At 62.2% G+C, this 55,373-nt stretch carries 56 protein-coding genes (1 of these 56 running past the window's edge); 25 read left to right on the forward strand and 31 right to left on the reverse strand.

What is annotated here, in order from left to right:
* Positions 1-155: 155 nt before the first annotated feature.
* Together FNU79_RS06700 and gatB are read right to left on the reverse strand one after the other, a co-directional pair.
* Positions 156-818, reverse strand: a complete 663-nt coding sequence (locus tag FNU79_RS06700; protein ID WP_143720118.1) for a hypothetical protein — start codon at positions 816-818, stop codon at positions 156-158.
* Entirely contained in the window at positions 815-2,239 is a 1,425-nt protein-coding gene (gatB, locus tag FNU79_RS06705) for an Asp-tRNA(Asn)/Glu-tRNA(Gln) amidotransferase subunit GatB (protein WP_143720119.1), read from the reverse strand. Before gatB ends, FNU79_RS06700 begins: the two co-directional genes overlap by 4 nt.
* Before the next feature lie 57 nt (positions 2,240-2,296).
* Between gatB and FNU79_RS06710 the strand changes: the two genes are divergently transcribed.
* Positions 2,297-3,145 carry a DUF2785 domain-containing protein gene (locus tag FNU79_RS06710; RefSeq protein ID WP_143720120.1) on the forward strand — a complete coding sequence of 283 codons (849 nt, stop codon included), beginning with the start codon at positions 2,297-2,299 and terminating at the stop codon, positions 3,143-3,145.
* A 7-nt stretch (positions 3,146-3,152) separates the two neighbouring features.
* Here FNU79_RS06710 and FNU79_RS06715 read toward each other — a convergent pair whose 3' ends face one another.
* A complete protein-coding gene (locus FNU79_RS06715) occupies positions 3,153-4,178 on the reverse strand; it encodes a YpdA family putative bacillithiol disulfide reductase (RefSeq protein ID WP_143720121.1) in 1,026 nt (341 codons plus the stop codon).
* Between the two features lie 120 nt (positions 4,179-4,298).
* Between FNU79_RS06715 and FNU79_RS06720 the strand changes: the two genes are divergently transcribed.
* The 6 genes from FNU79_RS06720 to FNU79_RS06745 all read left to right on the forward strand — a co-directional run bounded on the left by FNU79_RS06720 (position 4,299) and on the right by FNU79_RS06745 (position 8,835).
* On the forward strand, positions 4,299-5,693 hold the full coding sequence (locus tag FNU79_RS06720; RefSeq protein ID WP_143720122.1) for an ethanolamine ammonia-lyase subunit EutB: 1,395 nt from the start codon (positions 4,299-4,301) through the stop codon (positions 5,691-5,693).
* A complete protein-coding gene (gene eutC / locus FNU79_RS06725; RefSeq protein WP_143720123.1) occupies positions 5,690-6,466 on the forward strand; it encodes an ethanolamine ammonia-lyase subunit EutC in 777 nt (258 codons plus the stop codon). Before FNU79_RS06720 ends, eutC begins: the two co-directional genes overlap by 4 nt.
* The gene (locus tag FNU79_RS06730) at positions 6,450-6,863 is read left to right on the forward strand and encodes a hypothetical protein (RefSeq protein WP_143720124.1); all 414 of its coding nucleotides are present in this window, start codon (positions 6,450-6,452) and stop codon (positions 6,861-6,863) included. The genes eutC and FNU79_RS06730 overlap by 17 nt, the downstream gene beginning before the upstream one ends.
* A complete protein-coding gene (locus FNU79_RS06735; RefSeq protein WP_143720125.1) occupies positions 6,860-7,429 on the forward strand; it encodes a GNAT family N-acetyltransferase in 570 nt (189 codons plus the stop codon). Before FNU79_RS06730 ends, FNU79_RS06735 begins: the two co-directional genes overlap by 4 nt.
* Entirely contained in the window at positions 7,426-8,382 is a 957-nt protein-coding gene (argC, locus tag FNU79_RS06740; RefSeq protein ID WP_143720126.1) for an N-acetyl-gamma-glutamyl-phosphate reductase, read from the forward strand. Before FNU79_RS06735 ends, argC begins: the two co-directional genes overlap by 4 nt.
* 132 nt (positions 8,383-8,514) lie before the next feature.
* Entirely contained in the window at positions 8,515-8,835 is a 321-nt protein-coding gene (locus tag FNU79_RS06745) for a YegP family protein (protein ID WP_225429923.1), read from the forward strand.
* Between the two features lie 67 nt (positions 8,836-8,902).
* Here the strand turns inward: FNU79_RS06745 and FNU79_RS06750 are convergent, their stop codons facing one another.
* Complete coding sequence (locus FNU79_RS06750) at positions 8,903-9,538, reverse strand: nitroreductase family protein (RefSeq protein ID WP_143720128.1); 636 nt, start codon at positions 9,536-9,538, stop codon at positions 8,903-8,905.
* A gap of 88 nt (positions 9,539-9,626) precedes the next feature.
* Here FNU79_RS06750 and FNU79_RS06755 point away from each other — a divergent pair, with 88 nt between their 5' ends.
* The 3 genes from FNU79_RS06755 (at position 9,627) to FNU79_RS06765 (ending at position 11,671) form a co-directional block, all read left to right on the forward strand.
* On the forward strand, positions 9,627-9,983 hold the full coding sequence (locus FNU79_RS06755) for a winged helix-turn-helix transcriptional regulator (protein ID WP_143720129.1): 357 nt from the start codon (positions 9,627-9,629) through the stop codon (positions 9,981-9,983).
* Between the two features lie 144 nt (positions 9,984-10,127).
* Positions 10,128-10,829 carry an L-serine ammonia-lyase, iron-sulfur-dependent subunit beta gene (gene sdaAB / locus FNU79_RS06760; RefSeq protein ID WP_143720130.1) on the forward strand — a complete coding sequence of 234 codons (702 nt, stop codon included), beginning with the start codon at positions 10,128-10,130 and terminating at the stop codon, positions 10,827-10,829.
* Complete coding sequence (locus FNU79_RS06765; protein ID WP_164473424.1) at positions 10,826-11,671, forward strand: L-serine ammonia-lyase, iron-sulfur-dependent, subunit beta; 846 nt, start codon at positions 10,826-10,828, stop codon at positions 11,669-11,671. The genes sdaAB and FNU79_RS06765 overlap by 4 nt, the downstream gene beginning before the upstream one ends.
* A 37-nt stretch (positions 11,672-11,708) precedes the next feature.
* Here FNU79_RS06765 and FNU79_RS06770 read toward each other — a convergent pair whose 3' ends face one another.
* The 3 genes from FNU79_RS06770 to murA form a co-directional block, all read right to left on the reverse strand.
* A complete protein-coding gene (locus FNU79_RS06770) occupies positions 11,709-12,368 on the reverse strand; it encodes an HAD family hydrolase (RefSeq protein ID WP_143720131.1) in 660 nt (219 codons plus the stop codon).
* Positions 12,358-13,023 (reverse strand): hypothetical protein, encoded by a 666-nt coding sequence (locus tag FNU79_RS06775; RefSeq protein ID WP_143720132.1) that lies wholly within the window; start codon positions 13,021-13,023, stop codon positions 12,358-12,360. The genes FNU79_RS06770 and FNU79_RS06775 overlap by 11 nt, the downstream gene beginning before the upstream one ends.
* 84 nt (positions 13,024-13,107) lie before the next feature.
* Entirely contained in the window at positions 13,108-14,391 is a 1,284-nt protein-coding gene (gene murA, locus FNU79_RS06780) for a UDP-N-acetylglucosamine 1-carboxyvinyltransferase (protein ID WP_143720266.1), read from the reverse strand.
* A 341-nt stretch (positions 14,392-14,732) separates the two neighbouring features.
* On the opposite strand from murA, the gene FNU79_RS06785 reads away from it, so the two are divergent.
* The 8 genes from FNU79_RS06785 (at position 14,733) to FNU79_RS06820 (ending at position 24,158) form a co-directional block, all read left to right on the forward strand.
* Entirely contained in the window at positions 14,733-15,854 is a 1,122-nt protein-coding gene (locus FNU79_RS06785; protein WP_143720133.1) for an EAL domain-containing protein, read from the forward strand.
* Between the two features lie 16 nt (positions 15,855-15,870).
* Complete coding sequence (gene recQ, locus FNU79_RS06790) at positions 15,871-18,066, forward strand: DNA helicase RecQ (RefSeq protein ID WP_143720134.1); 2,196 nt, start codon at positions 15,871-15,873, stop codon at positions 18,064-18,066.
* A 137-nt stretch (positions 18,067-18,203) separates the two neighbouring features.
* Complete coding sequence (locus FNU79_RS06795) at positions 18,204-20,111, forward strand: glycosyl hydrolase family 28-related protein (protein ID WP_143720135.1); 1,908 nt, start codon at positions 18,204-18,206, stop codon at positions 20,109-20,111.
* Positions 20,112-20,213: 102 nt separating this feature from the next.
* Positions 20,214-20,585, forward strand: coding sequence for a VOC family protein (locus FNU79_RS06800; RefSeq protein ID WP_143720136.1), 372 nt, complete (start codon positions 20,214-20,216; stop codon positions 20,583-20,585).
* A gap of 56 nt (positions 20,586-20,641) precedes the next feature.
* Positions 20,642-21,430, forward strand: coding sequence for a Nif3-like dinuclear metal center hexameric protein (locus tag FNU79_RS06805; protein WP_241191288.1), 789 nt, complete (start codon positions 20,642-20,644; stop codon positions 21,428-21,430).
* Positions 21,431-21,503: 73 nt separating this feature from the next.
* Positions 21,504-22,148 carry a dTMP kinase gene (gene tmk / locus FNU79_RS06810; RefSeq protein ID WP_143720137.1) on the forward strand — a complete coding sequence of 215 codons (645 nt, stop codon included), beginning with the start codon at positions 21,504-21,506 and terminating at the stop codon, positions 22,146-22,148.
* Positions 22,145-22,954 (forward strand): TrmH family RNA methyltransferase, encoded by an 810-nt coding sequence (locus tag FNU79_RS06815; RefSeq protein WP_143720138.1) that lies wholly within the window; start codon positions 22,145-22,147, stop codon positions 22,952-22,954. The genes tmk and FNU79_RS06815 overlap by 4 nt, the downstream gene beginning before the upstream one ends.
* A 64-nt stretch (positions 22,955-23,018) precedes the next feature.
* A complete protein-coding gene (locus FNU79_RS06820; RefSeq protein WP_143720139.1) occupies positions 23,019-24,158 on the forward strand; it encodes a hypothetical protein in 1,140 nt (379 codons plus the stop codon).
* Positions 24,159-24,175: 17 nt separating this feature from the next.
* Here the strand turns inward: FNU79_RS06820 and FNU79_RS06825 are convergent, their stop codons facing one another.
* From FNU79_RS06825 to FNU79_RS06835, 3 genes are all read right to left on the reverse strand, one after another.
* Positions 24,176-24,538: a hypothetical protein gene (locus FNU79_RS06825; protein WP_143720140.1), complete on the reverse strand. Its 363-nt coding sequence runs from the start codon at positions 24,536-24,538 to the stop codon at positions 24,176-24,178.
* A 114-nt stretch (positions 24,539-24,652) separates the two neighbouring features.
* Complete coding sequence (gene glgP, locus FNU79_RS06830) at positions 24,653-27,190, reverse strand: alpha-glucan family phosphorylase (protein ID WP_143720141.1); 2,538 nt, start codon at positions 27,188-27,190, stop codon at positions 24,653-24,655.
* Between the two features lie 75 nt (positions 27,191-27,265).
* Positions 27,266-27,859 (reverse strand): YdcF family protein, encoded by a 594-nt coding sequence (locus FNU79_RS06835; RefSeq protein ID WP_143720142.1) that lies wholly within the window; start codon positions 27,857-27,859, stop codon positions 27,266-27,268.
* A 155-nt stretch (positions 27,860-28,014) separates the two neighbouring features.
* Between FNU79_RS06835 and FNU79_RS06840 the strand changes: the two genes are divergently transcribed.
* A complete protein-coding gene (locus FNU79_RS06840) occupies positions 28,015-28,371 on the forward strand; it encodes a hypothetical protein (RefSeq protein ID WP_143720143.1) in 357 nt (118 codons plus the stop codon).
* A gap of 20 nt (positions 28,372-28,391) precedes the next feature.
* Here the strand turns inward: FNU79_RS06840 and FNU79_RS06845 are convergent, their stop codons facing one another.
* The gene (locus FNU79_RS06845; protein ID WP_143720144.1) at positions 28,392-29,279 is read right to left on the reverse strand and encodes a DMT family transporter; all 888 of its coding nucleotides are present in this window, start codon (positions 29,277-29,279) and stop codon (positions 28,392-28,394) included.
* Between the two features lie 36 nt (positions 29,280-29,315).
* Here FNU79_RS06845 and FNU79_RS06850 point away from each other — a divergent pair, with 36 nt between their 5' ends.
* Entirely contained in the window at positions 29,316-30,212 is an 897-nt protein-coding gene (locus FNU79_RS06850) for an EamA family transporter (protein WP_225429924.1), read from the forward strand.
* On the opposite strand, the gene FNU79_RS06855 is transcribed toward FNU79_RS06850, so the two are convergent.
* The 5 genes from FNU79_RS06855 to FNU79_RS06875 form a co-directional block, all read right to left on the reverse strand.
* Complete coding sequence (locus tag FNU79_RS06855) at positions 30,191-30,931, reverse strand: winged helix-turn-helix domain-containing protein (protein WP_185974632.1); 741 nt, start codon at positions 30,929-30,931, stop codon at positions 30,191-30,193. The two genes, FNU79_RS06850 and FNU79_RS06855, sit on opposite strands and share 22 nt — an antisense overlap.
* A 51-nt stretch (positions 30,932-30,982) precedes the next feature.
* Complete coding sequence (locus FNU79_RS06860; RefSeq protein WP_143720145.1) at positions 30,983-31,402, reverse strand: type II toxin-antitoxin system VapC family toxin; 420 nt, start codon at positions 31,400-31,402, stop codon at positions 30,983-30,985.
* Positions 31,399-31,704, reverse strand: coding sequence for an AbrB/MazE/SpoVT family DNA-binding domain-containing protein (locus tag FNU79_RS06865; RefSeq protein WP_143720146.1), 306 nt, complete (start codon positions 31,702-31,704; stop codon positions 31,399-31,401). The genes FNU79_RS06860 and FNU79_RS06865 overlap by 4 nt, the downstream gene beginning before the upstream one ends.
* A 66-nt stretch (positions 31,705-31,770) precedes the next feature.
* On the reverse strand, positions 31,771-33,885 hold the full coding sequence (locus FNU79_RS06870) for a molybdopterin-dependent oxidoreductase (protein ID WP_143720147.1): 2,115 nt from the start codon (positions 33,883-33,885) through the stop codon (positions 31,771-31,773).
* Positions 33,886-33,935: 50 nt separating this feature from the next.
* Positions 33,936-34,541, reverse strand: a complete 606-nt coding sequence (locus FNU79_RS06875; protein WP_143720148.1) for a TMEM175 family protein — start codon at positions 34,539-34,541, stop codon at positions 33,936-33,938.
* An 82-nt stretch (positions 34,542-34,623) separates the two neighbouring features.
* On the opposite strand from FNU79_RS06875, the gene FNU79_RS06880 reads away from it, so the two are divergent.
* On the forward strand, positions 34,624-36,666 hold the full coding sequence (locus FNU79_RS06880) for a prolyl oligopeptidase family serine peptidase (protein ID WP_143720149.1): 2,043 nt from the start codon (positions 34,624-34,626) through the stop codon (positions 36,664-36,666).
* Positions 36,667-36,741: 75 nt separating this feature from the next.
* Here FNU79_RS06880 and FNU79_RS06885 read toward each other — a convergent pair whose 3' ends face one another.
* From FNU79_RS06885 to FNU79_RS06900, 4 genes are all read right to left on the reverse strand, one after another.
* Positions 36,742-37,203: a single-stranded DNA-binding protein gene (locus FNU79_RS06885; protein WP_124868935.1), complete on the reverse strand. Its 462-nt coding sequence runs from the start codon at positions 37,201-37,203 to the stop codon at positions 36,742-36,744.
* Between the two features lie 367 nt (positions 37,204-37,570).
* Positions 37,571-38,755 (reverse strand): LptA/OstA family protein, encoded by a 1,185-nt coding sequence (locus FNU79_RS06890; protein ID WP_143720150.1) that lies wholly within the window; start codon positions 38,753-38,755, stop codon positions 37,571-37,573.
* A 4-nt stretch (positions 38,756-38,759) separates the two neighbouring features.
* Entirely contained in the window at positions 38,760-39,656 is an 897-nt protein-coding gene (locus FNU79_RS06895; protein WP_143720151.1) for an LptA/OstA family protein, read from the reverse strand.
* A 61-nt stretch (positions 39,657-39,717) separates the two neighbouring features.
* Complete coding sequence (locus tag FNU79_RS06900) at positions 39,718-40,311, reverse strand: hypothetical protein (protein WP_143720152.1); 594 nt, start codon at positions 40,309-40,311, stop codon at positions 39,718-39,720.
* 171 nt (positions 40,312-40,482) lie between these two features.
* Here FNU79_RS06900 and FNU79_RS06905 point away from each other — a divergent pair, with 171 nt between their 5' ends.
* On the forward strand, positions 40,483-41,247 hold the full coding sequence (locus FNU79_RS06905) for a TatD family hydrolase (RefSeq protein ID WP_143720153.1): 765 nt from the start codon (positions 40,483-40,485) through the stop codon (positions 41,245-41,247).
* Between the two features lie 85 nt (positions 41,248-41,332).
* Complete coding sequence (locus FNU79_RS06910; RefSeq protein ID WP_185974633.1) at positions 41,333-42,403, forward strand: GGDEF domain-containing protein; 1,071 nt, start codon at positions 41,333-41,335, stop codon at positions 42,401-42,403.
* 56 nt (positions 42,404-42,459) lie between these two features.
* On the opposite strand, the gene pgl is transcribed toward FNU79_RS06910, so the two are convergent.
* The 9 genes from pgl to FNU79_RS06955 all read right to left on the reverse strand — a co-directional run bounded on the left by pgl (position 42,460) and on the right by FNU79_RS06955 (position 51,976).
* Complete coding sequence (gene pgl / locus FNU79_RS06915; protein ID WP_143720155.1) at positions 42,460-43,155, reverse strand: 6-phosphogluconolactonase; 696 nt, start codon at positions 43,153-43,155, stop codon at positions 42,460-42,462.
* The gene (locus FNU79_RS06920; RefSeq protein ID WP_143720156.1) at positions 43,152-44,132 is read right to left on the reverse strand and encodes a glucose-6-phosphate dehydrogenase assembly protein OpcA; all 981 of its coding nucleotides are present in this window, start codon (positions 44,130-44,132) and stop codon (positions 43,152-43,154) included. Before FNU79_RS06920 ends, pgl begins: the two co-directional genes overlap by 4 nt.
* Positions 44,129-45,670, reverse strand: coding sequence for a glucose-6-phosphate dehydrogenase (gene zwf / locus FNU79_RS06925; protein WP_225429943.1), 1,542 nt, complete (start codon positions 45,668-45,670; stop codon positions 44,129-44,131). Before zwf ends, FNU79_RS06920 begins: the two co-directional genes overlap by 4 nt.
* Before the next feature lie 437 nt (positions 45,671-46,107).
* Complete coding sequence (gene gnd, locus FNU79_RS06930) at positions 46,108-47,226, reverse strand: phosphogluconate dehydrogenase (NAD(+)-dependent, decarboxylating) (protein ID WP_143720157.1); 1,119 nt, start codon at positions 47,224-47,226, stop codon at positions 46,108-46,110.
* A gap of 292 nt (positions 47,227-47,518) precedes the next feature.
* Complete coding sequence (locus FNU79_RS06935; protein WP_225429925.1) at positions 47,519-48,661, reverse strand: LptF/LptG family permease; 1,143 nt, start codon at positions 48,659-48,661, stop codon at positions 47,519-47,521.
* Positions 48,658-49,716, reverse strand: a complete 1,059-nt coding sequence (locus tag FNU79_RS06940; RefSeq protein WP_143720158.1) for an LptF/LptG family permease — start codon at positions 49,714-49,716, stop codon at positions 48,658-48,660. The genes FNU79_RS06935 and FNU79_RS06940 overlap by 4 nt, the downstream gene beginning before the upstream one ends.
* A gap of 167 nt (positions 49,717-49,883) precedes the next feature.
* The gene (locus tag FNU79_RS06945) at positions 49,884-50,795 is read right to left on the reverse strand and encodes a hypothetical protein (RefSeq protein ID WP_143720159.1); all 912 of its coding nucleotides are present in this window, start codon (positions 50,793-50,795) and stop codon (positions 49,884-49,886) included.
* A 7-nt stretch (positions 50,796-50,802) separates the two neighbouring features.
* On the reverse strand, positions 50,803-51,090 hold the full coding sequence (locus FNU79_RS06950; RefSeq protein WP_143720160.1) for a hypothetical protein: 288 nt from the start codon (positions 51,088-51,090) through the stop codon (positions 50,803-50,805).
* 109 nt (positions 51,091-51,199) lie between these two features.
* Positions 51,200-51,976 (reverse strand): hypothetical protein, encoded by a 777-nt coding sequence (locus FNU79_RS06955; protein ID WP_143720161.1) that lies wholly within the window; start codon positions 51,974-51,976, stop codon positions 51,200-51,202.
* Positions 51,977-52,187: 211 nt separating this feature from the next.
* On the opposite strand from FNU79_RS06955, the gene FNU79_RS06960 reads away from it, so the two are divergent.
* The gene (locus tag FNU79_RS06960) at positions 52,188-53,573 is read left to right on the forward strand and encodes a M20/M25/M40 family metallo-hydrolase (RefSeq protein ID WP_143720162.1); all 1,386 of its coding nucleotides are present in this window, start codon (positions 52,188-52,190) and stop codon (positions 53,571-53,573) included.
* A 65-nt stretch (positions 53,574-53,638) separates the two neighbouring features.
* Here FNU79_RS06960 and FNU79_RS06965 read toward each other — a convergent pair whose 3' ends face one another.
* Together FNU79_RS06965 and FNU79_RS06970 are read right to left on the reverse strand one after the other, a co-directional pair.
* Positions 53,639-54,208 (reverse strand): peptidylprolyl isomerase, encoded by a 570-nt coding sequence (locus FNU79_RS06965; RefSeq protein ID WP_143720163.1) that lies wholly within the window; start codon positions 54,206-54,208, stop codon positions 53,639-53,641.
* 48 nt (positions 54,209-54,256) lie between these two features.
* Complete coding sequence (locus tag FNU79_RS06970) at positions 54,257-55,048, reverse strand: peptidylprolyl isomerase (protein WP_143720164.1); 792 nt, start codon at positions 55,046-55,048, stop codon at positions 54,257-54,259.
* A 98-nt stretch (positions 55,049-55,146) separates the two neighbouring features.
* On the opposite strand from FNU79_RS06970, the gene cmk reads away from it, so the two are divergent.
* Positions 55,147-55,373 carry the beginning of a (d)CMP kinase gene (gene cmk, locus FNU79_RS06975; protein WP_143720270.1) on the forward strand. Its footprint extends 412 nt past the window's final position, so only the first 227 of its 639 coding nucleotides appear in the window; its start codon is at positions 55,147-55,149; its stop codon lies beyond the right edge, outside the window.

Here is a 55,373-nt window from a genome sequence, read left to right on the forward strand (position 1 = left end):
TGGGCACTGTAGTCAATGGGTTGCCCAGATTTTGGAAGCGAGAAGGCGGTATTCGTTTTGCTCTTAACTCCTCAGGTACAGCTCCAAAGGAGAGGAGGTGAATGAGCGCAGCGCATAATCTGTTCCCTACAAGCAAAACAAAATGCAGATACGGCTCACGCCTTCTCCCCTTCCACCAGTGCCCCACCCATCAGCCGCACCGCCCACAGAGCCAGCAAGGTCGCCACCAAATCTTCGAGGCCCAGCCCCGCCCAGATCAGTTGATCGGAGAACTTGGGCATCGGCACAAAGCCCGTCGGCGGCCAAATGTTCGTGACGGTAATGGCAACGCCGAGCATGGCCGACAAGTTGAGCCAGGTCATCAAACGGGCGCGGCCAGTGGTGTCGGCAGGACTCGCAAACAGCACCGCGCTGACGGTGTAAAGCGCCAGCCCCGCCGCGATGCCGCCGCCCCAAACCACGAACAGCAGCAGCACGGCAATCGGGTTGGCCGTATCTCCTGCGCCGCTCAAAATCGCCACCACAGTGAGCAGCCACACGGCGGCCCGCAGCGCGATCAGCCACGGATAGATGAGGCGGAACACGCGCAGGCGGGCGTCAGTCAGTTCGGCTGTTTCGCCGCGCAGGAAGTCGCCCAAGAGCACCGTCCAAAGGACCAAGCTGATGGTGGCCAGCACCACGTCCAGCGAGCCGAGCAGCAGATCCGCGCCGGTTCTGCGAAAAGCGTCGTAAATGCCGTAGACAACCAAGGTGACGACTTGCAGCCACAGCGCGGTGAGGGCGGCGCGGCGAGCGGTGAGCGCATTGACAGCTCTCACACGCCGAGTTTTTGCTGGAGCAGTTGACGCACCACGTCCGGTTTGGCCTGACCGCCCAGAGCTTTCATCACGGGGCCGAACAAGGCATTCATGGCTTTGGCATTCCCGGCCTTCACCTTGGCGACGGTGGCGGGGTCGGCCTGCATGGCGGCGTCGATGGCCGCTTCGATTGCGCCGGTATCCGACACGACTGCCAGCCTGCGCTCCTGCACCAGCACGGCAGGGTCAAGGCCAGTCATCACGTCGGGCAGCAGGTCTTTGGCCATTTTGCCGCTGAGGGTTCCGGCGTCGATCAAGCCAACTAGGGACGTGAGGTGAGCGGGTTGCAGCGGCGTGTCTTTGAGGCTCTGCTCACGGGTGGCCAGGTATCCGGCCACGTCTGTCAACAGCCAGTTGGTGAGCTTTTGTGCATCCAAGGGTTGGGCGTCGGCTCCTGACTTAAGCGCTTCATCCAGAAAGCGGCTTTGCGCCGCGTCCATACTCAGCAGCTCAGCGTCGGCGGCGCGGATGCCCAGCGCCAAATAGCGCTCCAACTTCTGCGCGGGGAGCTCCGGCATTCTGGCCCGCACCGCCTCGATCATTTCAGGAGTGATGTTGAGCGGCGGTAGATCCGGCTCGGGGAAGTAGCGGTAATCGGCTTCACCCTCTTTGGTTCTCATCACGAATGTTTTCTGGCCGCCCTCATCCCAACCCATAGTGTCCTGAGTGATGGTGCCACCACCGCTGAGCACCCGCGTTTGGCGGGCAATTTCGTACTCCAGCGAGCGCTGCACACTCCGAAACGAGTTGAGGTTCTTGACTTCCACTTTGGTGCCCCACGGCTCACCAGCTTTGTGAAGGCTCACGTTCACGTCGCAGCGCATCTTGCCTTCCTCGGGGTTGGCCTCGCTGACGCCGAGCGACTGGGCAATCGCCCGAATCTGGGTCAGAAATTCGCGGGCCTGTTCGGGAGTGGTGAGGTCGGCTTCCGTGACCATTTCAATCAGTGGCATTCCGGCGCGGTTGAGGTCAAGCAGGCTGTACGGCGCGTAGGCTGGGTGCATCAGCTTTCCGGCGTCGTCTTCGAGGTGGGCGCGGTTGATGCGGATGCGCTTTCCATTCACGTCTAAAAAGCCGTCGCGGGCAATCGGGCGGTCATACTGCGAGAGCTGGAAGTTTTTGGGGGCGTCGGGGTAAAAGTAGTTCTTGCGGTGAAACTGGGTAAAGCCCGACACGTCGCAGCCGAGCGCCAGCCCGAACATGATCGCCAGATTGACCGCCTCGCGGTTGAGGGTCGGCAGCGTGCCGGGCAGCCCCAGCGTAAACGGATCAATGAAAGTGTTGGGGTCTTTGCCGAAATAATCGGTGCTGCACGCGCTAAAAATCTTGGTGCGGGTATTCAGGTGGAGGTGAACTTCTAAGCCGATCACGGTTTGGTACATGGACTGAGTATAAAGACTGGGGCGGGAGTAAAGCGGGCCGAGTCTTAAACTGCGGCTGTGAAACTTACCGATTGGGCCAGCGTCGCCGCCAATAGCTACAACTTACCAGAAGGTCTGTATCCGCCAGATGCCCTGCCCGAATTGCTGGGAATGCTGGCCTCACCTGACCCAACGGTGCGAGATGAGCAAGCCTACATGACCTTGTCAGAGTGGACGCAGGCGGGACACTTCGACGCCGTATTGGCCGAGCTGGGCGCACGAACGACGGCGCTGCTCCGAGCTCCCGACATTCTGAGCCGCTCGTTTTCGGCGCTGATTTTGGGCGAAGCGGTTCGGCGGGATACCAATTTGCTCCGCGAACAGGGAAAAGAGTTGGCTTTTCGGCTACTTTGGTATCCTTCCGCTCTGGCGGCTTGGCACCACTGGTATCCGAACGAAGCCGATGTGCGCTCGTTTGAGGAAGGCACCGGCTGGATTCACACAGTTGCCCACGGAGCAGACACGGCACTGGCTTTAGCACTGCATCCACAGGCGAGCGCCGCCGACCTCCAACTTATTTTAGACACGCTCACGGCGAGGCTGCGGAGTTTGCCGCTATACCTCTCGCAAACCGAAGATGACCGCTTGGCCCTCGCGGTGCTGGCCGTTCTTTCGCGGCCTGAAGTGACTGTGGAGTACATCAGCAGTTGGCTGGAGAACTACCAAACCCTTTGGGCGAGCTCAGCAGCTGGCCTTATTCCGGCTGGGCCGGTCTTAGCGGTGCGAACACTGCACAGCCTGCATACCCTGTTGCATCTCGGCGCGACCCTCGGCGACGTGACGCTGCACCCCGCTTATTCCGCTGAAACGCTGGAGCTGGTGCAGGAAGCTTTGCGGAGCATTTACCCGTATTATGGTCAGCCCTGAACCAGCCTCAAACCAAAGCTGCTTCCCGCTCTGCCAACTGCCGCGCAATCTCCGCCACCGCTTGCTCGGCGTGAATGCGCCCATTTTCGATAAACACCTGATTGGTTTTGCCCGCGTAACCCGCCGAACCCGCCACGAACAGGCCCGCCACGCTGCTCTCGTGCTGCCCGCTCAGCACCAAGCACTGATCGGGCTGGGTTGCCAAGTCGAGGTCTTCCAAGAAAGCCAGCTTGGGGCGGTAGCCGGTCAGGGCAAAGGTGAAATGGGTCGCAAGCTGCTCGGTGGTGCCGTCCTGGTGCTGCACCAGCACATAGTCGGGGTGAATTTCCACCACCTGCGAATTGAACTGAGCGGCGATGCTGCCGGCTTTGATACGGTTTTCGAGGTCGGGGCGTACCCAGTATTTGATGGTGCTTTTGAGTTCGGGAGCACGCACCACCATCGTCACGTTCGCACCGTTGCGCCACAGATCAAGGGCGGCGTCGGCGGCGCTGTTGCCCGCGCCAATCACGGTGACGTTCAGCTTCCAAAAGGGGTGGCCCTCGGTGTAGTAGTGGCTGACATTCTCGGCGTCCTCACCCGCAATGCCGAGGTGCAGCGGATTGTCGTAGTAGCCGGTGGCGACGATGACGCGCCGGGCTTCCAGCAGATTCATCTCGCCGTCCTGATTTTCGACTTCCAGCGTGAATCCGGCGGGCGCGGCGTGAACTTTGACCACTTCGCTGTACTGGCGGATATTCAAGTTCTCGCGCTGGGCAACCAGGCGGTAATACATCAGCGCGTCTTTGCGGTCAGGTTTGTCGTGACCCGTCACCATCGGGTGACCGCCAATTTCCAGTTCGGGCGCGGTGGTAAAAAAAGTCATGTAGGTGGGGTAATCGAAAATGGCATTGACCACGCAGCCTTTGTCCAGCACGACGTAACTGAGTCCGGCCCGCTTGCAGGCGATGGCGGCGGCCAGGCCGACCGGCCCTGCGCCCACAATGGCAACGTCAATCAGAGAGTTTTGGGTGTTGTGAATGTCTGGCTTCATGGTCAAAATTGTGCCACGCGGCAGCAATCTGAAGGGTAGCCGAGTTCATGAACGGGGCTTGTCTGTTGAAAAAGTGAACAGCCACTCCAGCTCAATCTCTGGGCTTAGACTCTAGGCAGCATGTTCCAGACCCGTCTCGGTCATACCCATTTTGCCTTTGCCGATACCCGCGAACTGCTGGGCCGCGCTTCGGCACAGAAATCCGGCGACGAGTTGGCGGGGTTGGCGGCTCGCAGCGCTCAGGAACGCGAAGCCGCCCGCGCTCTGCTGGCCGATGTGCCGCTGTTGGCCTTGCTGAACGAGCCGCTCATTCCCTACGAAGCCGACGAGATCACCCGCTTGATCGTGGACAGCCACGACGCCCTCGCCTTCGCGCCCATCGCGGGCCTGAGCGTGGGCGAGTTGCGCGACTGGCTGCTGTCGGCCACGCCTGACCAACTCGCAGAAGTGCGCGGCGGCCTGACGCCTGAAATGGTGTCGGCAGTGTGCAAACTGATGCGGAACCAGGACTTGATGCTGGTGGCCAGCCGTTGTGAGGTCGTGACCCGTTTCCGCAACACCCTCGGTTTGCGCGGCCATTTTTCCACGCGGCTGCAACCCAACCACCCCACCGACGACCCCAGAGGCGTGCTGGCTTCCACCCTCGACGGGTTGATGTTCGGCGCAGGTGACGCGGTAATCGGCATCAACCCCGCGCTCGACAACGTGGACGCCTGCACGACCCTGCTGCACCTGCTCGACGAACTGCGTCAGACGCTGGGCATTCCCACCCAGACTTGCGTGCTGACCCACGTCACCAATACTTTGCAGGCCATTGAGCGCGGCGCTCCAGTGGACTTGGTGTTTCAGAGCATTGCTGGGACGCAGGCGGCCAACAAGGGTTTCGGGATTGATCTGGCCCTGCTGGACGAAGCGCACGCCGCCGCGCTGAGCCTGGGACGCGGCAGCGTGTTTGCAAACGAAAGTCGGGGCCAAAATGTCATGTACTTTGAAACCGGACAGGGCAGTGCGCTGAGTGCGGGGGCTCATCACGGCCTCGATCAACAGACCTGCGAGGTGCGGGCCTACGCGGTGGCGAGGCGGTACGCGCCGCTGCTGGTCAATACGGTGGTGGGCTTTATCGGCCCCGAATACCTCTACGACGGCAAGCAGATCATCCGTGCGGGCCTGGAAGACCACTGCGCGGGCAAGCTGATGGGCCTGCCGATGGGCTGCGACGTGTGTTACACCAACCACGCCGAGGCCGATCAGGACGACATGGACGTGCTGCTGACCTTGCTGGCCGCGTCGGGCGTCAACTTCGTGATGGGCGTGCCGGGGGCCGACGACATCATGCTCAATTATCAGTCCACCAGCTTTCACGACGCTTGGTATGTGCGCTCACTTCTGGGCCGCCCGCCCGCGCCGGAGTTCGCCGCTTGGTTGGAGCAGATGGGCCTGACCGAACGCGGCCAGCTCAGCTTGCCAAAAGCCGGAACGCCGCTGCGGGCCGCCCTGCACGAGTTGGGTGCGTGAGCGACGACCTGACCGAGCAGACCCCCTGGCAAGCCCTCCGCGCTTTTACCGAAGCCCGCATCGCTTTGGGCCGTGCCGGAACATCATTGCCAACCCGCGAAGTCCTGAAGTTCAATCAGGCGCACGCCGCCGCCCGTGACGCGGTGTGGACGGAAGCCGACTTTGCGCCGCTGCGCTCTCAGTGGCCCGACGCGCTGGAAATTCGGTCACAAGCTGAGAGCCGCGCCGAGTATTTGCGCCGCCCAGATTTGGGAAGGGCGCTCCATCCTGATTCCAGAGCTGCTTTGCAAGCTCTCAGACCACCCGCGCCGGAGGTGCTCATCGTGGTGGGCGACGGACTGAGCGCTGCTGCTTTGGAACACGCCCCCACACTGCTGAGCGCTCTCCTCCCAGTGCTGGGTGGTCTGCCGACCCGCTTGCTGCTGGCCCACCAATGCCGCGTCGCTCTGGCCGACGAAGCAGGCGAATTGCTGAGTGCGGGGTGCAGCTTGATGATTCTGGGCGAGCGGCCCGGCCTGAGCAGCGCCGACAGCCTAGGCGCATATCTGACCTTCGCACCCCGCCTTGGGCGGCAAGACAGTGAGCGCAACTGTGTTTCCAACATTCGGCCCGGCGGACTGGACATTCACGCGGCGGCACAAAAAATTGCTTTCCTTCTTCGGGAGAGCTTGCGGCGGCAGCTCAGCGGGGTGCAGTTGAAAGATGAAACAGGCAGAGACGAACTCGGCAAAGACGAAAGCGCTAGGGTCATCAGCAATGAATCCCCGCTTTGACGCCCTCTTTGAACAGGTGGTGGCCGAGCATGGGCGCTTTGGCCACCCCGCCCACCTGCATCTGTCTTGGCTGCTGCTAGAAGAAACCGGAGCGCTCGGAGCGCTGGCCGCCTTCAACGCCGGACTGCTGACACTGGCACAGTCGCTGAAGCTCACCGACAAATACAACGCCACCCTGACCACCGCCTTCTTTTTTCTGGTGCTGGAGCGCCGCGTGGCAGGCCAAACGTGGACAGACTTCGCCGCCCAACATTCTGATTTGCTGGACTGGCAGCAGCGGGAAAGGTTTCTTAGCCCTTTTTACGACCTTGCTGAACTCGGCTCGGCAGCGGCTCGGCAAAACTTCTTGATGCCGCACTTGCCACCAAAGGACTTGCTCCTAGAGGAAAAGCCATGAGCTTGACGCTACCCACGCTCCACACTGCCCGCCTGACGGTGCGCCCGCTGAACTTGGCGGACGTGCCTGCCTTCACCGCTTACCACAATGACCCCGAAGTGGCGCTGTACCAGAGTTGGGACATGCCTTATCCGCTGGCGAGAGCCGAGGCACTGGCCCGAGAGATGCAGGTGCTGACTTCCGAATGGGCCACGCTGACGCTAGAGGCAAAAGGCGGTGCAGCGCTGGGCAATCTCAGTGTGCGCTGTACCTCGTACCGCACGGCGGAAGTCGGCTTTACTTTGGCCCGTGCTGAGTGGGGACGCGGCTACGCTCACGAGGGGCTCACCGCACTGCTGAGTTGGCTGTTTGAAGACGAAAGTAGAGGTGGGGCCGAACTTCACCGCGTTCACGCCAGCCTCGACCCGCGCAATGCCCGCAGCGCCGCACTCCTTACACGGGCCAACTTCAGGTTTGAAGGGTGCAGCGTCGCGGCTTACTGGCACCGCCAAAGCTGGACAGACGACGCCCATTACGCCATGCTGCAAAGTGAATGGCACACCCAGCAGGAAGCACTCCGATCATGACCAAACCCCGCATCTTCATTGACGGCGAGGCGGGCACCACTGGCCTGCAAATCCGTGCCCGCTTGGAAGGCCGCCATGATCTGGAGCTGCTGAGCATCAATCCGGCCCGCCGCAAAGACCCGCAGGCCCGCCGCGAACTGCTCAACGCCGCTGACGTGGCGGTGCTGTGCCTCCACGACGATCTGGCCCGCGAAGCGGTGGCCCTGATCGACAACCCACACACGCGGGTGCTGGACGCTTCCAGCGCTCACCGCGTCACGAAAGGCTGGGTTTATGGCTTTCCCGAGCTGACGGCTGGGCAGCCGGAGGCTATTCGCGAGGCCCGCTTGGTCAGCAACGTGGGCTGCTACGCCAGCGCCGCCATCGCCCTATTGCGCCCGCTGACCGACGCAGGACTTCTGCCACACGAGTACCCGGTGAGCGTGCAGGGCTTTTCCGGCTACAGTGGCGGCGGGCGGGCTTTGGTGGACGCCAACGAGCAGGGCAGCGAGCATCCGATGGCCGGGCCATTCAAGAGCTACGCGCTGAACCTCAGTCACAAGCACTTGCCGGAAATGGCCGAGTACGGCGGCCTGAGTACCGCGCCGCTGTTTACCCCGCATGTCGGCGGCTGGCGTCAGGGAATGTTGCTGCAAATTCCGCTGCATCTGGGCGCTCTGGGCGTCAGCACTGATCAACTCAGAGACGCGCTCAGTAAGCATTACGCCGAGCAGCGGTTCGTTTCGGTGGTTCCCAAAGACCAAAATCCGCCCATTCTCGATCCGCAGGCCCTCAACGGCACCAATAAAATGGAGCTGTTCGTGTATGCCAACCCAGACGGCACTCAGGCGCTGCTCGTCTCGCGCTTGGACAACCTCGGCAAGGGAGCCAGCGGCGCGGCGGCGCAGAACCTGGACGTGATGCTGGGCTTAGAAAGCGCTGACCAAGACTATGCGGTGGCAGAAGGCCAGTAAGTCTGATCGTCAAAGCGCGGTGTCTGGAAGCACAGAGTGAGTGGTTTAGGCGGCTCGCTACGCTTTGCAACCCCATGAGCTAAACTGCACTCAGCTTCACAATTCAGGAGGGCCAACATGGCGGGAAAGTTTGTGTTGAAACGTTCAGGCGCGGCCAGTGACGGCTTCATGTTCAACTTGCAGGCTGGAAACGGCCAGGTGGTGCTGACCAGTGAGCGCTACGAGGCCAAAGCCAGCGCCGTTGGCGGCATCGAGTCGGTCAAGGCCAACGCTCCCCACTCTGAGCGTTTTGAGTTGCGTCAGGGCAGTAAGGAGCCATACTTCGTGCTGAAGGCTGCCAACGGGCAGGTCATCGGCGTGGGTGAGCATTACTCTTCGGATAGCGCCGCGCAAGAAGGCATGGCGGCGGTAACGCGGGCCGCTGACGGAGCCGAGACAGACGACCAGACCTAAGCACCAGACGGCGTAAATCAAAAAAAGCCCTACCACGCGGGCAGGGCTAGAAAAGGCAGTTTGTAGTTCAGTAAAACTTGGCGACGCGCTCGACGCTGTGGCGGTGGTGCGGGAAGCCGTCTTCAGCGCGTTTGCCGATGGGCAGCAGTCCGGCAAACTGCACATGCTCCGGCAGGCCCAGCAGTTCCTTGACCTTGTCGGGCTGGAAGCCGAGCATCGGCACGGTGTCGTAGCCGAGACTGCGGGCCGCCAGCATCAGGAAGCCGAAGGCGATGTTGGCCTGCGACAGGCCCCACTGACCGCGCTGGGCCGTGTCCTGGCTCCCGAATGCGCCGTCGAGCGTCTTGCGCTGGCCCGCACGCCCCTCTTCACCCATACCGGGGTGGGCGGTTTCCTCGGCGGTGTTCATGGTGTTTTCCATATCGCTGTAGACCACGATCACGGCGGGCGCATTGGTCACCTGCGGCTGTCCGTAGGCGGCAACCTGCAACTGCTCTTTGAGTTCTGGCGTCTGCACCACCGCAAAGCGCCAGGTCTGCACATTCCAGGCACTCGGGGCGAGGGTGGCCAGGCGGATAATTTCGTGCAAATCACCTTGATCCATAGGTTCCTGCACGAATTTGCGGATGCTGCGGCGGGTTTCGATGGCTTCTTTGAGAGTAGAGGCTTTGATGCTGGCGGGCTGAATCATGGTTGCGGTCATGACGCTACATTAGGTCAACTAGTTTGAAAAGTCAAGCACTGTGAAGTGCCCACCAATTTGCCACCAGAAGGCGTGTATACTTCTGGGTATGATACAAGAACAGCACGGTACGTTTTGTCCGGTCTACCGGGCCATCGGCGTGTTGCAAGAAAAGTGGGTGCTGCATATCGTGCGCTCACTGCTGGGCGGCCCCAAAGGCTTTAACGAGCTGTCGCGGGCCATCGGCGGTTGCAACAGCGCCACGCTGACGCAGCGCTTGGAGGGTCTGGAGCATCTGGGCATCATCAGCAAGGCCACCGACCAAGAAGCGCAGGGCAAACTGGCCCGCAGCATTTATACCCTCACTCCGGCGGGCCAAGAGTTACAGCAAGTCATTGACGCCATCGGCAACTGGGCAGGAGCGCATCTCAGCGAAGAAGTGATCAAGACGCCCTGCGCGGGCTGAGTCAGATTCGCGGTTCTTTGAAGCAAGACAATGAAAGAACAAATGAGCCGCTGAAGTGGAGTATTTCGCACAGCGGCACTTTGCTGTCTGCGCTGAAGACCACCCATCACTGACGCTTCCCCAGTCCCCGCTTATACTGCTCTGATGACCCTCCTTGACATGATCGGGCCGGTGATGATCGGGCCGAGCAGCAGCCACACCGCCGGGGCTTGCCGAATTGGGCAAGTGGCGCGGCAACTGCTGGGCCAAATTCCCACACACGCCGAAATCGGCCTGCATGCCAGTTTCGCCAAAACCGGCAAAGGGCACGGCACCCACTTCGCCCTGATCGCCGGGCTGCTCGGCTACGCGCCGGACGACGCCCGTTTACCGCGTGCCTTTGAGGAAGCCGCCAGCGCCGATCTAGTTTTCAACTTTGAAACGGCGGATCTGGGCGACGTGCATCCCAACTCGGCGCGGATCACCGTCAGCGGCAACGGTCAGACGGTGACAGTGGTCGGCTCCAGCACTGGGGGCGGCGTGATTGAGATTATCCGGGTGGACGGCTTTAAGGTCAGCTTTTCCGGCGGGGCCTTTACCCTGCTGACCCGCTACCACGACGCGGTGGGCGTGATCGCCAAAATCGCTGGGCTGCTGGCCGCCGATCAGGTCAACATCGCCGCGCTGACCTGTGACCGCGACAAACGCGGCGGCAACGCCATGCTGTGCGTGGAGCTCGATCAGTCGTTGGGGGAGGCGGCGCAAAAATTTCTGCTGAGCTGGCCGGGGATGGACTGGGTGCGGATGGTGCGGCCAGTCATGGACGCCGGGATCGTTGCGCCCGTGCTGCTGGGGACGACAGCGTGACCTTAGACGAAATTCTGAATGCGCCTTCGCCCGCCTCGCAGTGGGTGCTGGACAGCGACTGCGCCGAGAACGGCCTGAGTCCGGCCATCGTCAAAGAAGCCATGCGCTCGCGGATTGCCGAGATGCGCGACAGCGTGGAGCGCGGGCTGGCCTCCGCCGCGCCGAGCATCACCGGCATGGTCGGCTGGAACGCCAAGGGGCTGTGGGACGCGCCGGACGTGCTGCAAGCGCCGCTGCTCAGGCGGGTACAGGCTTACGCTATGGCCGTCAACGAGGAAAACGCCCGGATGGGCCGGATCGTCGCCGCGCCGACAGCGGGCAGCGCCGGAACCATTCCGGGGGCGCTCCTGGGCGTGGCCGACCATTTGAAGATTTCGGATGACGACCTGGTGATGCCGATGGTGCTGGCGGCGGGCGTGGGCAAAGCCATCAGCAAGCAGATGTTTATCAGCGGCGCGGCGGGCGGCTGTCAAGCTGAAATCGGTTCCAGCGCGGCCATGGCGGCGGCGGCCGTCACCGAACTGCTGGGCGGGTCTTCACGCGCCTGCGTCCACGCGGCGGCCATGGCGCTGATGAACACCATCGGGCTGGTCTGCGATCCGGTGGGCGGCTATGTGGAAGTGCCGTGCGTCTCTCGCAACGCCTTTTTTGCCGTTCACGCGGTCAGCTCGGCGCAGTTGGCACTCAGCAACTTAGAGAGCTTCATTCCGCCCGACGAGGTGATCTCGGCAATGGCGCAGGTCGGGCGGATGATGCCTTTGGAGTTGCGCGAAACGGCGGAAGGCGGGCTGGCGCAAACGCCGACGGGCTTGGCGGTCACGGCGAGGATGGAAGGGAAATAGGCAGAGGGCACTCAAGGCGTTCTATGTTCCGGCGCTCTTAAATCCCCAGCAGTTGCCTGAGTTCGGCGTGCGAGTTGACCACGCGCTCGGCTCCAGCTTCTAACAGGGCGTCGGCGTACACTTGATGCCCGCCCCCCGCGAAGCCCCAGCTGGTTGCGCCCGCGCTGAGGCCCGCTGCTAGGCCCGATAAGCTGTCTTCCACCACGACGCAGCGCTGAATGTCGACGCCCAGTTGCTCGGCGGCGTGCAAGTACAGATCTGGCAACGGCTTGCCCAGCCCACTGACAGTGGACGGATCGTAAGCGTGAGCGCCGAGTAACTCCGCCAAGCCAGTGGCCTTTAGCTTGAGTTGCAACTTATCGCGGGTGCTGTTGCTGGCCACCGCGAACGGCATGCCCGCCGCTTTCAAGGCTTCTAAAGTTTGCTTTGCGCCGGGCACTTCGCCCACCTTCGCAAACGCTTCGGCCAGCCGCTGGGTCAGGGCTTGCTCGAATTCGGGGGTGCGCTTCCAAGCGTGATCGCGCTCCAAATTGGCGTAGAGGTTGGACGCCGTGTGGCCGACTGCCCGCGCCATGTAGTCGCCGTGATCCAAAGTGAGGCCGTGATCGCTGAGGGTTTGCACCCAGACTTGCCCCGAAACCACTTCGCTGTCTACCAGCACACCGTCCATATCAAAAAGAACCGCATCAAAGATCATGCGGCCAGTCTAGGTGAACAAAGCTGACGGCTTGCCCACCGTAAACTGTCAGCGGCGAGGTATCCGGCAAGCTGACCACCACTTCTCCCCCGCTCAACTCGGCGGCGGCGCTCAGCAGCGGGGCGTCCACCGCTTCGTCCAGCGTGCCCCACAAATGTACTGCGCCGGCTTGCCACAGCAGCGCTCCCACCGTCTCGCTGCCCGCGTAAGCCATCAGCAGCACAGCGTCAGGTGAGCTTTCTAACCGCGCCGCAAGATGCCGCGAGATCGGGGTGGCCCACTCCGGTTGCCCGTGCGCTTCGGCCAGTACCGCCGCCCAGCGCGGCAGGTGCAGGCGCGAGGTCTGCTCGACCTGAATGGCGCTGGGCAGAGGCAGCGCCCCAAAAGTGCCCACCCGCAGATGCCCCGCTTCGCCCCTATCTCCCAGCACGGCCCGCAGCGCAGGCACACCGTATTCGCTGGCCCAAGTGCTGGCAGCACTGAGCGTCACTTCGTCCAAGTCGTCTGCCGCGTAGAGAGCGTTCGCGCCGAGCAGATTCACGCTGGGCGACAGCAGCGACTCCCCTGCGGCCCAGCCATGCGAATACAGGGCCAGCGGACGGAAGTAATCCAGCAGACTTTGGAGCGCGGGCGGCAAGTCGGGGGAACGGGGCATCTCCTCAGGCTAACTCGTACCGGGCTGCCAACACAGCGCCCCAATCCATTTCAGCAGACTGGGGCGCTTGTTCATGGAGCTGTTTCAGTCCATCGCGGTGGCGAGCGAGAGTTCCGACTGCGTCACGTCCGCGCCGAGGCCGCGCAGGCGCTCGGCAAAGCGCTCATAGCCCCGGTTGATGTACTGCATCCCGTCGATGATGGTGTCGCCCTCGGCGGCGAGTGCGGCCACGATGAGCGCCCCGCCCGCGCGGATGTCGGCGGCCTTGACGGGTGCGCCGTGAACCCGTCCGCCCTGAATGATCTGGGTGTGTTCGCTGACCTGAATCTGTGCGCCCATCCGGTTGAGTTCGACGACGTGCGTCAGGCGGTCAGGATAAATTTTGTCCACGACGATGCTGGTGCCGGGCACGGTGGCCAGCAGGGCGCTCATCTGCGGCTGCACGTCGGTGGGAAAGCCCGGAAACTCGAGGGCGGTGACGCTGATGGGCTTCAGGGCGGCGCGGGTGGCGTCCACGGTAATAAAGTCGCCAGATTCCAAAATGCTGACGCCCATCTCGGTGAGCTTCATGCTGACGGCCCGCAGGTGAGCCGGGCGCACGCCGGTCAGGGTGATGTGGCTGCGGGTGGCGGCGGCGGCCAGCATGATGGTTCCGGCCTCGATGCGGTCGGGGATGATGGTGTATTCGCCGCCGCGCAGCGAGCCGACGCCCTGCACGGTGATGGTGTTGGTGCCCGCGCCGCGAATATCCGCGCCCAGCGAGTTGAGGAAATTGATCATGTCCACCACGTCGGTGTCGATGCTGGCATTTTCCAAAATGACTTGGCTGCTGCCCAGCACCCCCGCCAAAATGGCGTTTTGGGTCGCGCCCACCGTCAGCATCTCGAAGACGTAGGAACCGCTCAGCGGACGGGTTCGCAGCGCCGCGAAATTGCCGCCCTCCTCGTCCATCTCGATGCCCAGCGCCCTAAAGGCCTTGACATGCTGATCCACCGGCCGGTAGCCGAAGGCGCAGCCGCCGGGCATACTCACGGTGGCTTCTCCGGCGCGGGCGATGAGGGAGCCCATCACAATGAAGCTGGCCCGCATTTTGCTGACCAAAGCGTAAGGCGCGGTGGTGTTGAGAATTTCGGGGGTGTGCAAGGTCACGCTGTTGGGGCCGACCCAAGCGTGCTGAGCGCCGAGGTGGCCCACGATATCCAAGATGGTGTAGATATCAGAGAGGCGCGGAATCCCGTGCAACGTCACCGGTTCACGGCTCAGCAGCGCCGCGACAATAATCGGCAGCGCTGCATTTTTGCTGGGTTGAACCGCGAATTCGCCGCTGAGGATGCGGCCACCGGTGATATGCAGAGGAGTTACTTGCAGCATGGATGTGTCCTTTTTGACGGCGCAGGGGCCGGAGATAAGTCAGCGTAAAGTCGAGCTTGAAGCGGCGGAGAGAAAGAAGGAAAAGAATCTTGAGTTTGCTCCGTCCGCGTTTCCCTGTTGCATCTTACACACCTTACTCACTGTGAGTCCAGTAGTGGTGTGAAGATGGCCGCTGCGCCGTCCAGACAACTTGCCGAAATGTCCCGGCCCTTAAGCTTTTCTGAAGGCGGTGTTTGAACCTGAATCGTGCCTCAATGCTGCGAATTGAGTGGAGACTCAGCACTATTAGCTGATTTGTAAGGCTCTGGAAAGTGAGCCAATTTAAACTGCATTTCAGAATGACTTTTAGCTGCGACTGCGAACACCTCGATTCTGCTGCCCTCAGCGGCGATTGGCTGCTGTTCAGCTCGTCCGGGCACGTCACCAAGCGGTTGACCTGGCTGTGCGGCGCGGCCCAGCGGCACGGCGGCGGCCCCGGCTGGCACTTCACGGGCAGCGCCGAGCAGTTGAGCGCCCAATTCGGGGCCATCTCGGAAGCGCTCAAAGCCAGCGAATGGGCGCAGGTACAAGTCTTGCCGGTGCGGGATGGTCAGCCCCTTTACTGGCAGGCCGCGACGTTGCCGCAGTGGCTGACACGCGCTCAAACCACTTGGTTTCCGGAGGCCCTCTCTCACCTGAAGGTGGCTTTTCAGCCGGTATTCGATCTCAGGAGCGGCGCAGTCTTCGGGTTCGAAGCGCTGATCCGCGCCCAAGTCGGGCAGCGGCTTTACGGCGCGGGAGAACTCCTGGGCGCGGCCCCGGCGCACGGCGGCCTGCACCTGTTTGACCGGCAGGCCCGGCAAGCGGCGATTCGGCAAGGCGCGGCGCTCACCAAGAGCGGCAACCTGCTCATCAACTTTATGCCGGGGGTGGTGTATGACCCCGAAGTTTGTTTGAATACCACTTTCGCCGCCTGCCGAGAAAGCGGCATTGATCCGGCGCGGCTCATTTTCGAGGTGGTGGAAACCGATCATTTCCCCGATTTGGAACTGCTCCGCAGCGTGCTGGACCGCTACCGCCGCGAGGGAATGCAGGTGGCGCTCGACGACCTCGGCGCAGGCCAGAGCAGCTTGATGTATTTGGAAGCCTTGCGGCCCGACTTGGTCAAGCTCGATAAAAGCCTGCTGATCGGTATTACGCCCGACGACCCGCGCACCGCTTTGGTGGGAGCGCTGATTCGCTACGCCCACGAACTCGGCGTGCAGGTGGTGGCCGAGGGACTGGAAACGGCCAGTGAACTCGCAGCCGCCACCGCTTTGGGAGCCGATTTGGGGCAAGGCTACGGCCTGGGCCGTCCCACCTTCGAGCGCAATCTTGCGGCTGAAGCGGCCGCCTGCCAGCAGATTCAGGGGCAGGAACAACCATCCAACTATGGTAGTGATTCAGGAACCGCCGCGCTTTCCATTACGCCTCCAACATAAGCGCTATCATCGGGCCATGACCGCCGCCCAACCCACCGACGCCCCAGCCCTGAGCCTTCTCAAATCGGTGTGGGGCTACGATCAGTTCCGGGGCGTGCAGGCCGACATTGTGCGGGCGGTGACAAACGGCGAAAACGCGCTGGTGCTGATGCCCACCGGCGGCGGCAAGAGCTTGTGCTATCAGGTGCCGAGCTTGCTGCGGCGCGGGGTGGGCGTGGTGGTCAGCCCGCTGATCGCTCTGATGAAAGACCAGGTGGACGCTCTGCGCCAAAACGGAGTGCGGGCCGCTTACCTCAACAGCAGCCTGAGTTTACAAGGGGTGCGTGAAGTCGAAGCGGCGCTGATAGCCGGTGAGCTTGACCTGCTGTATGTCGCGCCGGAGCGCCTGCTGATGCCGCGCATGCTGGAACTGCTCGAACAGGCCGAAGTCGCTCTCTTTGCCGTTGACGAGGCGCACTGTGTCAGTCAGTGGGGCCACGATTTCCGGCCTGAATATCAGGGGCTGGGCGTGCTGCAAGAGCGCTTCCCGGCCCTGCCGCGTCTGGCTCTGACTGCCACCGCCGACGAGCGCACCCGCGCCGATATCATTCAGGTGCTGGGCCTGCAAGGTGCCCACCTGTTTGTCAGCAGCTTCGACCGGCCCAATATCCAGTACCGCATTCAGCAAAAAGGAGTGGGCAAGGCTGGCCCCAAGTCCGAGTTGCTGGCCTTCATTCAGGCCGAACACCCCAAGGAAGCAGGCATCGTCTACTGCTTATCGCGCAAAAGTGTGGAAGAAACCGCCGAGTGGCTGGGTAAGCAGGGGGTAGAAGCCTTGCCGTACCACGCCGGACTCGCGCCGCGTGAGCGCAACTCGGCTCAGGAAAGGTTCCTGCAAGAAGAAGGCCTGATCGTGGTCGCTACCGTCGCCTTCGGGATGGGCATCGACAAATCCAATGTGCGGTTCGTGGCGCACCTCGATTTGCCCAAAAGCATGGAAGGCTACTACCAGGAAACCGGACGCGCCGGACGCGACGGCCTGCCCAGCACCGCTTGGATGACCTACGGCCTGGCGGACGTGGTCAACGTGCGCCGGATGCTGGCCCAAAGCGACGCGCCGGAGCACATCAAGCGGGTGGAAGCCAGCAAACTCGACGCGCTCTTGGCCTACTGCGAAACCGCAACGTGCCGCCGTCAGGTGCTGCTGACCTACTTTGGCGAAGACTTGGCCGAGCCGTGCGGCAACTGCGACACCTGCCTGAACCCGCCGCAGACCTTTGACGCGACCAGGCCCGCGCAGATGGCGCTGTCGGCGGCGATCCGCACCGGCAACCGCTTCGGCGCGGCGCACCTGACCGACGTGCTGCTGGGCAACCTCACCGAGCGGGTCAGCGGGCTGGGCCACCACCAGTTGCCCACTTTCGGCGTCGGCAAAGCGCTGCCGGAGCGGGCCTGGCGCAACATCATCCGGCAACTGGTGGCGCTGGGCTACCTCACCACCGACGCCGCCGGCCATGGCTCACTAATCGCCTCGGGCAAGTCGCGGCCCCTGCTGAAAGGCGATCAGACCTTGTGGCTGCGCGAAGAAATGCTGACCACACCCAGCAAAGCAAAGAAGGATCGCCGCAACTCCGCGCCCGTGAGTGCTGGAGCCGGCAGCCTATTTGAAGCGCTGCGTGCCCTGCGTCTCAAGCTCTCCCGCGAAGGTGAGGTGCCGCCCTACGTAATTTTTCACGACGCCACCCTCAGGGAAATGGCCGAGCGCCGCCCGACTTCACTGGCGGTGCTGGGCACCATCGGCGGTGTCGGCACCCGCAAACTGACGCAGTACGGCGAGGCGTTCTTGGAGGTGCTGCGCAGCGATGTTGCGCCCGCTGAAGAACTGGGTGCAAAGCAGAACAATACCTTGCTGAGTATTTTGAACCGCAAGCCAGACGGTGAAACTGGGCCGAGCGCCGCCCTGCCTGCGGGCCGCTTGTTCTCGCAGACGGTGGCCAGCACTACTCCCGACTCAGGCGTGGCCGAGCGGCTGCGCGAACTGCGGCGTACACTGGCAAAGGAGCGTGACATCAGCGCCTTTTTGATTTTCCCAAACGCCACGCTGGACGTTTTGGCCGAGCGCCAGCCGCGCAGCGTGGCCGAACTTCACGGCCTAGCAGGCATGGGCGAGAAGCGCATCGACGCTTACGGCGAGCAGATCGTGGCGGCGATTTTGGGTTCAGTGGACGGTTGAGCGCCGCACTGGACTTTTCCCGCTGAGCCGTTAGGATACCTGAGGAACAAAGTCAACCCAACGTCCCAGCGCGGCTGACCACTGCTTTTTGGTGGGCTTGCCGTTTCGGTGTACCGGAAGTTGGCAGGGGGGAATACATGAATGGACGGCGGACATCAAGCGGCGTTTCTTTCGAATCTGGGCGGAGAACTGCACGGCCCGCCAAGGCGCTCTTTATAGGTCTGGCGCTCGCGCTGGGAGCTTGTGCCCAGCCCGGCCCCGGCACCAACCCCAAACCGGAAAACCGCGAACTGGGCGAGAACGTCAAGGTCTTTGATCCCAGCATGTCCACCGCCGATATTCAGGCAGCGGTGGACGCTGTCAAGGCCCAGCAGCTCAACGCCGAGTTTGGCAGTGGCCGCTACGCCCTGTTCTTCAAGCCCGGCACTTACGGCACGCCCGACAAGCCGCTGCTGATCGATGTCGGCTACTACACCGAGGTCGTGGGCCTGGGCCGCACGCCGAATGACGTGGTCATCAACGGCCACGTCAACGTCTACAACCGCTGCCTAGGGACCGGCACTGACGGCAAACCCAGCAACTGCATCGCTTTAGACAACTTCTGGCGCTCAGCGTCCAACATGACCATCAAGGTGGCGGGCGGCGAAGGCTGTCAGGCGGCCACCAATTTCTGGGCAGTCTCGCAGGCGGCTCCGCTGCGGCGCATGAATGTGGTGGGCAAATTCAGCCTCATGGATTACTGCTCGGCTGGCCCGCAGTACGCCAGCGGCGGCTTTATTGCCGATTCCAGATTCAGCGGAACCGACGCGGTGGTCAACGGCTCACAGCAGCAGTTCTATGTCCGCAACAGCGAAGTTCCCGGCTGGTCGAACGGCGTTTGGAATCAGGTGTTTTCCGGCGTCACAGGAGCGCCCGCCACCAATTTCGGCACGCTTTCCAGCGACGGCAAAACGCTGGGCACCTACACCACGCTGCCCACCACGCCCGTCTCGCGCGAAAAGCCGTACTTGTACCTGGACAGCAGCGGCGCTTATCAGGTGTACGTGCCGGCCACCCGGCAAAACACCAGTGGCGTGAGCTGGGGCAGCGGCGCGGAAAGTGATGGGCGCAGCCTGCCGCTGACTTCCTTCTTCATCGCCCGGCCCACCGACAGCGCAGTGGCCATCAACGCGGCGCTGTCGGGCGGGCGCAATGTGCTGTTTACACCGGGCATCTATACCGTCAGCCAGAGCATTCAAATCACCAAGGCCAATACCGTCGTGCTGGGACTGGGCCTCGCCACCCTGACGACCCAGAACGGAGCCGTGCCGATGAGGGTCGCTGACGTGGACGGCGTGGACATCGCCGGACTGACCTTTGACGCCGGAGCTGTGAACTCCCCCACGCTGCTCAAAATCGGCACCACCAGTGCGGGCGGCTCGCTCACCAATCCGGTGGCGCTGCACGATGTGTTTTTCCGCATCGGCGGGCCGCACCTCGGCAAGGCCAGCAACAGCCTAGAAGTCAACCGCTCAGGTACGCTGCTCGATCACCTGTGGGTCTGGCGGGCCGATCACGGTACGGGCGTGGGCTGGGACAGCAACACCGCCGACCACGGCGTGATCGTCAACGGCAACGATGTCACCGCCACCGGCTTATTTGTCGAGCATTTCCAGAAAGAAGAAGTCCTCTGGAACGGTGAGCGCGGCAAGACCATTTTCTTCCAAAACGAAATGCCGTATGACCCGCCCAATCAGGCCGCCTGGAAAAATGGCCCCGCGCTGGGCTACGCCGCCTACAAAGTGGCCGACTCGGTGCAAAACCACGAGGGCTGGGGCATGGGCAGCTACATTTTCATGAATGTCGATCCCAGCGTTCACGCCAGCACCGCCTTCAGTGTGCCGCTCAGTGCCGGCGTCAAGCTCCACAGCCTCCTGACGGTGCAGCTCAACAAAGGCATGGGCATCATCGACCACGTGGTCAACCAGATGGGCGACCCTGTGACCGGCGACGCCGCCACCGGCAAGCCTGCCGGAACCCCCAGCATGGTCATCAACTTCCCCTGAACCTGTTCTGAAAAAAGCGTGGCCCGCCCCAGATGAATGGCGGGCCGCGCTTTTTGGTGACTGCGGTGGGAACACCCCAAATCCGAGACTTATCCTCAGGCCATGACGCTTATCACTGGCCTCGACCACATCCAGATTGAAGCACCGGCTGGCTGCGAGGACGCTGCCCGCACTTTTTTCGGCGGATTTCTGGGCTTGCCGGAACTGCAAAAGCCCCCCGTATTGGCCGCACGCGGCGGCGTCTGGTTCGCCTTGTCCGACGGACGCCAACTGCATATCGGCGTGACAAAGGACTTTGTGGCGCGGGAAAAAGGCCACCCCGCGCTGCGCTGTGCCGACTTGGACGCCTTCACGCGGCGGGCGGCGACGTTCGGTGTTTCGGTTCAGACCGACACTGAACTGGCTCCGCTGCGGCGGGTCTTTTTGGCCGATCCTTGGGGCAACCGCTTGGAAGTGGTGGAGCGGCCCACCTGAGCGCAGAGCCACCCAACCGACAAAGCAGCTGAGCCGAGCGCTTTAGAATGCTCGGCATGACTTTATCCGAACAACCCAACAAACCCCGCGAGATCAGCCGCGACGAATTGGTGGCCTGGCTGGGCGATTACCTCCAGATCAGCGCTTTCAAAGACCCCAGCTTAAACGGCCTGCAAATTGAAGGTGCGCCCATGATTCGCCGGATTGCCGCCAGCGTGGACACCAGCGCCCGCAGCCTGCAAGACGCTGCCGACAGCGGAGCCGACCTCCTGCTGGTGCATCACGGCCTATTTTGGGGCCAGCCGCTTGCCGTGACCGGCCCGCACGCCCGCCGCCTCCAGATTGCCCTGAGTGCAGGCCTCAATCTCTACGCCGCGCATATTCCGCTGGACGCCCACCCCGAAGTCGGCAACAACGCCATGATCGCGAGCGCCCTGAGCGTGCAAAATTTGGAGCCGTTCGGCGAGTGGGCCGGCGGCAAAATCGGGCTGGCCGGCGACTTGCCGTTTACCCAGACCCTGCAAGACTTCGCTGACCGGGTGCAAAAGCTGACCGGCGAAATCTGCCTCGTTCACGGCGGCGGCTCGCCCAACGTGGAGCGGCTGGGCATTCTCAGCGGCAGCGGAGCTGGAAGTATTGCCGAGGCCGCCGCAATGGGCTTAGACACCGTACTGACCGGCGAACCCGAACACAAATACTTCCACGACGGCTTCGAGTACGGCGTGAACGTGCTCTATGCCGGACACTACGAAACCGAAGTCTTCGGGGTGCGGGCGCTGGCTGCCAAAATTGAAGACGAATTCGGAATTCCGTGGCAGTTCTTGCACCTTCCGACGGGGCTTTGAGAGTGGCAAAACAGCTGGCGGTTGACGTTTTAGAAGCGGAACTCAACTCCCTCCCTCCCTCCGCAGAGGAAAAATGACCGGCCTTTTCATCTCCTTTGAAGGCCCCGAAGGCTCCGGCAAATCCACCCAGATCACCCGCCTAGCGGCCCGATTGGAAGCGGCGGGGGTCAGCCACACGCTTACCCGCGAACCGGGCGGCACGCCGCTGGGCAGCCGCATCCGCGAGATCGTGCTGCTCGACCCCGACCTGGACGTCAATCCGCTCTCCGAATTTCTGCTTTACAGCGCCAGTCGCGCCCAACTGGTGCAGGACGTGATTCGGCCCTGTTTACAACTCGGCGAGGTGGTGATCTGCGACCGCTACGCTGACAGCAGCGCCGCTTATCAGGGCGCGGGGCGCGGCTTGGATCCCCGCTTGGTCGGAGACGTGACTTGGGAAGTCACCGGAGGACTGCTGCCTCACATCACTGTGCTGCTCGACCTCGATCCGGCGGTGGGCCTTGGGCGGGCGGCGGCGCGGGGGCAGCCTGACCGCTTGGAGCGTGCCGACTTGGCCTTCCACATGCGGGTCAGGCAGGGCTTTTTGAATATCGCCGCCAACGCGCCGGAGCGCTTTTTGGTGCTGGACGCCGCCCAGAGTGCCGACATCTTGGAGCAGCAGATTTGGCAAGCCGTCAAAGCCACCTTGCTGGCGATGGGCAAAAGCGCCGAGCTGTGAAGCCAGCGCCGATTGCTTCCTTGCAAAATCCCCAGCTCAAGCGCCTCGTGCGGCTGCGAGATCGGCGCGAACGGCTCAGAGAAGGCGTTTTTCTGATCGAGGGCGCACGCGAACTCAGCCGCGCCCTTCAAGCAGGTGTACTGCTCGAACAGGTTTTTACCTGCCCCGAACTCCACAGCCCCGAAGCCCGCGATTTGCCTTGGGCCAGCTTGCCGGTCAGCGAACCCGCCACAGAACTCAGCCGGGCCGCGTTTGAAAAAGTCAGTGGACGAGAAGGCCCCGATGGGGTGTTGGCGGTGGCCCGCAGCGAGCCGCGCCCTCTGCCCGAACCGCTTGGGAGCGCCGCCGTGCTGGTCTTGGACGGCTTGGAGAAACCCGGCAACGTCGGTGCGCTGCTGCGAACCGCCGACGGCGCGGGAGCGCACGCCACCTTGCTGGTCGGCGACGGCCTAGACTTGGGCAACCCCAATTTGATCCGCGCTTCTCAGGGGAGCGTGTTTACTCAGCCCACTGCCGCGCTGAGTCAGGCAGACGCGCTGAGTTGGCTGCGGGAGCACGGCTTTACCTTGCTGGCCTGCACCCCACACGCCGCCCAGACCTACTGGGACGCGCCGCTTTCAGGCCGGGTGGCGCTGCTGCTGGGCACCGAACACACCGGACTCAGCGCATTCTGGCAAGAAGCCGCCGACCTTCACCTCTCTATCCCGATGCTGGGTCAGGCTGACAGCCTGAATGTAGCCACCGCGGGGGCGTTGGTGCTGTATGAGGCTTTGCGTCAACGGGCGGGCCGCCAGCCGCTAGAATAACCGCACCAATGCTGACTTTCTCTCGTTTTTTTCTCTCTCCTCGCCTGATCCATAAGGCCCGACCATGACCGACTCTTACCGTGAATGGCTCAGGCTGCAACTGGCCGCCGAAGTCGGCGTGCGTGAGGCCGAGCAGACGATTGAAAGCTCCATCGTGCGCCGGGGCTGGCCTGCCATGCGTCCGCTGGGATCGCGGGACGTGGTGGCGGTGTTGCAAGACGTGTACACCAGCTTCCGCAATACCATGGGCGACGCCCGCGCCGACCGCTGGCTGGAAGGCGCGACCACAGCGCTGGCTTCGTTTGCCGAATTGACGCCCAGCCCTGCTCCGGCCAGCACCGGCACCATCGCGCCCGCGCCGGGGCCAGTACGCTGGGGCCGGCGTGCCCACGATTTGCCGCTGCTGCTGGCCCGCGCCCACGCCGAAATCGCGGTTCGGAGTTTGGAGGGCATTCGGGCCAATCCTGACCTCAAGAACTTGGAACGCGCCGCTGAATGGGACGTGCAGGCCACCCAAGCCGAGGTGCGGCGCTGGGAAACCGAAGAACTGCTCAGCAATTTGCGGGCCGATCACGCCCGCGTCGAGGTGGCCGACCAGGTTCGCAGCGCCCGCTCTCAGCGCGAAGTGCTGCGCCTGACGGTCGAAGAAGTCGAGGGCGAAGCCAGAGCAGGGCGCAAAGTCGGGCCGCAGATGGCCCACAACAAACTGATGCTCTCGCAGACCGACGCCTTTTTGGACGCCTTCGCGCCGCTGATTGACGAAACGGTGGCCGCAGAAGACCCCAAGGCCCCCACCATCAATTTGGATTCCTCACGCTTTGCGCTGGCGGTGCCGATGCACCCCAACGTGCTGCGGGCCCGCCACCAACTCAATTACGCCGAGTGGCAAGCTGGGGGCGTCAATGACGGCAGGGTACAAAACGCCCGCGCCGCCCTCGTTCAAGCCGAGCGCGAGGCCACCGCCCAGACTGAAAACACTTTGGGAGCCGCCCGCGCCCACCAAGCCGCCTTTCAGCAACTGATGAACCGTTTCCACGACGCCCAGCTAGGCCACGCCCAACTCAGCCGCTCGGGGGCGGACGCTCTGACATTGGCCCGCCATTCTTTTGACGCCGAGCAAGCTCGCCTCGCCGCCCGCGTGCAGGCACACCGCTTAAGCGAGGCGCTGAAGCTGCTGTACGCGCTGACGGGGAATGCAGAGTAAGGCCAGGGAAAGCCTGATCATTCATCAAGCGCCTCTAAGCCGCAGCTCTCCAATGCTTCACAAACGATCTGGCGGTCTGCGGGGTGAAAATCAACATACTCAATTGCCAATACCTCTATATCCTCAGTGAATCTGGGATAGAGTCTTTTCGCTTGAGTGATTGCTTCCAGAACTTCCTTTAAGGTCAGAGAATCTATGGTTTTCTCTCGGTATGCTTGATAATCCTCAAATTCCACTATTGGCCCGATTGGCCCGATTGGCCCGATAAGTGAGAGTACCTTGGTGTATTGATCTATACGCCCCCTACTTGAGAAGTGTCCACTCTTGAATAAAAACCTTACCGTTTGTACCTCATTGAGAGGAAGCGAAGAGCAGATCATGCTATTAACTATACAAAAGCCAGATTGATTCATCCAAAATAACAATTCCTAATCATCAAAAAAAGCGACCCGAAAGCCGCCTTTTCTTTTTAGCTTGACTGCTTCACTACCCGCTCAGGCCCACTTGATCAGTCCCAGCTCAATCGGGTTGCTCAAGTCCGCCGAGTAAGGCATGGCCCGCACGCCGACGCTGTAGAGGCCGCTGTCGGTGAGGGGAATACTGACTTCGTAATTGCCGCCGCCCGTCGCCTTCATCGGCACGTGCAGGGTGTCTTCGCCGTGCTTGAGAACGGCTTCGACCCGTAGCTCGCTTTCCTGAATACCCGCCGGAGTGACTTGGGCGCTGACCTTGACTTCCTCACCGGGCTGCACGGTGGCGGGAAGCTGCGCGGTGGCGTGAATCTGGACGTGTTGCCACTGCTGACGCACCCAGCTTTTCCAGCCGCCCAGCGTGCGGGCCTTCTCGAAGTTGTTGGCGTCCACTTTGGCCGCACGCTGAGACAGCGGCAAGTAAAATTGCTGCACATAGTCGATGACCTGGCGCTGCATGGCAAACTCAGGATTGACCGTGATGATGGCGCGGCGCACGGTTTTGAGCCAGCCGTGATTCTGGCCCTGTGCATCTTTGCCGTAGTACAGCGGCACGATGGTATTTTCCAGCGTTTCGTACATGCTGAAGCTGTCGGCGTCGTCCTGAATGTTGAGGTCGGTGTACTCGCGCTCCTCGCCAATCGGCCAGCCGTTGGTGTTGTCGTAGCCCTCGCGCCACCAGCCGTCGAGAATGCTGAAGTTGGGCGCACCGTTGAAGCTGGCCTTCATGCCAGAAGTGCCGGACGCCTCCAGCGGGCGGCGCGGATTGTTGAGCCAGATGTCCACACCCTGCACGAGGTGGCGGGCCACGTTCATGTCGTAGTTTTCCACGATGATGATTTTTCCGGCAAATTCGGGATCACGCGAGAGCTTGTAGATTTCCTGAATAAAGGCCTTGCCGGGGTTGTCGGCGGGGTGGGCCTTACCCGCGAAAATAAACTGCACCGGGCGCTCAGGGTTGTTGACGATTTTGCTGAGGCGCTCGCGGTCACGGAACAGCAGCGTGGCCCGTTTGTAGGTGGCAAAGCGCCGCGCAAAGCCGATGGTCAGGGCGTCGGCGCTCAGGGTTTCACCAGCGGCGGCGACGTCGGCGGCGGGCGCTCCCGTGCGGCGAAGCTGCTCTTGGAGCCGGACACGCACGAATGCGATCATTTCTTCTTTGAGTTCGTGCTGGGTGGCTGAAAGCTGCGCGTCGGGGATGGTGTTGATATCGTCCCACATCTGCTTGTCTTCGAGGCGCTCTATCCAGTTGCCGGGCAACACGGTGGAGTAGAGGTCGCGGAACTGCTGAGCCAGGAAGGTCAAATTGTGTGCGCCGTTGGTGACGTGACCGATCGGCACTTCTTCTTCGTCCGCGCCTTCGTAGAGGAAATTCCACATGCCCCGGCTGACCTCGCCGTGCAGTTCCGAGACGCCGTTGGCCATCCGCGACATCCGCAAGGCAAAGACCGTCATCGAAAAAGTCGGCACCAGGTGGCCGTCCCAGTTCTGGGCATGTTCGGCAAGGTCGTACAGTTCGCTGCGGCTGGTGGCCAGTTGTGCGGGCCACTCACCGATGTACCTGTCCATCATCTCGTACGCGAAGGCGTCGTTGCCTGCCGCGACCGGCGTGTGGGTGGTAAACAGCGTGCTGCTGGCGGTAGCCTCCAAAGCGGTGCGGAAATCCAGGCCCTGCGCGACGTACTCGCGCATCCGCTCTAAACCCATCAGCGCGGCGTGGCCTTCGTTCATGTGGTAGACGCTGGCCGGAACATCTAAAGCACGTAGGGCGCGGATGCCGCCGACACCCAAAAGCACGTACTGCTGGATGCGGAGTTCTTGGTTGCCGCCGTAGAGGCGGGCCGTCATCTTGCGGTCGTCTTCGCTGTTTTCCGGCACGTTGGCGTCGAGCAGCAGCACCTGAATGCGGCCAATGAGTAGGCTCCAGACCTGCATCACGACGTCGCGGCCCGCCACCCGCACACTGACTTTGGCGACCTCGCCGGACTTGGTCAGCGCCGGGCGAATCGGCAAGGTGGTCAAGTTGAGTTCGTCGTAGGCTTCTTCTTGCCAGCCGTCTTTGTTGAACAGTTGGCGGAAGTAGCCCTGATGAAACAGCATCCCGACTGCCGTGAAGGGTAGACCCAAGTCGGACGCGCTTTTGCAGTGATCGCCCGCCAGCACGCCGAGGCCGCCGGAATAAATCGGCAGCGATTCGTGGAAGCCGTACTCCATGCTGAAATAAGCGACGGGCGGCAACTCGGCGGCATTGGTGGCGGCCCACACCTCACCTTTGCCCCAAGCGCCCTTGTTCATATAGGCATCAAAGTCAGCCAGAACGTCGTGGTAATTGCCCAGATAATCGGGATCGGCAGCCAGCGACTCCAAGCGGGCCGAAGGCGTCTCCAACAGCGTCTGGACAGGGTTGTGTTGGAAGCGCTCCCAGTTGACAGGATCAAGCGTTTGGTAAAGCGCTTGGGCTTTGGGCGTCCAAGACCAGTACAAGTTGTAAGCGAGTTCTTCTAAGCGTGCCAGGGCTTTGGGCAGGCGCGGCAGGACAGTCACTTTGCCAATCACATTCATGGCGCTCAGTTTACACGACCGCTCCACCATTCCTGTTGGCCAGAGGTCAGCTCATCTAGCGCAGGAAGGCCCACTTTATGTTCTGGGGTGGGCGCGAGGAGCCGGGCGGCCACCCGTATACCCAAACAGCCGCCACATCAGCAGCGCCGCTGTTTCGCGCAGCAGATAACGCGGGGCCGCCTTGAAGCTGACACTGCTTACATCGGCGCTCAGCCCCTCAGCCAGTGCCAGCGACAGGGCGCGGCGGGCGTGAACGCTGTCCGTGACCAAGGTGACGCGCCCAGCAATAAGCGGGCGGCTGTTGCGGAGGTTCTGGTAAGTGGTGCGGCTCTGTTCCTCGGCCCGCAAAATGCCAACCGGCACGCCCTGAGAACGGAGGTAACGCACGCCGATTTCTCCCTCGCTAAACAAATCACCTTCACCCACGCCGCCGGACACGATGATGCGCGTGACGCTGCCCTGCTGGTAGAGCTTAAACGCTTGGTCTAACCGCCGCCGAAACGCGGGAGACGGCAAACCTGCCACCTGAGAAGCGCCCAGTACCAGCAAAGTCGGCGCGGGCAAAGCCGGACTCGGCGGCGGCGGGAGCGGCGAGAGCCAGCGCAGCGCCGCTACGAGAAAACCGCCCAGCAGCGTGCCGAGCAGCCAAAAAGACAGGGAGCGTTTCACGGAGGTTACTGTAGTGGGTTTGGGCGCGGGGCGGCGACCTGACTTCCCGTTGGCCGTTCAACCGCTTCGGCGCGGAGACCGGGCCAGTAACCGCCCCCGTCTCGCAATGGCTTCATCTTGCCGCACACTTCAGTGCGTTACCGTCAAGAAAAGGTATGAAGAGTACTCCTCTGCAAGTTTCCGACACCAAGCGCTTTGCACTGGCTGGGCCTCTCAACGGCGTACAACTCCTTCAGCGTGTGGCAGCGCTGGATTTCCCCAGACCAGCTTTGACTTCGTGGGACAGGCAAGTGGAGCCGCCGCCGAATGTTTGGGCAACTTCGCCTTGTTACCGCCGCGATTTGCCCGTTCCCGCTTATGAAGCGAGGCAGGGCAGCTTAGTGTGGCGCAGGCCGAAGCAAGCTGCGGTTCTCCCCCGATCTCTCAACTACCGTCTGGTTCACCTTGTCCTGTCGCTGAGCGCTCTGCTGCTGATGACTTACCTTCTCTGGCATTCGTCCATCCACCCGTAAAGCAGGTTTAGAGCTGACGTTCAGCGCGTCAGGCGGCTGAGCAGCGCAATGCCCACCACCAACAGCGCCGCCACCACCGTCGGCCAGCCGATGTGCTCACCAAGCAGCAGCGCCGACCACGCCACCGTCAGGACGGGCTGAAGCAGTTGGACTTGTCCGGCGCGGGCGACGCCGCCGAGCGCCAGCCCCTTGTACCAAGCGAAAAAACCCAGAAAGACGCTGAACACCGAAACGTAGCCGAACGCTGCCCAAGCTGTTACAGAAGGCATCTGCGCAGGCCAGGGTGAAAGCCAAGTGGCTATTAAAGTGATCGGCAGCGAGAAGGCCAGCGCCCAGCTCACCACCCGCCAGCCGCCCATCTCGCGGGCCAGCCGTCCGCCCTCGGCGTAGCCCGCCGCCGCGAAGATGACGGCCAGGAGCAGATAGATGTCGCCAGCCGCGACCTGCCCAGCGCCCTGCACCACCGCAAAGACCAGCACCGCCACCACACCGAGGGCGCACACCACCCAGAATGCGGCTCGGGGCCGTTCCCGGGTCAGCAGCACGGCAGCAATGGCAGTGGCCGCAGGCAGCAGGCCCACCACCACCGCGCCGTGCGAGGAAGGCACGCTCCGCAGCGCCAGCGCACTGAACACCGAAAAACCGAAGACCGTACCCAGCGCCACGACGCCCAGCCCCAGCCAGTGACGGCGCTCTGGCCGCTTTTCTTTGAGCAGCAAGAGCAGTCCCAAGGCCAGCACCCCAGCCAGCGCCGAGCGGCCAAAGCCGATCAGGTAACTGCCAAACTCCGGCACGGCGAGGCGAGTGGCGGGCAAGGTAAAGCTGAAACACAACATGCCCAGTCCAGCCCACCACCAACCCGACGCTTGGGTGTTGGAAGCGGAAGCGGCGGCGGGGGTCGGCGGCATGAAGCATTTTGGCATGTGGGCGCTAGACTCTGCCCCATGAGCCGTCTGCTGCCTCTCCCCCGCCTGCGTCTGCCGCCTATTCCCGCCTTGATGCTGAGTATGCTCAGCATTCAGGGCGGCGCGGCAATCGCCAAGAGCTTGTTTCCGGTGCTGGGGCCAGCCGGGGTAACGGTCATGCGGGTGGGCCTGAGCGCCATCATTTTGCTGGCGATTTTCCGGCCCAATCTGCTGAGCCTGACGCTACGGCAGTGGCGAGCCGCCGCCATTTACGGCGCGACACTGGGCCTGATGAACCTGAGCTTTTACTACGCTATTCGCTACATTCCGCTGGGCTTGGCAGTCACGCTGGAGTTTTTGGGGCCGCTGGCGGTGGCGGTGGCGACCAGTCGGCGGGCCGCCGATCTGATTTGGGCAGGGCTGGCGCTGCTGGGCATCGTGCTGATTTCGCCGCTGGGTGGAAACACACCGATTTCGCCCATCGGTGTGGCGCTGGCCGCCGTTGCCGGAGCGCTGTGGGGCGGGTACATCATCATCGGCGCAAGGATGGCCCACCATTTTAGCGGCACGCAGGGCGTCAGCGTCGGCATGATTTGCGCCGCCATCACGGTGATGCTCTGCGCTGCGCCGCTGGGGTTTTCGCCTTCGCAGATCACGCCTCACCTGCTGCTGTTCGGCCTCGGCGTGGCGATTTTGTCGAGCGCGTTGCCGTACAGCTTAGAAATGATCGCGCTGCGGCAACTGCCGCGCCAGCTTTTTTCCATCATGATGAGCCTGGAACCTGCCGCCGCCGCGCTGCTGGGGTGGCTGATCTTGCACGAATCCCTCAGCTTGACGCAGTGGCTGGCGATTGTCTGCGTGATCGGCGCGAGTGTTGGAGCGACCTGGCAAAGCAAGCGCACACCGGACAAGCATCAAGAAGAATTGCTGGTGTAGAGCCCCTCAGCGTCATGGCACATCAAGACCGCCGAGCTTTCACCGGGGGCCACCCCAAAAAGCTGTCTTGGTTGCGGCTGAGCTGCTCGGGCTGAGACGGCTCTGCTTGGAAGGCCAGCACCGCTAGCGTACAGGCTGCACCCTCCTCGCGCACGCCCCCGGCCTGGGCTTCGTCTAGTAAGGCGCTGAGGGCGCGGGCCAGTTGTTGAAAGCGCTCCGGCGTCAGGCGCAGGGTGAGTGTGTCGGAGTGTGTCGGAGTGGGTCGGATAAGGTTCGTCCGAAACCGGGTATGGGAGCTGATCAAGGTGAGCGGGCCACTCGGTGGTGCCGAAGCCGTAGACATCTTCCTGACCTTCGTTCATGTTGCGCCAAGAACGCTCGTAGGCTTGCAAAAATCCGGCGGACAGTCCACGCATAGTGGCGCTGCCGTTGCCCGCTTCGTCTTCGGGAGGCAGCAGATTGGAAGAAACGCGGAATTCACGGGCGGCGAGTTGATACAGCACTTTTCCACCTTCACGGCTTTGCTCGAACAGCAGGCCTACATCCACCAATTTGCGGGCGTGGTGGTGGGCGAGATTGGCCGCCATGCCGAGGCGTGGGGCCACGTCGCTGGGCGAAAGCGGCACGATAAAGTGTGCCAGAAATTTGCTGTCTTGCCTGAGGGCACGGGCGGCGGCGAGGTCAGTAATTTGCAAGCTACCCAGTTGAATTTGGATCATCTCCAAAGTCTGAATGTTCGGCTTTCAGTTGGCGAGTAGGCAGGCTGAAAGTCAAATGCAGATTATGTTAAGCGTCGTAAAATCACTGAAATCGCGGGCATTATGGGTCAGCAAAGCGTCCGTGCGGCAAAGTGCATGGGCACCAATCAAATGATCGGCCAAGGGTCTGCGGTTACTCACGGCCCCAGCCGAGCGGCGGCGCTGGCAAATCAAAGCGTGAACCCGCCCGGTTTCTTCCCACATTTTGAGCGTGCTGCTGGAATCAACACTGATGAGCATTTGCAAAAGGGCTTGGTCAAGCGCCACTTTGGTGATAGTGGGAACGGCGTGGAGTTCGGCATAAACCACGCCGCAAACCACGAAGCCATGCCCGCTGGCTGCCAGCCTGCTGAGCGCCGAGCTGTTGAGCTGACCTTGCGGCGTGGCGGCCCACAAATCAACCAAAATGTTGGTATCAAGCGCGATGATCAAGCTTGCTCAGCCAAAACCTCTTCCACCGTCATGATATTTGCGCCCTCACCCTGCTGTGCGTAAATCTCTGGCTCTCCGCGCAGTTCGCACAAGACGTCAGCTGTGGTTTGTCCTTCGGGCAATCGGAACGCGCCAAGGAAGCGATGGTATGGGTTGGTCAGGTTCGATGGCTCAGCCAAACGCACTGTTAAGGTGCCGCCTTCCAACTGCCAATCAATTTCGCTGCCGATACGTAAGCGCAGTTGCTCGCGTATGAACTTGGGAATGGTGGTTTGTCCTTTGCTCGTGACGGTACTTTTCATCTCAGGCTCCCTAGATTCCTTACTTTTTAGTGTAGCATAGTAAGGAAAAAGAGGGACACCTAAAACTCAGTCTGCCGCGCTCTCCCCCACTGCGCCAGTCGGTTTCACTGTCACCGCAACCCCACTCGCCGCCGTGTTGCCGGTGAGTTCGTCCAAGTATTCAGGGTCGGTCAGGTCGTTGAGGCTGGCTCCAGCGTGGGCAGCGGCGACTCCCAAGCGCACGCCCACCTTGCCGTGACCGAAGCCGTGCGGAAGGCTGACCACGCCCGCCATCAAGGTGTCGGTGATTTCGGCGGGCACCGTCACCGCGCCGACCCGTGAGCGGACTTCCACGCTTTGCCCGTCTGTAATGCCGAGGCGGGCCGCGTCCGCGCCGCTGAGCATCAAGGTGCATCTGTTCGCGCCGCGCATCAAGCGGGGGACGTTGTGCATCCAGGAATTGTTGCTCCTGAGTTGCCGCCGCCCGATCAGCACCAATTCGGGAACTTGGGCATTCAGGACTTTTTCTAGGCGCGGCAAATCGGCCAGCATCACGGCGGGCGCGGCGTTGATCCGCCCGTTGGCGGTCAGTAGACGGCCCGGCAAGCTGGGCTGCATGGGGCCGTAATCTCTGCCGTGCGGCGCGGCCCTCAGCTCGGCCAAGCTGGTGCGGCGCGGGCCGTGCTTGAGGCCAAGTTCCAAACGCTCATCCGGTGAGCTGCCCGTTTCACCGCTGAGGCGCTGGCGCAGCCCTTCAAAAATTTGATAATCAAAGCGCTGGTCCTCGGCAATCGGGAAAATAGGATCGCTGATGCGGGCTGTATTGCGAACCGCGAAATGGTGAAAGACCACGTCGTAGTGCTGGGTCTCCAAGCCCACAGCGGGCGGCAAAATCACCTCGGCGCGGCGAGTAGTGGCGTTCAGGTATGGGTCAATGCTGACCATGAATTCGGCATTTGCCAGCGCTTCGTCGAGCGCTTCGCCGTTGGGGGTACTCAGCACCGGATTGCCCGCGATGGTGACGAAGGCTTTTAGTTGCCCCTCGCCGGGCGTCTGAAACTCCTCGGCCAGGGCTGCCACCGGAAACTCGCCGTCAAATTCGGGAAGGCCGCGCACCCGTGAGCGCCAGCGCCCGTGATAGCTCTGGCCTTTTTTGACACGGCCCAGCAGATCAAAGGCCGGAAGCGGCCACATCGCGCCGCCCTCCCGGTCGAGGTTACCCGTCACCAAGTTCAGGGCGTTGAGCAGCCACTGGCACAGCCCGCCAAACGCCTGCAAGCTCAGGCCGATGCGCCCATAAATCACGCCGCGCTCGGCTCCGGCGAACTCGCGGGCAAGGCGCTGGATGGTGGCGGCGTCCACGCCCGTCGCGGCGGCGACCCGCTGCGGCGTAAACGGCTCGGCGGCGGCTCTGAGTTCGTTTAAGCCGTCAGTGAATTCGGCCAAGCGGCCCACTTCGGCCAAGTCCTCCGCAAAAATCACGTTCAGCAGGGCCAGCAAAAATAGAGCGTCGCTGCCGGGCCGGATAAAGTGATGCTCGTCGGCAGCGGCGGCGCTCTCGGTGCGGCGCGGGTCGAGCAGCACCACCTTGCCGCCGCGTGCCCGGACGGCCTTGAGGCGGCCCGCCATCCCCGGCGCGGTCATGATGCTGCCGTTGGAGGCCAGCGGATTTGCGCCCAGCATCAGAAAATAATCGGTGCGGTCCACGTCGGGAATCGGCAGCAGCAGCGGGTGGCCGAACATCTCGGCGGCGGCGAAGTGGTGCGGCAATTGATCCATGCTGGTGGCCGAGTACCGGCTGCGGCTGCCCAGAGAGCGCACGAAGCCGCCCGCCGAGAGCAGCGTACCGGAGTTGTGAACGCTAGGGTTGCCCTGATACACCGCCACGCTGTCGGGGCCGTGCTTGGCCTGCACCTCGCGCAAACGGGCGGCCACATAGTCCAGCGCTTCGTCCCAGCCGAGTTCTGTCCAAGTCTCGCCATCGCGCCGTAGTGGGCGCTTGAGGCGGTCAGGGTCGGTATGAATGTCGGCAATCACCGCGCCTTTGGGGCAGATGTGGCCGCGACTCAGCGGGTCGCCAGGGTCGCCGCGCACGTCCACCACTGCGCCGCCTCTGACGGTGAGTTGCAGGCCGCAGATGGCTTCGCAGAGGTTACAAGCTCGGAAATAAGTACCGTCGGTGGGCGTGAGGGACGCGGTCATAAAACCTCCAAAGGCAGGTGACAGGTGAGAGCAGGGATTTTGGACTGAGTTCAGTCTACCTGCAACGCAGGGCGCATGGGCCGAATCCACCACACAAACAGCGCCGCCACCAACAACAATGAAATCACCGGACTCAGCAGCGCCAGGGCGGCGCAGCCCAAGCACCAAAATATGCCCAAGAACGAATCTTTTTGTGAGCGCCCAATCACCACCGCCGCATCTGGTTGGGCGGCGAGAATCGTTCGCCCCAGCAGGTAAAACGCCAAGCTGTTGAAGAGGTTAGAAAGTGCGTAAAAGGCGGCGGCGGCGCTGCCCGAATCCGAGCGCAAATGTTCGGCCACTACCGAGGTCGGAAACGGCAAAAACGAAACGGTCAGCAGAAAAAAGGCATTGACGATGAGCAAGTTCTGACTTACCGCCTTGACTTGACCGATGAGAATGTGATGCCCGATCCAAGAGATGAGAATAGTGCTAAACGCTAACAAATAGGCTAGATATGACGGCCACAAATGCAGTAAGCCTGTCCACAGCGACGCTGAGCTGCCATGTTCGCCGACTTGCGGCGCTTTGATTTCCAGAATCAGCAGGGTGATGGCGATAGCGAACACGCCGTCGCTGAAGGCTTCAAGTCGGTTGAGGCCTTTGAATATCATCATAAGAAGTCAGTCATCCTCATTTTATCTTAAGGCTCTGTTCCTGGCTACAAGGTAAAACGGGCTGAGCAGGTAGCCTAGCGGTATGCCCCTAATTTCTCCCAAGTCCGCGCCCGAAACCCGCCGCAGCGACCACACCGACACTTATCACGGCGAGATCATTGCCGATCCCTACCGCTGGTTGGAAGATGCGGGCAGCGCCGAAACCAAGGCCTTTGTGGACGCTCAAAACGAGCTGACCCGCACGGTGCTGGACGCCTTGCCGGAGCGTGAGCAACTCCGCAGCCGCTTGACCGAGCTGTGGGACTATGCGCGGCGCGGCGGGGTTTGGCAAGAAGGGGGCAAATACTTCCAGATGCGTAACAGCGGCCTGCAAAGCCAATTCGTGCTCTACGTGATGGACTCGCCCGCCGATGAGGGCCGGATTCTGCTCGACCCCAACAGCTTTTCTGACGACGGCACGGTCTCGCTGGGCGAGCTGGCCATCAGTCAGGACGGCAGCAAGCTGGCTTACTCGCTCTCGCAGGGTGGCAGCGACTGGCGCGACTGGCGGGTGCGCGACATCGTCAGCGGCCACGACCTCCCCGATACCGTCAGCGACAGCAAGTTCAGCGGCGCGGGTTGGCTGCCTGACGGCAACAGCTTTCTGTACGGCCGCTATGACCGCCCACCCGAAGGCCAGCAACTCAGCAGCGCGAACCTCAACCAGCGCTTATACCGCCACCGCATCGGCAGCGAGCAAGCCGAAGACGAGCTGATTCTGGAGCGCCCCGACCAGCCGGAATGGGGGTTTGGCGGCATGGTCAGCGAGGACGGGCACTACCTGATCGTCAACGTCTGGAAAGGCACCGCTCGCCAAAACCTGATCTGGGTGCGGCCCTTAGAAGAGCGCGGCCCCTTCACCGAAGTGGTGGCCGACTTTGAAGCCAGTTATCAGGTGATCGGCAACGACGGCCCCGTGTTTTACTTCCTGACCGACGACGCGGCTCCAATGGGCCGCCTGATTTCGCATCATTTAGAAACGGGTGAGCGCCGTGAAATCGTCGCCGAGAGCCAGCACCGCTTACTCGAAGTTCTGATGGTGGAGGGCGGCTTCGTGCTGCACACCCTAGCGGACGCTTCCAGCCGCTTGAGCGTGGTCGACCGGCAAGGCCAGAACGCCCAGCCAGTCACGTTGCCCGGCCTCGGCACGGTGGGCAGCCTCAGCGGACACACCGATCAAAGCGAAGTGTTTTTGGTGTTCACCAGCTTCCTGAGTCCGGCGGCAAGTTATCAGCTGAACACCGAGAACGGCGAGCTGACGGCGCTTTGGTCGCCTGATCTGAGCGCCGATTTGAGTGGCTACGAGGTACGCCAAGAATTTGCCGAAAGTCAGGACGGCACCAAAGTGCCCATGTTTATCGTCAGTCAGTCAAACGTGGTGCTGGACGGCTCCAACCCGGCGCTTCTCTACGGATACGGCGGCTTTGACATCTCGCTGACCCCCAGCTTTGAAGTCTCGCGGCTGGCTTGGCTGGAAGCGGGCGGGGTGCTGGCGGTGGCCAACTTGCGCGGCGGCGGCGAGTACGGCGAGAGCTGGCACCAGGCCGGGATGAAGGCCAACAAACAAAACGTCTTTGACGACTTCGCCGCCTGCGCCCGCCATTTGGCCCAGCGCGGTTACACCTCGCCGCAGCATCTGGGCATCGAGGGCGGCAGCAACGGCGGCCTACTGGTGGGCGCGACCTTGACTCAGCATCCAGAACTGATCGGCGCGGCGGTGGGGCACGTCGGCGTGATGGACATGCTGAGATTCCAGAAGTTCACGATTGGCTGGGCCTGGGTCAGCGATTACGGCAGCAGCGACAACGCCGAAGACTTTGCCGTGCTGCGGGCCTACAGTCCGCTTCACAACCTGATGCAGCGGGCTTATCCACCGACCCTGCTGACCACTGGCGACCACGATGACCGGGTGGTTCCGGCCCACAGCTACAAATTTGCCGCTGAGCTGCAACACGTCCAGCAGGGCGGCGCTCCGATTTTGCTGAGGGTTCAGACTAGAGCCGGACACGGCGCGGGCAAGCCCACCAAATTGGTGATTGAGGAGAAGGCAGACGTGTACGCGTTTTTGCTGGGAGCGCTGAGGTAAGAAGCTGAGTCAAAAAAGCAGGGAAGCGCGGCCCTCTTCAGCGCCCGCTTCCCTGCCTACCTGCCACAAACTTTTTTATCCTGCCGTTCCCGCCGCCTTCGCCGCATCCACATAAGCGTCCAGCACTTTGCCGCCGCCCCGAAAGGAAATCAGGGTGATGTACTGCACGCCGCCGTCCTCGCCTTCTTTGAGGTGCGGCAAATCGGTGGGGCGTGCGCCGCGCGAATACTTGACGATTTTGGGCAGCTTGAGTTTCTTGGTGTCGACTTCTTCCAGCTCGCGGCGCTTGTAGCTCTGGCCTCTGTACATCACGGCCTGCTCGCCGTCGGCATTGGTGTAGGGGCGTGCGCCAATGAGGCTCCAATCAAAAATATCGGCCATCGCCAGCGGCAACGACACGCCGCCTGCGGGCAGGTCTCCGCTGCTCCAGCCGGATTTGCCGTACTTGCGCAGCGTCGGAAAGATTTCGCGCTCTTCTTGAACTTCGATGGTGATGTTGGTGCCCAGCGGCCCCACGAGGTGAATCTGAATGGACATAATGGCTCCTTGGGGAGAGGCGTAGCAGCGGGTATCTGAAGGTGTAGGGGCCAGCGCCTTACGCAAATAACATAACAGATCGACCGCAAAAAAGGTAGCCCCCGGCGGCACCGCTCTGCCTTTTTACCGCTGGCTTTAACGGGACAGGGCTTGCAAGCTGCCGACTTTCCAAGTGGAACGTACTGACGATGCTGGCCCCCCCGTTCCAATCTGTCACTACGCCGCACAGCTCTTTTTGCGAATCAGGGGTGGCAGGCGGTCAGGCGACGAGCAAGCGCTTAAAAGCAGAGCAAGAAAAAGGCAGCAAGCGCATAAAATCTATGCTCACTCACCGCCCTACCGACTGAATCAAGACACTGCGGCATTTCTACCGACCGGAGCAGCCCAGCGCGGGCGCTCCCGAATTGGAGGAAGAGGCCGCATTCGTGCCAGAAGTGCTGCCCGCATCGTCGGAAAATTGACCGCCGATCTGCCCTTCGGCGTACACGGTGTTGAGGTCGAGGTTATAGCGGATGACCAGGGCGCAAATCACTTCCTGACCGTTGACCGACTCGGCGGGCGCTTCTGGGCTGCCGCGCAAGATGGCGACGTTGGCGGCGTCGTCGTAGTCCACACGCTCGGCTTTGCTGACCCGACCAGCATTTTGCAGCACCACTGCGCCCACCAAAGTCGTCGTTTCTTTGTCCACATTGACTTCAATCCGCTCGCTGTTGCCGGTCAGCCGCTCGGTTTCAGGCTTGCCGGTAGCAGGGGCGCGGTCGAAGGTGATTGGGCCGTCAATGCGGGCTACACCGTCGGATTCGTCATAAACCAAACTCTGGCCTTTCAAACTGGTGCGCCCCTGCGTCACAAAGACGGTGTCGGGCGCGGGTTTAGGATCGGCCTGCACGGCGCAGCGACTGAGGCGATCAGTCTTGCCCTGCGGCGGTTCGTCCAAAAACTGAGCGGTTCCGGCGCTCATTTCGATGTGGCCGTCGCCGCCTTTGCTGCTCTCGCCTTCCTTCTGGCCCTGCTTGGTAATCACCGCCAAGGGTGCGCGGATCAGGTTTTTGTCCACCGTAACCTGCACGCCGCCCACCGAAGAATCGCTATAAACCACCACAATCGGCGCGTCGGCGGGCTCGTCGTCTTGCGGCGCACAGGTCACGGCAATGCCCGCCGCATCATTGCCGGTTCTGACAATGACGATGACCCGCTGCTTGCCGTCGTCGCCCTTGCGGGTCAGCTCAATCGTCGGCTGGTCGCCCGAATCGGCAGGCGCGGTGTCGGGCGCAGCCGAGCTGGGCACAGGGCTGTCGGGGACAACCGGCTCGGGAGCGCTGTTGTTCGGCGGCACAACCGGCAAGTTCGGCCCGGCCGGATCAGCCGCAGGAAGCTGAGGCGAGCTGCTCTCTGATGGCGAATCAGGCAAAGCAGGATCAGCAGCAGGCGTTGCCGGAGCGCTCACCGGCGGCGGGGCCGCGTTCTGGGCCTGTCCGCTGCTGAGATCAGCGCCGCCCAGCAGCAGCAGCCCCAGCAGCCAAACGTTCCCTCCAAATCGCCGCCCGTTCATCAACTTACTTGTCGGTACTCAGCTTGAAGTTCTGAACTGGAATCTGGTAATTGCCTGACAACTGACTGACCCGCGCCAGATCAGTGCGCTGAAGCAGCACGCGGGCGCTGAGTTTCTGGCCGCTCTTGCTGTCCACGCTCACGGCGTTGCCGACCACATAGGCGGTGTTCTTTTTATCGTCGTAATACACGGCGTCGCCTTTGGTCACGATGCTGCCCTGCGTCAGCGTCACTTTGCCTTTGACGTACAGCAGCTTGCCTTTGGTCGCCACGCGGGCCTCGTCACCCACGATCAGCAGTTCTTTTTGCTTGGCCGTCGCGGCGCGGCTCATGCTGGGGCTGCCCGTCAACACGCCCACTTCCTTGTCTTCGTCAAACACCAGCTTGTCGGCTTTGCCGGTCTGCGTGCCGCTGACGAGCTGCACATTTCCGGTTGAAGTGCTGATGTTGTTGTCCACATCCAAGCTCATCTGAGCGGCTTTGATATTCACCGGATCGCCGTCGTCTTTTTTCTCCGGTACGAACACGGCGCTGGGCGTGCCGGTCAGCACACCCTGACCCGTCGCTTCGCTGTAGGCGAGTTGCCCGCCCTTGGCCGTCAAGCGGCCCCGCACCACATTTACGTCTGTGCCGCCACCGCTAAAGGTCGCGGTGCGCTTGCCCTCGGACTCGGCCAAGGTAGTGCCTGCCGGAGCAGTGAGCACAGCCGAAGTGGCTGAAATGTTGATGTTGTTGACGCTGGCCTTGACCGGCCCACCATTTTTACCGGTGTAATTGATCGGGCCGTTTCGCAAGTTGCCTTGCACCATCGCTGCCGTATCAAAACGCAACACCCGGTCTACTTGAGCGGCGAAGGCGAAAGTCAGAAGTGCAGCGGTCAAAAAAAGAGCAGGACGTTTCATTAGATCTCCTTAAAAACAATGTGCATTTGATTGTTGGAATAAACATCAAAGTGAAACCTATTCAGCGCGGCTCCACCTTACCGTTGAAACAGCGAGTCGATGGGTAAGTGTGCAGTCCTTCATCTTGGCGGCTTTTGGGCTGCTCAGCTTGAAAGTTACTAAAATCAAAATTGGCGGTGATGTTGATGAACCTTCCCTTGGTAATAGGCGAGTTGAGTTCACCTGCAGGAGCGCTGTAGCCACCTTGCTGATTGATGACCACTTCTTTATTGCCCGTTGAGGACAACGTAAAGGTGCTGCAATCCGCCAAGGTGTAGAGTTCGGCTTGCTTGGCGTGCAAGTTGTCTTGGCCGTCAATCACCAGATTGGTGGCCTTGATGGTCATGTCCTTTTGCAAGTCTCCCGCCGCGTCCTGCGCCCAGCGTTCGCCCTGACCGAGTTGATCGAGCGCCGTTTCGCCCTTTTCAGGATCGACGCTGATCTCCCCCGCCGCAAAGCGCCACTCGGCTTTGGGGTCTTGCGCCGGATACAGCCGCAACTTGACGCCGCTGAGCTTGACGCCGGAGCCGCGCACGCTGGAAGCGGCGGGCAGCAGCGCAAAGATCAGGCCAAACAGCACCAGCGCCAGCAAAGCCGCCGCACTAAAGCGCAGCATGAAGCCTCCTTTTGGCCAGGCTTGCGCCTAAATCTTGAACCGCTACGCTTCGTAACACGTTGGCATGATAGCCGCCACGGCTCATGAGAGTGCTTAGGGCGGTGTGATGGCAAGCGGTGCAGATGAGCGCGGGCGTCAGATTGAGGCCGCTTGAACGCTACCCTGAGCAGCATGATTGACACCCACTGCCACCTCGATTACCTCGAAGACCCCGCATCGGCCCGCTTTGAACTGGGCCTGAGCGCCATGATCTGTGTCGGCGCGAATGTGCAGCACGCCCGCAGCGCCCTTGCGTTGGCCGATCAGTACCCTGAAGTATGGGCCAGCGTGGGCCTGCATCCCACCGATGTGGCGCAGGAAGACACTCCCCAAACCAGAGCCGAACTCGAAATGTTCAGCTCGCGTCCCAAAGTCGTGGCCATTGGCGAAACCGGCCTGGACGACTACTGGGTACACGACCAACTGGAGGTGCAGCGCTCGGCGTTCGAGTGGCAGCTCGACTTGGCGCGGCGGCGCGACCTGCCAGTCATCGTCCACACCCGCGACGCGGCGGGCGGCGAGCGGGCCAGTTTGGGCTGCGCCGAGATCATCGCGGCCTCAGGTTGGAACAAAGGCATTTTGCACTGCTGCAACGGCCACGCCGGACTGCTCAGGGCCGCGCTGGATGCGGGCTGGCACGTTTCGTTCGCGGGCAATCTCACCTACAAAAACGCCCACGCCATTCAGGAAGCCGCCTGCTATGTACCAATTGAGCGCCTGCTCGTGGAAACCGACGCTCCGTTCCTGGCTCCTGTTCCCAAACGCGGCAAGCCCAACCGGCCCGGCTACGTGCGCTACACCTTGCAGTTTTTGGCCAAGCTGCGCGGCCTCAGCGAGGAAGTCGTGCAGCAGCAGACCGACGCCAATGCCCGCAGTGTCTACCGCTTGATGGATTAAAACTGTTCGCTGATATTTCTTGCATTTTTTAAGTTCATCTTAAATGAATTCAGAGGTTTGTCAGGCAAACCTGTCAGACTCTGAAGTGAACTTTCTGATGCCCACTCCTCTTCCAAAGCCCACTTCACTTGACGGCCCGAAACGCTCGACGTATTTGGCCACCGCTTGCTGCTTACTTTTGTTCAGTAGCGTGCGCTTGGCAACGCTCTTGACGGTGGGGCCGCTCAACCCGCTTGGTGTGGCGCTCAGTGCTCTGCTGCTGCTGCTGTCTTTTTGGACCATCTGGGCACTGAGACAGAAAAACTTGGCCCTTCCGCTTATTGAGAAAACCGTACTGCTGGTGTGTGCCGGCCTCTACCTCACCTTTACCTTACAGCCGCTTTTCGGCGGCCCTCAGCGCCTTGACAACGCGGGCCTGAACGAGTTGGGAGTGCTGGCCTTGGCGGCGGGGGTTTACGTCTTTTTGCCGCTGCACCGGGCCAAGTACTGGTTGGCCGCCGTGCTGGCCGGACATTTCATCAGCCGCTGGGAGCCGCTGCTGCTGGAGCCGAATTGGTTGAGTCTCGGAGCGCAGTTGACGCGTGATTCGGTCGTTTTGGCCACGCTGCTGCTGATTGTCTTGTTGGGCAATCACCGCAGCGCTTGGCGCGGGGCTTATGACAGCGCCAAAGCCATGCGCGATATGGCCCACACCGACGACCTGATCGGCCTGCCCAACCGCCGCGCGGCTTACCGCTATTTCGAAAGAGCGATGCGCGGCGCTCAAACGCCTGTCAGCGTGCTGCTGCTGGATATCGACAACTTCAAGCGCATCAACGACAGCCACGGCCATGAAGCGGGCGACGCGGCGCTGCAGGCCATTGCCGCCGCCGTGCAGCGAACCCTCGGCACATCCGGCGTGCTGGTGCGCTGGGGCGGCGAAGAATTTTTGGTGCTGCTCAGCGGCGCTACTCTTACCCACGCTCTGCGCGAGGCCGAAGCGCTGCGGGCAGCGGTGGAGGAACTCGCCTTGCCGTCCGGCTCAGTCACCATCAGTATCGGCGTGTCTAGTCGCATGCCCAAAGACGATGTTCAGGAACTGGTGCGCCGCGCCGACATCGGGCTTTATCACGCTAAAACCAGCGGAAAAAACCGTGTCATAGCGCAGATCAGTTAGCTTGCATACGGATTCCGGTCATTCTGCCGACTCCGTTTTGGAGTCCGTATCAAGTATCAAGAACCAGCCGAGTTGTCCGGCAAAGCCGCCGCCGCTGCTACGTCCAGATACCAAACCGGATCGCTAACCCGGCTCACCGGATAATCGCCCTCGCCGCGCTGGAGTTGAGCCAGCACCGGCGCTTTGGCCGCGCCTGTGACGAGGAGCCAGCGCTCACGAGCAGCGTTGATTTCGCTGAAGGTGAAACTGATCCGCCAGGTGTCTTGCTGCGGCACGTGATTGGCAACCACCCGCCCGCCCAGACTCAGGCCCGCCGTACCCGGGAAGAGGCTGGCGGTGTGGCCGTCGTCGCCCATGCCGAGCAAGACCAGATCGAGCTGGGCAGGCAGCAGCGCCGCGTAATCGGCAGCCGCCTGTGCGGGGTCGCGCTCACCTTCCATTCGATGAATTTGCCCAGCCGGAAGAGGTACGAAGTCGAGCAGGCCCACTTTGGCGGTGTGGTAATTGCTCTGCGGGTCTTCCGGCCCTACCGTGCGCTCATCGCTGAAGTAGATGTGAACTTGCGGCCAAGGGACTTCGAGGCCCCGCAGGGCGGCGTACATCAGCTTGGGCGTGCTGCCGCCGGAAAGCGCGACATGAAACGCCCCGCGCCGGCTGACGGCCTCCTGTGCGGCCCATGCGAAAGCCTCAGCGGCAGCCTGCGCGGTGGCCTGCGGCGTCGGATAAATATGGATTTCGCCCTGAAGCTTCATAAGGAGTCGGCTTGAGCGGGCGCATCTTCGTCCATGCTGGCGCGGGCCAGTTTCCAAGCCGCCTCGAAGTCGCTGCCGCGCTCCGGGCGGGCCATCACGCGGGCTAGCCCCTCGGCCAAAGTCATGCTCGGCACCATCAGGGTGGTTTTGCGGTTGACTTTGTCGAACTTGACGCTGGACTGCACCAGTTCCGGGCCAATGGATTTGAGCAGGAAGCTCACTCCTTTTCCAGCCAGCTCCACGCCGCACAAATCGCCGTGCTGACGCTGGCAGTCGCCTCTCACAAAGGTCACCGGGCTGAGGTCTTTCCAGCCGAGGGTGGTGGCCACCCAAGAAGCGAACAGCCGCGCCGCGCGGTCATTTCTGCCGCCCGACCAGATCTTGAGGCGGTTGACGCGGCCCAGCATTCCGGCGGCGTCTCTGCTGTCAAATAGTTGGGCCAGCCCCTCGCGCCACGCTGCCGAGCGCGACCAGCCCAGGTCGGCCAGCGCGTAGTTGCGGGCCGGCGGAATATCGAGGCGCAGGCTGTCGGCAATGACCTGATCGGCCACGTCGGTCAGTTCGCGCAGCAGCGGCCCGCCGGGCGGATCGTCAGAGGCCCACCAGACGTGGTTGACGGTGGCGGGACGCAGCAGCGGCAAAATCGCTCCGCGCAGTTGGCCGGGGTTGGCCAGCAACGTCAGCCGCTCTATGTACAGCCCTTGCTGCGGCACCAATTGGGCGTCGATGCTCATGCGCCCCGAGGCCGCCGGCTCCATCACCGCGATGATCTGGCGTCCGGCGTAGCGGCCCTCTAAGCCGGTTAGGGCTTCCTGAATGCGGCCCTGGTAGTTGGGCGTGGTCAGGGCAATGATGTTGCCGGTGTAGGCCCGCGTTTCGATGTCGGTCTGCGCCCACAGCTCGTCCAAGGTGCGCTGCGCTCCCCGCACGTTGGTGGGCAGCGGGCCGAGCGGGGCGAGGCTGAGCCGGGCCGTCACAAGCGCCGCCAGCGCCGATCCGGGCCGATCAGCTGGTCGGCTTCGTCCGGCCCCCACGTTCCGGCGTCGTAGTTGGGGAAATCGGTGGGCGGTACGTAATGCGGCGAGGTGGGGTCCCAAGCTTCCAGAATGCCGGAAACGATCTGCCAAGCCTGATCCACTTCGTCCTCACGCGGAAACAGGGTGGCGTCGCCCACCATCGCGTCGAGGAGTAAGCGCGAGTAGGGGCTTTCGAGTTGAGCGCCGAAAGCGTCGTAGCGGAAATCCATCACCACTTCGCGCAGCACGTTTTCTTGGCCGGGGGTTTTGCTCGAAAACTTCAAGCTCACACCTTCGTCCGGCTGAATGCGGAAGGCCAAGACGTTGCGCTCTAAGCCGCCCGGAAACAGGCCCAGCGGCGGGCGCTTGAAAACCACCGCGATCTCGGTGACTTTTTTAGGCAGCCGCTTGCCGCTGCGGACGTAAAACGGCACGCCCTGCCAGCGCCAGTTGTCGATCTCATATTTGACGGCCACGTAAGTCGGGGTGCCGGAGCCTTCCTGCACGTTGGGTTCCTCGCGGTAGCCGGGCACGTGTTCGCCGTCGAGGGTACCGGGGCCGTACTGTCCGCGCACCGCCACTTCGGGGACGCGCTCGACCGGGATGCGGCGAATGGCCCGCAGCGCCTTGACTTTTTCGTCGCGGATGGCGTCGGCGTCAAAAGCAGCGGGCGGCTCCATGGCAGTCAGCGCCACCACCTGCATGAGGTGATTTTGTAGCATGTCGCGCACCACACCGGCTTCCTCGTAGTACCCGGCGCGGCCTTCGAGGCCCAAGTCTTCGGCGTTGGTGATCTGGATATGATCGACGAACGAGCGGTTCCACAGCGGCTCGAAGATGGCGTTGCCAAAACGGATCGCCATCAGGTTCTGCACGGTTTCTTTGCCGAGGTAGTGGTCGATTCGGTAGACCTGCGACTCGTTCCAGACGCCGTGGAGGGTGTCATTGAGGTGCCGCGCCGAGGCCAGATCCGTTCCAAACGGTTTTTCGACGATGATGCGCCGCCAGCCCTCCGTCTGGTCTTGCAGGCCCAGCCGGCCTAACCCGTTGCTGATCGGCTCGAACAGGCTCGGCGGGGTGGACAGGTAAAACAGCGCGTTTTTGCGCCCGCCGTGCGCGTCCTCCGCTTCGTTGAGCTGCTCTCTGACTTTGCTGTAAACGTCGTCGGCCCCGAAGTCACCGAATTCGTAATACAGCAGCTCACGGAACTTTTCCAGCGCTCCAGGCTGCGGGGTGTCGGTTTCCTTACTGGTTTTGAGCGCCTCGATGGCGTAGTCCTTGAACTGCTCGTCGGTCATCTCCTGACGGCCCACCCCGACGATGTTAAAGGCGCTGCCGAGCAGGCCGTCTTGCCACAGTCCGAAGACGGCGGGCAGCAACTTGCGCTTGGCCAGGTCGCCCGTCGCGCCGAAAATGACCAAAGTGGCCGGTTCGGGAGCGCGGCTGCGGCGCATTCCGGCCCGGAACGGATTGAGGTTGGCGGCCAGTTCGGCAGCCATCGCGGCATTGGGCGCACTGGCCTCGGCGGGCGTCAGCAGGGGATCGGCGGCTTTGCCCTGCACCGGCTTGGGCTTGGTAGCGGCCGGTTTTTTGGTGGCCGCTGTTTTGGGAGCAGCTGTTTTGGATGGAGCCGGCTTAGATACAGGCGCTTTGGATGCTGCCGTCTTGGACACAGCCGTTTTAGGCACAGCCGCTTTAGATGCTGCCGCTTTGGAACCTATTTTCTTAGCGACTGGAGACACCGCGCTTTGGTGGCCCGCCGCGCCCGGCAACACGTCGTCGCTGTCAATCGGCATCGCGCTCACTGGCTGGGGCTTTTGGGCCGCTTTTTTGGCAGTGGCACTGGCCTTGGGGGGCTTAGCGTCCGCTTTGGGCTGAGCGGTTTTGGTTGCTGATCTGGCTGCTGGCTTGGCCGCTGGCGTTTTCTTGATTGCCATTACGACTGGCCTTCGTTCTGGTTGCCCGCCGCCTTGTTCCCGGTGTCTTCAGGGTTGGGGTTGACGGGGACTTTGCCGCTTTCACCGAGTTGGCGGGCCGTGTCACCGTCACTTTGAGCGCCAGCAGCTTTGGTACCCGACGCCGGAATGTTCTGCGGCCTGGCGTCTTCTGGGGTGTGGGCTTCGGGCACGATGCTTTCCTCAGCCTCCGTCTCCACTTTCTTGACGGCGTGACCGCCAAAGGCGCGGCGCATGGCCGAGAGCATTTTGCCCGCGTAACTGCTCTTTTGCTGGCTGCGCAGGCGCATCTGCACACTCAAGGTGATGACCGGAGCCGGAATGCCTTCGTTGAGGGCGTCCACCACTGTCCAGCGGCCCTCGCCGGAGTCGGCCACGTAATCGGAGAGGTCGCTGAATTCCGGATCGCCGCTCAGGGCGTCGGTGGTCAAATCGAGCAGCCACGAGCGGATCACGCTGCCGTGCCGCCACAATTCGGCGATCTGGGCCATATCGAGCTGCATTTCCGTTTTGGCGTGCATCAGCTCAAAGCCCTCGGCGTAGGCCTGCATCATGCCGTACTCGATGCCGTTGTGAACCATCTTGACGTAGTGGCCGCTGCCGGCTGGCCCCATCCGGCCCCAGCCCTGGGTGGGCGCGGGGGCCAGCACTTCCAGAATCGGCGTCAGGCTGTCTACCGCCGCTTTTTCGCCGCCGACCATCATGGCGTAGCCTTCCTTGAGGCCCCAGACGCCGCCCGAGGTGCCCACGTCTACAAAGTCGATGCCGCGCTCAGCTAGCGTTTTGGCGCGGCGCTGGCTGTCTTTGTAGTTGCTGTTGCCGCCGTCGATGATGATGTCGCCCTTCTGCATATGGTCGGCCAGATTCATCACGGTACTTTCGGTGGCGGCCCCGCTCGGCACCATCACCCAGACGGCGCGGGGGGTGGGCAGCTTGGCGATCAGTTCCTCAAGAGTGCGGGCTCCCTCGGCTCCGCGTCCCTCAGCCAGCTTGATGTTGTCTTCGCTGAGGTCGTAAGCCACCACTTCCTGTCCGCCTTGCAGCAGACGAGCCACCATGTTGCCGCCCATTTTTCCCAAACCGATCATGCCTATTTTCATGCGATCTCCTTGTGCTTATTCAAAACTCTCTGCTCGAAATTCTTCCAGATACCGGCACCGGGTACGCACGCCCTCCGGCTGAAGCTTCATTCTTTGGCATCATACGCGCAGGCCAAACGGCAAGGCAGCCCGCTTTTTCTTAACGCAAGCCTAAGAGGGGTGGGAAGCGTTGTCGACGAACCTGAGTTTGTTTTCTGAGGATGGTCAGCCCGCTTATGACTTAATTATTGCGGAGCTTTACCCATCACGCAGGAGCTGATAACCCTCCCCCAGCCTTCCCACGAGCCCGCACTTACCGCCGCGCCGCCACCCACAGCAGCGCCGCGCCCGCCACGACGTACAGCGCATCGGGCGTCCAAGCCGAGAGCAGCGGCGAGAGCGCTCCATTTTCGCCCATCACCCGAAAGACGCTCCAGGTGGCGTAATACAAAAAGGTCAGCAGCAGCACCCACACCAGCCCGATATTGAGGTTGCTTCTAAACGAGAAAATTGCCAGCGCAGCGGCGAAAAAAGCCATGCACAGCGCCGCGAATGGCTCGGCGAACTTGCGCTGCAAGGCCGTAAATTCCTGTGGGGCGTTGATGTTCTGGGCTTTGTACTCGCGGACTTTTTGCCACAGGTCACGCAGCGGCAAATACACCGGCTTGAGCTCGTCGCCGCCCTCGAAGCTGGCCTGCAAATCCTGCACCGGCAAGGTGCCGCGCTCAAAACTCAGCACGGTGGAGGGCTTTTCATTTTGGTAGGTGATGCGCTGGCCGTCAAACAGTTCCAAGACGTTGCTGCCCGCGCTCAGCCGCCCACGCTGAGCCGTGATGATCTCGCGGGCCACGTCGCCGTTTCTGAGGGTGGCGATGCTCAGGCCGCGCAGCTCACCGCCGGGCTCCACCGAAGCGATGCTGATGGCCCGCCCGAAGGCGTCGCGCAGCACCAGCGCTTTACCGCCCGCCACACCGAGCCCGGCGACCCTCGGATTGTCGAGGACGATCTCGCGCTGCACACTCAGCGACTGCACCTTGGCACGCGGGGTCAGGGTTTCGCCCACCGCGAAGCTCAGCAGCGTGACGGCCAGACCCAGCCCCATCACCGGCCCGAACAACTTGGTGGGCGAGATGCCTCCGGCCTGCATCGCCTTGATTTCCGAGTCGGCGGAGAGGCGCGACAGCCCCAGCAAAGTGGCGAACAGCAGCGCAATCGGCAGGCCCCGCGCCACCGCGTCGGGCAGTTGCAGGGCCACCAGTTTAGCAACCAGTGCGGGGTTGGCTCCCTTGGCCAGCAACGGCGCGATAATAGCCTGAAGCGCTCCCAGCAGCAGCAGCAAAATGGTGACGGCCAGCCCCGCGAACAAAAACGGCAGGATTTCTTCCAGCAAATAGCGGTTGAGGCGGCCTGAGAACAAGCCCGCCGGCGCGGCAGCTGGGCGGCTGGCCCGGCTCACCTCAGCCTCCAGGCCATCAGCAGGCCGAACAGCGCGAACACCAGATTGGGCAGCCAAGCGGCCAGCAGGTGAGGCAGCGCACCCACGGCGGCCAGTTGCGGCGCGGTGTTCCACAGAGCGTAAAACGTCACCAGAAAGAGAATCACCGCTCCCACCGCCCAGGCCCGGTTGGTCAGCGCCAGCCCCAGCGTTCCGGCGGCCAGCACAAAGATCAGCGGCGTAAACGAATCGGCCACCCGGCGGCTGAGTTCGTAAGCGGCGCGGCGATAATCCTCGGTGTTGGGGGTGAGCGTTGCGAGCTGGGCGCGAAGCTGCGGAGTGGTGCTCTGGTCAGTGGGCGGCGGCGGGCGCGACACCACGTCGCTTTGGGTAAAGGTGATGGGCGCACTCAACGCCGTGATCACGCCCTGAGGGTCGACTCGGTAGCCGCCGAAAAGCGTCCACGTTTTGGCCGCCGCGTCCCAGCGCCCGCCGCTGGCGCTGTAGGTGCCCTGCGGAGTTTGCACCACCACGCCAGTTAGCGACGATAGGGTTTGGGGACTGCCGTTGCCCAAGCTGTCAATCCGCCCCGCCGTAAAAAAATTACCGCCTTCTGCGTGGGCGTAGTTCTGGGTGGTGGGCGTCGGCACGGCCAGTTTGTAAATATCGGTGTAAAAATACTTGATGTACTTCTGGTTGCCGCTGGGCGTCAGGTAAGCCGCGTTGAAATACACCGCCGCGCCCACCACCAGCGCTGGAAGCAGCAGCGGCCACAGCATACTCAGGGGCCGCACTCCGCCCGCATAGGCCGCCTTGACTTCGCTGTCTTTAGCCAGCCGCCCAAAGGCCATCAGCACCGCGAACGGCACCGACACCACCAAGCATTTGTTGAGTACAAGCGGCAATTGGTAACTCAGCAGCGTGAGCGCTTTGAACAGCCCCGTGTGGTACGACAGCATCGCCCCCACTGTGGTGCTGAGAATGTCGGTCATCTGCAAAAAGAGAAACAACAGCACGCCCGCCGCGTAGAGCGGCCAGATTTCTTTGAAGATATAACGCGGGAAAAGACCTCTCATGCGGGCTTGAGCGCCGACTTGAAGTCAAAGTTGAGTTTACAAAGAGCGGCGATCTTGAACACGGGGGGTAGTGTAGCAAGAGCAATTCAGCCTGTGGCAGCGGCTGCATGAGAGGCGAGGGGCCGCTTGTGGGGGTGTACTGACAGGACGCCCGGCCCGTTTGCCTCTCACGACTCTAGGGCGCTGGGCAACTCTGGCCAGGCCTCACGCAGCCACGCCAGCAAATGCAAATAAATCTGGCCGTGACTGGTGATGTGGCGGGCGGGCGGCACGCTGGGGTGCAGTGGCAAACGCAGATGCTGGCCCAGCAGCCGCGCCTGCAAATGCTGAGTGCCGATCAGGGGAATCGGGTCGCCGTCCAGCGACAAGCACAGCACCTCGGGAGCGCCGGGCAGCGCGGCGGCCACCGCGCGGCCCAGCGCAGTCGGACTGAAGGCCACTCCCGGCACACCACACAGGCCTGCCGCGTACTGCGCCAGCCCACCGCCTAGCGAGTGCCCCGCCACCATCAGCGGCAAGTCGGGGAGAGCGCGGCCACGCTCGGCGAGCAGCAGCTGGGTGAATTCAGCGGCCACCACAAAGAGGCGGGGCAAGCGGCCCAGCACGTTGAGCACGTCGGCCCGAAACTGTTTGGCCTCGGCGGGAAAGGTGTGAAGCTGCGAGTCGGAGTGGCTGGTGTTGGTGCCGCCCAAGATCAGTACCAGTTGATCAGGTTGCTGGTAAAGGGCAAAAACAAGGCCGCTGGAACAGTGCAGCACGTTGGGCCGCCCCGTTTCCTGACGCAGCGCCCCCAGCACGCTGAGCGCAGGTACGCTTCTGAACTCGCCGCCGTAAGCCGATAAAACTTGCTCGGCACTGGGCATTTTCCAGTCGCGCCGCTCCCACGCCGGATAAAGGCACAGCGCGGCGGCGCAGTCTGCCAGCAGCGTAAAGGCCCGCGCTTCCCCCAAAGCCCACAGAGCCTGAACAGCTGCTTCACCGCTGAGCGTGCCAGCCGGCAACTCGCGCCGATTCAGCAGCGGCAACTCGGTCAGCTTGGGCCAAGCCGAGAAGCGCGGGACAACGGGAAAGCGGCGCATAGCGAGGTCAGTCCGGCAGAGGAATCAACCAATGCTCAGCCGCTGAAAACCCACTGAGCGCGGCGCGGCTGATCAGCAGATCATCTCCCTCGCGGCTGGCCTCGCCGGATTGAACCCATTTGTTCAGTTCGGCTTCGACCCGCTGCTGCACGCGGCGCAGCGGCATCTCGGCGGCTCCCTCCACGCCGCGCCAGCTCAGAAAAGCGCGGTGAAAGGTGGGCAATTCGTCGAGCGGCAGGCGGGCTTCCAAACTGCGCCAAGACAAGTCAAGTTGAGCAGAGTGAACTTTAGCCATAGGGACTATTCTGAGCGCCTGCCCGGGCGAGCCGCCTTGTGCAAGTTCCCAGACGGCGCTCATCTTGCGGGTGGTAAGCCACCGGATCACTCCTTACTCCGCAGAGGAGTCAGCGCGGCGCGGCGGTGTCGCGGTTGAAATTGAGAATCAGGGTGCCGGTAGACACGGTGCCGTTTAGGATCCCGTTGCGGTTGTAGCTGACCAGTACGCTGCCGTCACCGAGCGAGAGCAGCGCGAAGTGGCCGTTGAGGGCATTGAGGGTAAACGGATTGCTGCCGCGCACATTCCAGACATAGCCGCTGCGTTTGCCTAGCGGATCTTCGGCGCTGGCAGCCTGAATGGCCGAGATATTGAGCGCTTCAGGCTTGGCACTAAATCCCTCAGGAAAACGCAAATCCCCTGTCTCCAGATCCAAGCTGATGCCGCGCAGGAGGGCGGTGCCGCCCGCGTCACCAAAGGTCAGGCGGTTGCCACTGCGCGAAATGCTCAGCCGCACCACCTTGCCGCTGACCTGCAACTCCTGCTGGATGACAAGGTAGCGCCGAAAGTCGTTTTCGCTGATCTTGACCCGCTTGTCATACAGCGGAGCCACGCCGCGCTCGGCGCTGACCTGCATTTGGTCGAGCAGGCGTGGATCGCCGCCCGCGTCCAGCACCCGGCGGCGCACTTCAGTCATGGAGAACTTGGCCCGCGTTTCCATGATTTGGGCCAGTTGGCCGGTTTGCGGCAGCAGCGGCCCGAGTTTGCTGCGCCAATCGTTGACCGAGGTGGGTACGCCCTGCCCCGTCGTTTGGAAAGTGGCCGCTCCGCTCCACGCCGTTAAGCCCCCCAACAGACAACACAAGCTGAGAGCAGGGAGAATACGGCGGAAATGGCGCGAACCCATGCGAGGTCAAGCATAGCGGGCAGAGGTGAGAAGTTGCCTGACACGCGCCGCGCCGCTCCTCATCTGGGACAGTGGGTAGAAACGGCAAGGAGAGCAACTGGAGCGCCCTGCCCTCCAATCAGCACGTTGCCTTGAGTGCGGAACCGACGTAGGAGCGCTGTATGCGCTTGAGTTTTGGACTTGCCCTCAGGCCAGATGTTACCCTCAAGGTATGCCTTACCCCACTTCCCCGCTGCCGCAATCACCTGTGCCCAGCGCCGCCGAACTCTTACCCTTCGTGGAAGCGGGCCTGCGTGATCTGAGCGCTTTGGTGGCCCTGGAAAGTGTCAGCGCCCAGCGCCGCATGCTGCCCGAGACCGCGCAGGCCGTGACGGATTTGCTGAGCGCCGAGGGCTTCACGGTGCGTCAGTACCCCGGCCAAGTGGCTCCGCTGCTGATTGCCGAAGCGGGCGAGGGGCCGAGCACCCTGCTGATTTACAACCACTACGACGTGCAGCCCGAAACCCCTTTAGAGCTGTGGGACTCGCCGCCGTTCGTGCTGACCGAGCGTGGCGGGCGGCTGTACGGACGCGGCGCGAGCGACGACAAAGGTGAATTTGCTTCGCGGCTGGCGGCGGTGCGGGCCATCAAAGCCAGACACGCGGGCCACTTGCCGCTCAAGATTCGCTGGCTGATCGAGGGCGAAGAAGAAATCGGCAGTCCCAGTTTGGCCCGCTTCGTCGAGCAGCACGCCAGTGAGCTGAGCGCCGACGGCTGTTGGTGGGAGTTCGGCAGCATCGATTCCGAGGGCCGCCCGATGGTGTCGCTGGGCCTTAAGGGGGTGGTGTGCTTGGAACTGCGCTGCCGCGTGGCCGACTCGGATTTGCACAGCAGCTTGGGCGCAGTCGTCGACAATCCGCTGTGGCGCTTGGCGGCGGCGGTGGCCTCGCTGCGAGACTCCACCGGGCGGGCCAGCATCGCCGGTTTCCACGACGCTATCCGCGCTCCCAGTGAAGCCGACTTGCAGGCCATCCACGAGTTGCCCGACGCCAGAGGGCCGCTGCGGGATACTTACAACATCACCCGCTTTTTGGGCGACGATACCGAGCACCAGACGCGCAGCAACTTGACGCCGGCCATCAACGTCAACGGCTTTCACGGCGGCTACGAGGGTGAGGGAAGCAAAACCGTGCTGCCCGCTGCGGGTTTCGTCAAGCTCGACATCCGCTTGGTGCCCGACCAAGATCCGGATGAGATCGTCAAGTTGCTGCGTACCCACTTGGACACCTTGGGCTTTGAGGACATCGAGCTGATCGAACTCGAATCGAGCGAACACGCCGCCCGCACCAGCGCTGACAATCCATTTGTAAAAGTCGCCCTGCAAGCGGCCCGCGAGGCGCACGGCAAGGAGCCGGTGGTATCGCCGTCGAGCGCAGCCAGCGGCCCGCTTTATCCGTTTGTCAAGCACCTCAACGTGCCGACCGTGATCATGGGCATCGGCAACATCGGCGGCAGGGTTCACGCCCCCAACGAAAATATCCTGAAGCGCGACTTTGCAGCGGGCGTGCGCTTCGGAGTGGTCTTCATGGAGCGGCTGGCACAAGCCAAACCCAGTTAGGTTGACATCAAAAAAGGCCCGCCAATTCAGCGGGCCTTCAACGTTGATCCATTTTGTTGCTGTGCTTACTTCTCCATCACGTAGGCTTTCTCGATTTTGTCCGCCGTGCCGGGGTAGCCGGGTTGGATGCGGGTCAGTTTGTCCAAGACGTCCAGGCCTTCCACGACTTGCCCGAAGACGGTGTGCTTGCCGTCGAGATGCGGCTGCGCCGCGAACAGCATAAAGAACTGCGAGCCGTTGGTGGCGGGGCCACGGTTGGCCATGCTCAACACGCCTTTTTTGTCGTGGCGGTGCGAGTTGAACTCGTCTTCAAATTGGTAGCCGGGGCCGCCCGCTCCGGTGCCCGTGGGGTCGCCGGTCTGGGCCATGAAGTCCTGAAGAACGCGGTGAAAGGAAATGCCGTCGTAGTAGTGGTGGCGAATCAGGTAGACGAAGCTGTTGACCGTCTGCGGCGCGTCGTCGGGGTACAGATCCATGACGATGCGGCCTTTGGATGTTTCAAACACGGCCTGGTACTGCTTGCCGGGCTCGATAGCCTCGCCCAAGCTGGGCGCGGTCTTGAAGCTGATTTTGCGGTCTTCGCTGAGGGCGCTCATCTGGGTATAACCGTCGTTGGTGTAAGTCATAGCCCACATTCTAGCCGCTAAATCTCATGAGAACCTTGCCAGCACCCCAAGAGATTCTTAGGGCTTGGTGACGATCCGTACGCTGGTGATGGTGTCGGGCACCGCGCCGGCAATCGGTTGCTCGCCGCCCTGTCCGCTGGTGGCGGTGCGGGTCAGCTTGGGCAGCACGTCTTCGCCGCCGACCACTTTGCCGAACAAGCTGTAGTGGCCATTGAGGAAGGTGGAAGGCGCAAAGGTCACAAAAAACTGCGAGCCGTTGGTGTTGGGGCCGCTGTTGGCCATCGCCAGCATGCCGGGCTGGTCGAACACCAATTTGCTGCGAATTTCGTCGGGGAATTGGTAGCCGGGGCCGCCCTGCCCCCAGGTCGCCTTCTTGCTTTCGTCGGTGCTGCTGGGATCGCCGGTCTGGGCCATAAAGCCGTCGATGACGCGGTGAAAGCGCTGGCCATCATAAAAGTGGTTGCGGGCCAGATACACGAAGTTGTTGACCGTCACCGGCACTTCGCTTTCCAGCAAATCCGCCACGATCTGGCCTTTGTCGGTGTCGATCACGGCGTAGTAATCTTTGCCGTCTTCCAGTTTCATTTCGGGCGGGGCCGTGAAGGTGGTCACGGGCGTTTTGCCGAGGTCGGGAACAAGGGTGTAGCCGCTGGGGATGGCAGCGGAGGTGGCCGCGTCGGTTTTGGTGGTATCCGTCTTGGTGGCGTCCGGTGTTGCGGTATCTGTTTTGGTGGTGTCAGTTTTGGTGGTATCCGCCGCCGTGGTGTCGGTGGTGGTCGTGGTGGCTTCTTTTTTCTGGCAAGCGGCCAGACTCAGGGTCAGCAAAGTGAGGAGGGCAATACGCTTCATTTGGTTTTAGTTTAGCCGACCCTTTGATGAGACGGCCTTGAGGAGCAGCCTGGCCCGTCCGGTGAGCTAAACTCGGCGGCGTGACTGTAGCGATTGGTGTGATTGTAACGATTGACGGCGTAGCGGCCAGCGGCAAATCCAGCGTGGCCAGCGGCGTAGCCAGCGCCCTGAGTATTCCTTATGTCTCCAGCGGTCTGCTGTACCGGGCCGCGACCTTGCTGGCGCTCGAAGCGGGCACGTCCCTGAGCGACGCCCCGGCCCTGCTCTCGCTGCTGGGCGCTGCCCCACTGCGCTTGGAACCGCTGGCTGGGGGCAACCGCATTTA

Source organism: Deinococcus detaillensis (assembly GCF_007280555.1).
Lineage (GTDB): Bacteria > Deinococcota > Deinococci > Deinococcales > Deinococcaceae > Deinococcus > Deinococcus detaillensis.

What these genes read in the sequence shown, in the direction of transcription:
- gatB (WP_143720119.1), bottom strand. Translation starts at nt 2,239, where the DNA reads ATGTACCAAACCGTGATCGGCTTAGAAGTTCACCTCCACCTGAATACC.
- FNU79_RS06715 (WP_143720121.1), bottom strand. Translation starts at nt 4,178, where the DNA reads ATGAAGCCAGACATTCACAACACCCAAAACTCTCTGATTGACGTTGCC.
- FNU79_RS06720 (WP_143720122.1), top strand. Translation starts at nt 4,299, where the DNA reads ATGTTCCAGACCCGTCTCGGTCATACCCATTTTGCCTTTGCCGATACC.
- FNU79_RS06730 (WP_143720124.1), top strand. Translation starts at nt 6,450, where the DNA reads ATGAATCCCCGCTTTGACGCCCTCTTTGAACAGGTGGTGGCCGAGCAT.
- FNU79_RS06735 (WP_143720125.1), top strand. Translation starts at nt 6,860, where the DNA reads ATGAGCTTGACGCTACCCACGCTCCACACTGCCCGCCTGACGGTGCGC.
- argC (WP_143720126.1), top strand. Translation starts at nt 7,426, where the DNA reads ATGACCAAACCCCGCATCTTCATTGACGGCGAGGCGGGCACCACTGGC.
- FNU79_RS06750 (WP_143720128.1), bottom strand. Translation starts at nt 9,538, where the DNA reads ATGACCGCAACCATGATTCAGCCCGCCAGCATCAAAGCCTCTACTCTC.
- FNU79_RS06755 (WP_143720129.1), top strand. Translation starts at nt 9,627, where the DNA reads ATGATACAAGAACAGCACGGTACGTTTTGTCCGGTCTACCGGGCCATC.
- sdaAB (WP_143720130.1), top strand. Translation starts at nt 10,128, where the DNA reads ATGACCCTCCTTGACATGATCGGGCCGGTGATGATCGGGCCGAGCAGC.
- FNU79_RS06770 (WP_143720131.1), bottom strand. Translation starts at nt 12,368, where the DNA reads ATGATCTTTGATGCGGTTCTTTTTGATATGGACGGTGTGCTGGTAGAC.
- FNU79_RS06775 (WP_143720132.1), bottom strand. Translation starts at nt 13,023, where the DNA reads ATGCCCCGTTCCCCCGACTTGCCGCCCGCGCTCCAAAGTCTGCTGGAT.
- FNU79_RS06785 (WP_143720133.1), top strand. Translation starts at nt 14,733, where the DNA reads ATGACTTTTAGCTGCGACTGCGAACACCTCGATTCTGCTGCCCTCAGC.
- recQ (WP_143720134.1), top strand. Translation starts at nt 15,871, where the DNA reads ATGACCGCCGCCCAACCCACCGACGCCCCAGCCCTGAGCCTTCTCAAA.
- FNU79_RS06795 (WP_143720135.1), top strand. Translation starts at nt 18,204, where the DNA reads ATGAATGGACGGCGGACATCAAGCGGCGTTTCTTTCGAATCTGGGCGG.
- FNU79_RS06800 (WP_143720136.1), top strand. Translation starts at nt 20,214, where the DNA reads ATGACGCTTATCACTGGCCTCGACCACATCCAGATTGAAGCACCGGCT.
- FNU79_RS06805 (WP_241191288.1), top strand. Translation starts at nt 20,642, where the DNA reads ATGACTTTATCCGAACAACCCAACAAACCCCGCGAGATCAGCCGCGAC.
- tmk (WP_143720137.1), top strand. Translation starts at nt 21,504, where the DNA reads ATGACCGGCCTTTTCATCTCCTTTGAAGGCCCCGAAGGCTCCGGCAAA.
- FNU79_RS06820 (WP_143720139.1), top strand. Translation starts at nt 23,019, where the DNA reads ATGACCGACTCTTACCGTGAATGGCTCAGGCTGCAACTGGCCGCCGAA.
- FNU79_RS06825 (WP_143720140.1), bottom strand. Translation starts at nt 24,538, where the DNA reads ATGATCTGCTCTTCGCTTCCTCTCAATGAGGTACAAACGGTAAGGTTT.
- glgP (WP_143720141.1), bottom strand. Translation starts at nt 27,190, where the DNA reads ATGAATGTGATTGGCAAAGTGACTGTCCTGCCGCGCCTGCCCAAAGCC.
- FNU79_RS06840 (WP_143720143.1), top strand. Translation starts at nt 28,015, where the DNA reads ATGAAGAGTACTCCTCTGCAAGTTTCCGACACCAAGCGCTTTGCACTG.
- FNU79_RS06845 (WP_143720144.1), bottom strand. Translation starts at nt 29,279, where the DNA reads ATGCCGCCGACCCCCGCCGCCGCTTCCGCTTCCAACACCCAAGCGTCG.
- FNU79_RS06850 (WP_225429924.1), top strand. Translation starts at nt 29,316, where the DNA reads ATGAGCCGTCTGCTGCCTCTCCCCCGCCTGCGTCTGCCGCCTATTCCC.
- FNU79_RS06855 (WP_185974632.1), bottom strand. Translation starts at nt 30,931, where the DNA reads ATGATCCAAATTCAACTGGGTAGCTTGCAAATTACTGACCTCGCCGCC.
- FNU79_RS06865 (WP_143720146.1), bottom strand. Translation starts at nt 31,704, where the DNA reads ATGAAAAGTACCGTCACGAGCAAAGGACAAACCACCATTCCCAAGTTC.
- FNU79_RS06870 (WP_143720147.1), bottom strand. Translation starts at nt 33,885, where the DNA reads ATGACCGCGTCCCTCACGCCCACCGACGGTACTTATTTCCGAGCTTGT.
- FNU79_RS06875 (WP_143720148.1), bottom strand. Translation starts at nt 34,541, where the DNA reads ATGATGATATTCAAAGGCCTCAACCGACTTGAAGCCTTCAGCGACGGC.
- FNU79_RS06880 (WP_143720149.1), top strand. Translation starts at nt 34,624, where the DNA reads ATGCCCCTAATTTCTCCCAAGTCCGCGCCCGAAACCCGCCGCAGCGAC.
- FNU79_RS06885 (WP_124868935.1), bottom strand. Translation starts at nt 37,203, where the DNA reads ATGTCCATTCAGATTCACCTCGTGGGGCCGCTGGGCACCAACATCACC.
- FNU79_RS06890 (WP_143720150.1), bottom strand. Translation starts at nt 38,755, where the DNA reads ATGAACGGGCGGCGATTTGGAGGGAACGTTTGGCTGCTGGGGCTGCTG.
- FNU79_RS06895 (WP_143720151.1), bottom strand. Translation starts at nt 39,656, where the DNA reads ATGAAACGTCCTGCTCTTTTTTTGACCGCTGCACTTCTGACTTTCGCC.
- FNU79_RS06900 (WP_143720152.1), bottom strand. Translation starts at nt 40,311, where the DNA reads ATGCTGCGCTTTAGTGCGGCGGCTTTGCTGGCGCTGGTGCTGTTTGGC.
- FNU79_RS06905 (WP_143720153.1), top strand. Translation starts at nt 40,483, where the DNA reads ATGATTGACACCCACTGCCACCTCGATTACCTCGAAGACCCCGCATCG.
- pgl (WP_143720155.1), bottom strand. Translation starts at nt 43,155, where the DNA reads ATGAAGCTTCAGGGCGAAATCCATATTTATCCGACGCCGCAGGCCACC.
- zwf (WP_225429943.1), bottom strand. Translation starts at nt 45,670, where the DNA reads ATGGCTGCCGAACTGGCCGCCAACCTCAATCCGTTCCGGGCCGGAATG.
- gnd (WP_143720157.1), bottom strand. Translation starts at nt 47,226, where the DNA reads ATGAAAATAGGCATGATCGGTTTGGGAAAAATGGGCGGCAACATGGTG.
- FNU79_RS06940 (WP_143720158.1), bottom strand. Translation starts at nt 49,716, where the DNA reads ATGAGAGGTCTTTTCCCGCGTTATATCTTCAAAGAAATCTGGCCGCTC.
- FNU79_RS06945 (WP_143720159.1), bottom strand. Translation starts at nt 50,795, where the DNA reads ATGCGCCGCTTTCCCGTTGTCCCGCGCTTCTCGGCTTGGCCCAAGCTG.
- FNU79_RS06950 (WP_143720160.1), bottom strand. Translation starts at nt 51,090, where the DNA reads ATGGCTAAAGTTCACTCTGCTCAACTTGACTTGTCTTGGCGCAGTTTG.
- FNU79_RS06955 (WP_143720161.1), bottom strand. Translation starts at nt 51,976, where the DNA reads ATGGGTTCGCGCCATTTCCGCCGTATTCTCCCTGCTCTCAGCTTGTGT.
- FNU79_RS06960 (WP_143720162.1), top strand. Translation starts at nt 52,188, where the DNA reads ATGCCTTACCCCACTTCCCCGCTGCCGCAATCACCTGTGCCCAGCGCC.
- FNU79_RS06965 (WP_143720163.1), bottom strand. Translation starts at nt 54,208, where the DNA reads ATGTGGGCTATGACTTACACCAACGACGGTTATACCCAGATGAGCGCC.
- FNU79_RS06970 (WP_143720164.1), bottom strand. Translation starts at nt 55,048, where the DNA reads ATGAAGCGTATTGCCCTCCTCACTTTGCTGACCCTGAGTCTGGCCGCT.